Annotated in this window: 53 protein-coding genes (2 of these 53 cut by a window edge); 24 read left to right on the forward strand and 29 right to left on the reverse strand. The window is 71.0% G+C overall.

All coding sequences use genetic code 11. From position 1 onward, the window contains the following. Window positions 1–773: the 3' portion of an AEC family transporter gene (locus ACILSK_RS15150; RefSeq protein ID WP_395728002.1), read on the forward strand. It extends 151 nt beyond the left edge of the window; the window shows 773 of its 924 coding nt (coding positions 152–924); its start codon lies beyond the left edge, outside the window; its stop codon occupies window positions 771–773. A 625-nt stretch (window positions 774–1,398) separates the two neighbouring features. Here the strand turns inward: ACILSK_RS15150 and ACILSK_RS15155 are convergent. Beyond that, window positions 1,399–2,481: an alpha/beta hydrolase gene (locus tag ACILSK_RS15155; protein ID WP_395728003.1), complete on the reverse strand. Its 1,083-nt coding sequence runs from the start codon at window positions 2,479–2,481 to the stop codon at window positions 1,399–1,401. A 37-nt stretch (window positions 2,482–2,518) separates the two neighbouring features. Here ACILSK_RS15155 and ACILSK_RS15160 point away from each other — a divergent pair, with 37 nt between their 5' ends. Further along, on the forward strand, window positions 2,519–2,971 hold the full coding sequence (locus ACILSK_RS15160) for a universal stress protein (protein WP_395728004.1): 453 nt from the start codon (window positions 2,519–2,521) through the stop codon (window positions 2,969–2,971). A 109-nt stretch (window positions 2,972–3,080) separates the two neighbouring features. On the opposite strand, the gene ligD is transcribed toward ACILSK_RS15160, so the two are convergent. Both ligD and ACILSK_RS15170 read right to left on the reverse strand, forming a co-directional pair. Beyond that, entirely contained in the window at window positions 3,081–4,067 is a 987-nt protein-coding gene (ligD, locus tag ACILSK_RS15165) for a non-homologous end-joining DNA ligase (RefSeq protein WP_395728005.1), read from the reverse strand. A 327-nt stretch (window positions 4,068–4,394) separates the two neighbouring features. Beyond that, window positions 4,395–5,060 (reverse strand): SDR family oxidoreductase, encoded by a 666-nt coding sequence (locus tag ACILSK_RS15170; RefSeq protein ID WP_395728006.1) that lies wholly within the window; start codon window positions 5,058–5,060, stop codon window positions 4,395–4,397. 39 nt (window positions 5,061–5,099) lie between these two features. On the opposite strand from ACILSK_RS15170, the gene ACILSK_RS15175 reads away from it, so the two are divergent. Then, a complete protein-coding gene (locus tag ACILSK_RS15175; RefSeq protein WP_395728007.1) occupies window positions 5,100–5,576 on the forward strand; it encodes a DUF3592 domain-containing protein in 477 nt (158 codons plus the stop codon). Between the two features lie 116 nt (window positions 5,577–5,692). Here the strand turns inward: ACILSK_RS15175 and ACILSK_RS15180 are convergent, their stop codons facing one another. From ACILSK_RS15180 to kynA, 3 genes are read right to left on the reverse strand one after another with little or no spacing between them, the layout of a single operon-like run. After that, window positions 5,693–6,538 carry a PaaX family transcriptional regulator C-terminal domain-containing protein gene (locus ACILSK_RS15180; RefSeq protein WP_395728008.1) on the reverse strand — a complete coding sequence of 282 codons (846 nt, stop codon included), beginning with the start codon at window positions 6,536–6,538 and terminating at the stop codon, window positions 5,693–5,695. 11 nt (window positions 6,539–6,549) lie between these two features. After that, entirely contained in the window at window positions 6,550–7,779 is a 1,230-nt protein-coding gene (locus ACILSK_RS15185) for a kynureninase (protein WP_395728009.1), read from the reverse strand. Beyond that, on the reverse strand, window positions 7,776–8,645 hold the full coding sequence (gene kynA / locus ACILSK_RS15190; protein WP_395728010.1) for a tryptophan 2,3-dioxygenase: 870 nt from the start codon (window positions 8,643–8,645) through the stop codon (window positions 7,776–7,778). Before kynA ends, ACILSK_RS15185 begins: the two co-directional genes overlap by 4 nt. 363 nt (window positions 8,646–9,008) lie before the next feature. On the opposite strand from kynA, the gene ACILSK_RS15195 reads away from it, so the two are divergent. Beyond that, on the forward strand, window positions 9,009–9,452 hold the full coding sequence (locus tag ACILSK_RS15195; protein ID WP_395728011.1) for a DoxX family protein: 444 nt from the start codon (window positions 9,009–9,011) through the stop codon (window positions 9,450–9,452). 60 nt (window positions 9,453–9,512) lie between these two features. Here ACILSK_RS15195 and ACILSK_RS15200 read toward each other — a convergent pair whose 3' ends face one another. After that, window positions 9,513–10,043, reverse strand: a complete 531-nt coding sequence (locus ACILSK_RS15200) for a cupin domain-containing protein (RefSeq protein ID WP_395728012.1) — start codon at window positions 10,041–10,043, stop codon at window positions 9,513–9,515. Window positions 10,044–10,054: 11 nt separating this feature from the next. Beyond that, window positions 10,055–11,413 (reverse strand): TrpB-like pyridoxal phosphate-dependent enzyme, encoded by a 1,359-nt coding sequence (locus tag ACILSK_RS15205; RefSeq protein WP_395728013.1) that lies wholly within the window; start codon window positions 11,411–11,413, stop codon window positions 10,055–10,057. A gap of 193 nt (window positions 11,414–11,606) precedes the next feature. Here ACILSK_RS15205 and ACILSK_RS15210 point away from each other — a divergent pair, with 193 nt between their 5' ends. Next, window positions 11,607–12,044, forward strand: a complete 438-nt coding sequence (locus tag ACILSK_RS15210) for a MaoC/PaaZ C-terminal domain-containing protein (protein ID WP_395728014.1) — start codon at window positions 11,607–11,609, stop codon at window positions 12,042–12,044. A 105-nt stretch (window positions 12,045–12,149) separates the two neighbouring features. Here the strand turns inward: ACILSK_RS15210 and ACILSK_RS15215 are convergent, their stop codons facing one another. The 4 genes from ACILSK_RS15215 to ACILSK_RS15230 form a co-directional block, all read right to left on the reverse strand. Beyond that, the gene (locus ACILSK_RS15215) at window positions 12,150–14,192 is read right to left on the reverse strand and encodes an ATP-dependent helicase (protein ID WP_395728015.1); all 2,043 of its coding nucleotides are present in this window, start codon (window positions 14,190–14,192) and stop codon (window positions 12,150–12,152) included. A 56-nt stretch (window positions 14,193–14,248) separates the two neighbouring features. Next, a complete protein-coding gene (locus ACILSK_RS15220) occupies window positions 14,249–15,151 on the reverse strand; it encodes a DNA-3-methyladenine glycosylase family protein (protein WP_395728016.1) in 903 nt (300 codons plus the stop codon). Window positions 15,152–15,207: 56 nt separating this feature from the next. Further along, complete coding sequence (locus ACILSK_RS15225; RefSeq protein ID WP_395728017.1) at window positions 15,208–15,495, reverse strand: hypothetical protein; 288 nt, start codon at window positions 15,493–15,495, stop codon at window positions 15,208–15,210. 152 nt (window positions 15,496–15,647) lie between these two features. Further along, complete coding sequence (locus tag ACILSK_RS15230; RefSeq protein WP_395728018.1) at window positions 15,648–16,613, reverse strand: neutral zinc metallopeptidase; 966 nt, start codon at window positions 16,611–16,613, stop codon at window positions 15,648–15,650. Window positions 16,614–16,826: 213 nt separating this feature from the next. Here ACILSK_RS15230 and ACILSK_RS15235 point away from each other — a divergent pair, with 213 nt between their 5' ends. Beyond that, window positions 16,827–17,843 carry a nitronate monooxygenase gene (locus tag ACILSK_RS15235; protein ID WP_395728019.1) on the forward strand — a complete coding sequence of 339 codons (1,017 nt, stop codon included), beginning with the start codon at window positions 16,827–16,829 and terminating at the stop codon, window positions 17,841–17,843. A gap of 275 nt (window positions 17,844–18,118) precedes the next feature. After that, window positions 18,119–18,352: a hypothetical protein gene (locus ACILSK_RS15240; RefSeq protein ID WP_395728020.1), complete on the forward strand. Its 234-nt coding sequence runs from the start codon at window positions 18,119–18,121 to the stop codon at window positions 18,350–18,352. A gap of 92 nt (window positions 18,353–18,444) precedes the next feature. Here the strand turns inward: ACILSK_RS15240 and ACILSK_RS15245 are convergent, their stop codons facing one another. Both ACILSK_RS15245 and ACILSK_RS15250 read right to left on the reverse strand, forming a co-directional pair. Further along, a complete protein-coding gene (locus ACILSK_RS15245) occupies window positions 18,445–19,260 on the reverse strand; it encodes an ABC transporter permease (protein ID WP_395728021.1) in 816 nt (271 codons plus the stop codon). Next, window positions 19,257–20,207, reverse strand: coding sequence for an ABC transporter ATP-binding protein (locus tag ACILSK_RS15250; protein WP_395728022.1), 951 nt, complete (start codon window positions 20,205–20,207; stop codon window positions 19,257–19,259). The genes ACILSK_RS15245 and ACILSK_RS15250 overlap by 4 nt, the downstream gene beginning before the upstream one ends. Before the next feature lie 40 nt (window positions 20,208–20,247). Between ACILSK_RS15250 and ACILSK_RS15255 the strand changes: the two genes are divergently transcribed. Beyond that, the gene (locus ACILSK_RS15255; protein WP_395728023.1) at window positions 20,248–20,385 is read left to right on the forward strand and encodes a hypothetical protein; all 138 of its coding nucleotides are present in this window, start codon (window positions 20,248–20,250) and stop codon (window positions 20,383–20,385) included. On the opposite strand, the gene ACILSK_RS15260 is transcribed toward ACILSK_RS15255, so the two are convergent. The 6 genes from ACILSK_RS15260 to ACILSK_RS15285 form a co-directional block, all read right to left on the reverse strand. Next, window positions 20,386–21,090 (reverse strand): DUF4386 domain-containing protein, encoded by a 705-nt coding sequence (locus tag ACILSK_RS15260; RefSeq protein WP_395728024.1) that lies wholly within the window; start codon window positions 21,088–21,090, stop codon window positions 20,386–20,388. It abuts the gene before it with no gap. Between the two features lie 74 nt (window positions 21,091–21,164). Continuing rightward, window positions 21,165–21,425, reverse strand: coding sequence for a hypothetical protein (locus tag ACILSK_RS15265; protein WP_395728025.1), 261 nt, complete (start codon window positions 21,423–21,425; stop codon window positions 21,165–21,167). 186 nt (window positions 21,426–21,611) lie between these two features. Further along, the gene (locus ACILSK_RS15270) at window positions 21,612–24,374 is read right to left on the reverse strand and encodes a tetratricopeptide repeat protein (protein ID WP_395728026.1); all 2,763 of its coding nucleotides are present in this window, start codon (window positions 24,372–24,374) and stop codon (window positions 21,612–21,614) included. 80 nt (window positions 24,375–24,454) lie between these two features. Then, window positions 24,455–25,804 carry an MFS transporter gene (locus ACILSK_RS15275; RefSeq protein ID WP_395728027.1) on the reverse strand — a complete coding sequence of 450 codons (1,350 nt, stop codon included), beginning with the start codon at window positions 25,802–25,804 and terminating at the stop codon, window positions 24,455–24,457. A gap of 91 nt (window positions 25,805–25,895) precedes the next feature. Next, entirely contained in the window at window positions 25,896–26,027 is a 132-nt protein-coding gene (locus ACILSK_RS15280; protein WP_395728028.1) for a hypothetical protein, read from the reverse strand. A 275-nt stretch (window positions 26,028–26,302) separates the two neighbouring features. After that, entirely contained in the window at window positions 26,303–27,007 is a 705-nt protein-coding gene (locus ACILSK_RS15285) for a TetR/AcrR family transcriptional regulator C-terminal domain-containing protein (protein ID WP_395728029.1), read from the reverse strand. A 260-nt stretch (window positions 27,008–27,267) separates the two neighbouring features. On the opposite strand from ACILSK_RS15285, the gene ACILSK_RS15290 reads away from it, so the two are divergent. After that, window positions 27,268–28,236, forward strand: coding sequence for an NAD(P)-dependent alcohol dehydrogenase (locus ACILSK_RS15290; RefSeq protein WP_395728075.1), 969 nt, complete (start codon window positions 27,268–27,270; stop codon window positions 28,234–28,236). A 96-nt stretch (window positions 28,237–28,332) separates the two neighbouring features. Here the strand turns inward: ACILSK_RS15290 and lon are convergent, their stop codons facing one another. Further along, the gene (gene lon, locus ACILSK_RS15295; RefSeq protein WP_395728030.1) at window positions 28,333–30,726 is read right to left on the reverse strand and encodes an endopeptidase La; all 2,394 of its coding nucleotides are present in this window, start codon (window positions 30,724–30,726) and stop codon (window positions 28,333–28,335) included. 33 nt (window positions 30,727–30,759) lie between these two features. After that, window positions 30,760–31,284: an SRPBCC domain-containing protein gene (locus ACILSK_RS15300; protein ID WP_395728031.1), complete on the reverse strand. Its 525-nt coding sequence runs from the start codon at window positions 31,282–31,284 to the stop codon at window positions 30,760–30,762. 177 nt (window positions 31,285–31,461) lie between these two features. On the opposite strand from ACILSK_RS15300, the gene ACILSK_RS15305 reads away from it, so the two are divergent. The 6 genes from ACILSK_RS15305 (at window position 31,462) to ACILSK_RS15330 (ending at window position 37,005) form a co-directional block, all read left to right on the forward strand. After that, window positions 31,462–32,979: an MFS transporter gene (locus ACILSK_RS15305; protein ID WP_395728032.1), complete on the forward strand. Its 1,518-nt coding sequence runs from the start codon at window positions 31,462–31,464 to the stop codon at window positions 32,977–32,979. A gap of 59 nt (window positions 32,980–33,038) precedes the next feature. Next, a complete protein-coding gene (locus ACILSK_RS15310; RefSeq protein ID WP_395728033.1) occupies window positions 33,039–33,644 on the forward strand; it encodes a sulfite oxidase-like oxidoreductase in 606 nt (201 codons plus the stop codon). A gap of 37 nt (window positions 33,645–33,681) precedes the next feature. Further along, a complete protein-coding gene (locus ACILSK_RS15315; protein WP_395728076.1) occupies window positions 33,682–34,410 on the forward strand; it encodes an FAD-binding oxidoreductase in 729 nt (242 codons plus the stop codon). Window positions 34,411–34,790: 380 nt separating this feature from the next. Beyond that, window positions 34,791–35,033 (forward strand): hypothetical protein, encoded by a 243-nt coding sequence (locus tag ACILSK_RS15320; RefSeq protein ID WP_395728034.1) that lies wholly within the window; start codon window positions 34,791–34,793, stop codon window positions 35,031–35,033. Then, window positions 35,021–36,319 carry a sensor histidine kinase gene (locus ACILSK_RS15325; protein WP_395728035.1) on the forward strand — a complete coding sequence of 433 codons (1,299 nt, stop codon included), beginning with the start codon at window positions 35,021–35,023 and terminating at the stop codon, window positions 36,317–36,319. The genes ACILSK_RS15320 and ACILSK_RS15325 overlap by 13 nt, the downstream gene beginning before the upstream one ends. Beyond that, window positions 36,316–37,005, forward strand: coding sequence for a response regulator (locus ACILSK_RS15330; RefSeq protein WP_395728036.1), 690 nt, complete (start codon window positions 36,316–36,318; stop codon window positions 37,003–37,005). The genes ACILSK_RS15325 and ACILSK_RS15330 overlap by 4 nt, the downstream gene beginning before the upstream one ends. Window positions 37,006–37,008: 3 nt before the next feature. Here ACILSK_RS15330 and ACILSK_RS15335 read toward each other — a convergent pair whose 3' ends face one another. Further along, window positions 37,009–37,872, reverse strand: a complete 864-nt coding sequence (locus ACILSK_RS15335; RefSeq protein ID WP_395728037.1) for a hypothetical protein — start codon at window positions 37,870–37,872, stop codon at window positions 37,009–37,011. A 214-nt stretch (window positions 37,873–38,086) separates the two neighbouring features. Here ACILSK_RS15335 and ACILSK_RS15340 point away from each other — a divergent pair, with 214 nt between their 5' ends. After that, on the forward strand, window positions 38,087–39,784 hold the full coding sequence (locus tag ACILSK_RS15340; protein ID WP_395728038.1) for a purine-cytosine permease family protein: 1,698 nt from the start codon (window positions 38,087–38,089) through the stop codon (window positions 39,782–39,784). Between the two features lie 957 nt (window positions 39,785–40,741). After that, the gene (locus ACILSK_RS15345; protein WP_395728039.1) at window positions 40,742–41,956 is read left to right on the forward strand and encodes a saccharopine dehydrogenase family protein; all 1,215 of its coding nucleotides are present in this window, start codon (window positions 40,742–40,744) and stop codon (window positions 41,954–41,956) included. 24 nt (window positions 41,957–41,980) lie between these two features. Here ACILSK_RS15345 and ACILSK_RS15350 read toward each other — a convergent pair whose 3' ends face one another. Next, a complete protein-coding gene (locus ACILSK_RS15350) occupies window positions 41,981–43,528 on the reverse strand; it encodes an MFS transporter (protein WP_395728040.1) in 1,548 nt (515 codons plus the stop codon). A gap of 133 nt (window positions 43,529–43,661) precedes the next feature. On the opposite strand from ACILSK_RS15350, the gene ACILSK_RS15355 reads away from it, so the two are divergent. After that, window positions 43,662–44,420 (forward strand): TetR/AcrR family transcriptional regulator, encoded by a 759-nt coding sequence (locus ACILSK_RS15355; protein WP_395728077.1) that lies wholly within the window; start codon window positions 43,662–43,664, stop codon window positions 44,418–44,420. Here the strand turns inward: ACILSK_RS15355 and ACILSK_RS15360 are convergent. Continuing rightward, entirely contained in the window at window positions 44,387–45,094 is a 708-nt protein-coding gene (locus tag ACILSK_RS15360) for a TetR/AcrR family transcriptional regulator (protein WP_395728041.1), read from the reverse strand. The two genes, ACILSK_RS15355 and ACILSK_RS15360, sit on opposite strands and share 34 nt — an antisense overlap. Window positions 45,095–45,195: 101 nt before the next feature. Between ACILSK_RS15360 and ACILSK_RS15365 the strand changes: the two genes are divergently transcribed. Then, entirely contained in the window at window positions 45,196–45,828 is a 633-nt protein-coding gene (locus ACILSK_RS15365) for an FMN-dependent NADH-azoreductase (RefSeq protein ID WP_395728042.1), read from the forward strand. Between the two features lie 41 nt (window positions 45,829–45,869). Here the strand turns inward: ACILSK_RS15365 and ACILSK_RS15370 are convergent, their stop codons facing one another. Further along, window positions 45,870–46,154 (reverse strand): DUF1905 domain-containing protein, encoded by a 285-nt coding sequence (locus tag ACILSK_RS15370; RefSeq protein WP_395728043.1) that lies wholly within the window; start codon window positions 46,152–46,154, stop codon window positions 45,870–45,872. Beyond that, complete coding sequence (locus ACILSK_RS15375) at window positions 46,151–46,939, reverse strand: ArsR/SmtB family transcription factor (RefSeq protein WP_395728044.1); 789 nt, start codon at window positions 46,937–46,939, stop codon at window positions 46,151–46,153. The genes ACILSK_RS15370 and ACILSK_RS15375 overlap by 4 nt, the downstream gene beginning before the upstream one ends. Before the next feature lie 292 nt (window positions 46,940–47,231). Here ACILSK_RS15375 and ACILSK_RS15380 point away from each other — a divergent pair, with 292 nt between their 5' ends. From ACILSK_RS15380 to galK, 4 genes are all read left to right on the forward strand, one after another. Next, complete coding sequence (locus ACILSK_RS15380; protein ID WP_395728045.1) at window positions 47,232–49,010, forward strand: glycoside hydrolase family 31 protein; 1,779 nt, start codon at window positions 47,232–47,234, stop codon at window positions 49,008–49,010. A gap of 120 nt (window positions 49,011–49,130) precedes the next feature. Then, window positions 49,131–50,261, forward strand: coding sequence for a galactose-1-phosphate uridylyltransferase (gene galT, locus ACILSK_RS15385; protein ID WP_395728078.1), 1,131 nt, complete (start codon window positions 49,131–49,133; stop codon window positions 50,259–50,261). Continuing rightward, the gene (locus tag ACILSK_RS15390; RefSeq protein WP_395728046.1) at window positions 50,258–50,425 is read left to right on the forward strand and encodes an NAD-dependent epimerase/dehydratase family protein; all 168 of its coding nucleotides are present in this window, start codon (window positions 50,258–50,260) and stop codon (window positions 50,423–50,425) included. The genes galT and ACILSK_RS15390 overlap by 4 nt, the downstream gene beginning before the upstream one ends. Next, window positions 50,422–51,588: a galactokinase gene (gene galK / locus ACILSK_RS15395; RefSeq protein ID WP_395728047.1), complete on the forward strand. Its 1,167-nt coding sequence runs from the start codon at window positions 50,422–50,424 to the stop codon at window positions 51,586–51,588. Before ACILSK_RS15390 ends, galK begins: the two co-directional genes overlap by 4 nt. A gap of 111 nt (window positions 51,589–51,699) precedes the next feature. Here galK and ACILSK_RS15400 read toward each other — a convergent pair whose 3' ends face one another. Further along, window positions 51,700–52,860, reverse strand: coding sequence for an aromatic acid exporter family protein (locus ACILSK_RS15400; protein WP_395728048.1), 1,161 nt, complete (start codon window positions 52,858–52,860; stop codon window positions 51,700–51,702). A gap of 235 nt (window positions 52,861–53,095) precedes the next feature. On the opposite strand from ACILSK_RS15400, the gene ACILSK_RS15405 reads away from it, so the two are divergent. Further along, window positions 53,096–55,087, forward strand: a complete 1,992-nt coding sequence (locus ACILSK_RS15405) for a glycoside hydrolase family 3 protein (protein ID WP_395728049.1) — start codon at window positions 53,096–53,098, stop codon at window positions 55,085–55,087. A 39-nt stretch (window positions 55,088–55,126) separates the two neighbouring features. Here the strand turns inward: ACILSK_RS15405 and ACILSK_RS15410 are convergent, their stop codons facing one another. Next, on the reverse strand, window positions 55,127–55,638 hold the 3' end of the coding sequence (locus ACILSK_RS15410; protein ID WP_395728050.1) for an FAD-dependent oxidoreductase. 928 nt of this gene lie beyond the right edge of the window; only the last 512 of its 1,440 coding nucleotides appear in the window; its start codon lies beyond the right edge, outside the window; the stop codon is at window positions 55,127–55,129.

The raw sequence follows: 55,638 nt of genomic DNA on the forward strand, positions 1-55,638 counted from the left end.
CCCTGGCCGGGGCCTCGATCTCGGCGGTGCTGTCGGCCGGGCTGGCCGTCACCGCGCTGACCACCACGGTGGCCTGGGCGATCTTCCTGCTGATCGCCCGGCTCTGGTGGCGGCGCGACGTCGGATCGGCGGTGATCGGGTCGCTGGCCTCGGCCTACGTCAACGCCGGCAATCTCGGCATTCCCCTGGCCGTCTACGTTTTCGGTGATGCCGCGCTGGTCGCGCCGGTGATGCTCTACCAGCTGGTGGTGCTCGCGCCGATCGCCTTCGTCGCGCTGGACATGGTCGAGTCCGGCCGGCGGCCCTCGTGGCGGCGGGTGCTCATCCAGCCGGTGCGCAACCCGGTGATCATCGCCTCCGTCATCGGGATCTCGCTGGCCGCCACCGGAGCGAGCATCCCGCAGCTGATCGACGCGCCACTCAAGCTGATCGCTGGGATGGCCGTGCCCGGCGCGCTGATCGCATTCGGCATCTCGCTGCGCGGCGCACCGATTCCCGGCCGCGGCGGCCGGGCCGCCGACCTGTCGGTCGTCGCAGTGTTGAAGCTGTTGGTGATGCCGGTGGTCGCATACGCGCTGGGGCGCTGGGTGTTCGGGATGAGCGGCGTGCCGCTGCTGGCTTCCACCATGTGTGCCGCGCTGCCCACCGCGCAGAACGTCTTCGTCTACGCCGTCCGCTATCAGGCCGGGGTGCCACTCGCCCGGGACGCGGTCGCCACCACGACGCTGTTGTGCATCCCGGTGCTCGTGGCGATCGCCGGGCTGCTGTCCTGACGCGCGGGGCGTTGGCCGGCTACGCCGACGCCATCGACACCGCCCCGACCGACGCCCGCACGGTCGGCCGGGTAGCCCGGGGGTCGGCCGGGTAGCCCGGGGGTCGGCCGGGTAGCCCGGCGGGCCGGCCGGGCAGCCCGAGGCTGATCAACTCGGCAAGAAACCCGGCCATTCGGGCGGGGGCTGCCAAGTCGAACGGCGGTCGGCCCCCAGGGGCCCTCCCCTCGGGTTGAAACCGTCTGCGGGTCGGCGAATCTGCGTCAGGCTGATCAACTCGGCAGCAAGTCCGACATTTCAGGCGCATTGTGCCGAGATGAACGGCGGTCGGCCCCATAGGGGGGGGTCCCCTCGGGCTGAAACGATGTGCGGCTGGGGCCTCGCGCCCCCGGGCCGGCTGCGCTGATCCAAGTCCCATCAATACGGATAAGTTGGGCGTCAATTCGGGACTTCGATCAGCGCACCGGTCGGCCCAGCCCAAAGCAACGGTGCATTACGGGCATATCGGTCGCCTTTGGTTTCGACTGATCAGCCCGGTATGACGGCGAGCTCGCAGCCACGGCGCATTTCGGGCATACGGGTCGCCCATGGTGTCGACTGATCAGCCAGCAGGTGCGCGGGACCTGCGTCAGCGCCCGTAGGCGTCCAGCCACCGGGTCATCTCGTCGTACACCGTGGCCCGCACCGGCGGCGTGGACAGCAGCAGGTCGTGCATCCCGTCGGCGATCCGCACGCAGGTGACGTGCCGGCCCAGCACGGTCGACCAGCGGGCGATCGCGTCGGCGTTGAGGACCGCGTCGCCGCGGAGCAGATCATCGGACCACTGCTTGGCCCGCACGCTACGGCTGCTGCACATCACCAGCACCGGCATCGGCAGGTCCAGCCCGGCGTGCGCCCGGGCGATGGCCCGCTGGGCGGCCGAGAGCCATTGTGCACGAACCACTCCGCCGGTCACCGGCTTCCATGCCGGGTTGAACTCCCACTCGCCCCGCTCGGTCGCGTGGATGCTGATCTGGTACTGGCTGCGGGTCGGGGTCTGCAGCACCAGCTGCGGCCGGTTGCGGGCCAGCACGGCGAACGGTCGCGGGGCCAGCGCCCGCAGGGCCCAGTTCGCGGGCACATCCAGGAACGGGCTGTTCAGCACGACGGCGCCGATCGCGGTCAGGTCGGCGCCCCGCTTCGGCGCGTCGTGCAGCCACAGCACGCCGATCAGGCCGCCGGTGGAGTGCGCGTTGAGCACGACGCGGTCGTGCCCGTCCTCGAGGATCGTGGCCAGGGCCGCGTCGAGTTCGGCGTAGTAGTCGGACACGTCGGCCATGTCCGCCGGTGTCTGATGCGGCAGCAGCGACCGGCCGTTCTTGCGCAGGTCGATCGCGTAGAAGTCGTCGCCGCGGTCGACGTGAAAGTCGGCGAGCTCCTTCTGGTGGAAATAGTCGGAGAAGCCATGGATGTACAGCACGGCGGTGCGGGCCGAGCTGGTGCGGCCCGGCTCGGCGCGTCGGCGGACCAGGGTGGAGACCACCGGGCCTTCCCGGTCGTCGGGCAGCCGTCGGACGAGCGACTCGTAGGGGTCGCCGAACACGTCGCGCTGCGGGTCGCCGAACCCGTCCGGTTGCGGGTCGCCGAACCCGTCCGGCTGCGGGTCGCCGAACCCGTCGGGCTGCGGGTCGCCGACCCCGACCGCGGACGAGGGTGACGACGGGTCGGGCACGGGCTTGAGGATAGGTGGTCTAGGGCAGACTCGGGGGATGTCAGCAGCCCACGAGTTCGAGCGGGGCACCGACGGCCCGCGGGTGATCGTCGCCGCGGTCGACGGGTCGACGACGTCGTTGCGGGCCGCCGCCTACGCCGCGGGCCTGGCTCGACGCCAGGGGGCGGAGCTGGTCGCCGTCTTCGTGGTCGCCGGCTCGGCCATGGTCGGGCTGGTGCCGGCGGCGGGACCGGTGTTCGACGAGGCCGAGCACCAGGTGGCCGATGAGCTGCGGGGCCAGTTCGAGGAGGCGACCGCCCGGGCCGGCGTGCGGGCCCGGTTCATCCAGGCCACCGGCGACCCCTACTCGGAGATCACCCGCGTCTGCGACAAGGTGCTGGCCGACGCGGTCGTCGTCGGCGCGTCCACCTCCGCCGGCCACCGCATCGTCGGCTCCGTCGGGGTTCGCCTCGTCCGGGCCGGCAAGTGGCCCGTCACCGTCGTCCCCTGACCGCGCGGATCATCTACGCCGGCGCGGCTCAACTCGTTGACGTACGTCCCACCCGTCCCAAAAGGCGTGAGTTGATCCGCGCGGTTGTGCACACCCGGGACGGACCGGGTCAGCCGTCGAGGTCGACGGCGTCCGGCTCGCCCGGATCGGCGGCGCCCTGCCGCTCGTCCCGATCCGCCCAGTCCAGCAACGGGGAGATGTCGAACGGGGCGTCGTCGATGCCGGCGTGCAGGTCGCCGAGCTCGGCGTACCGGGCCGGCACGGTGGCGATGGTGAAGTCGTCGGGCCGCACGTCGTCGATCTCGTCCCAGTGCACCGGCGTGGAGACCGTGCCGCGCGGCGTTCCCCGCACCGAATAGGCGCTGGCGATGGTGTGGTCGCGGGCGTTCTGGTTGTAGTCGACGAAGAGCATGGCCGGGTCCCGGTCCTTGCGCCACCAGGCGGTGGTCACGTCCGCCGGGGCCCGACGTTCCACCTCCCGGGCGAAAGCCAGCGCCGCGCGGCGCACGTCGGCAAACCCCCAGAGCGGCGGAATGCGGACATAGATGTGCAGCCCGCGGCCGCCGGACGTCTTGGGCCAGCCGACCGCACCGAGCTCGTCGAGGACCTCGTGCGCGACGTGGGCGACGCGCCGCACTCGGCCGAAGTCGCAGTCCGGCATCGGATCCAGATCGATCCGCCACTCGTCCGGCTTCTCGGTGTCGGCCCGCCGGGAATTCCACGGATGGAACTCGACGGTGGACATCTGCACGGCCCAGATGACGCTGCCCAGCTCGGTGACGCACAGCTCGTCGGCGGTGCGTTTGTACCGCGGGAAGAAGACCCGGACGGTCTGCACCCAGTCCGGCGCGCCCCGCGGGAGCCGCTTCTGGTGCACCTTGTCGCCGGCCAGGCCTTCGGGAAAGCGGTGCATCATGCACGGTCGTTCCCGCAGCGCGTTGACGATCCCGTCGCCCACCGACAGGTAATAGTTGGCCAGGTCGAGCTTGGTCGCCCCGGTCTGCGGGAAGTACACCCGCTGCGGATTGGTCACGCGGATCTTGCGCTCGCCGACCGTCAGCTCGATCGGGTCGCCGGTGTCGCTGGAGCGGGCCACCCGGTCACGGTACCCATCGGCCCGACCGTGTGCCGCCGGCGTGCTGTCGGCCGGGCCCGTGCCGCCGGACCCGTGCCGCCAGGGTGTCGCGCGGGTGAAGTGACGCCGAATGTGACCCGTGGGACGGAAGTCGACGGGTTCATCCGCGCCGGGGTAGTTGATCCGCGCGGGTCGCGAGCGGAGCCGGTCGGTCGGCCGGTGGTGGGTCGCGAGCGGAGCCCGGTCGGTCGGCCGGTGGTGGGTCGCGACTCGAGCCGCGTTGGTCGGCCGGGTGGTGGGTCGCTAGTCGAGCCGGGTCGGTCGGCGGGGTCGCGAGTCGGGTCGCGGTCAGGGCAGCGCGGCGGCGACGGCGTCAGCGATCGGGGTGTCGCCGCCGATCAGTTCGAGGGTGAGCCCGGCGGTGCGTGGTTCGTCGAGCAGCGCCAACAGCACGGCGGCGACGTCCTCCCGGGGGATCTCGCCCCGGCCGGTCGTCGCGGCCAGCTTCACGTGCCCGGTGCCGGAGGCCATTGTCAGCGCGCCCGGCCGCAGGATCGTCCAGTCCAGGTCGCGGGTGCGCAGATCGTCGTCGGCGGCCTTCTTGGCGTCCAGGTAGGCGGCGAAGACCTCGTCCGCACCATCCGGAAGGCCGGCGGCGCCGGAGTCGGCCCCCATCGACGAGACCATGACATACCGCCGGACGCCGGCAAGCTCGCACGCCTGGGCCAGCAGCACGGCCGCGCCGCGGTCCACTGTGTCCTTGCGGGCGGCGCTGCTGCCCGGGCCGGCACCGGCGGCGAACACCACCGCATCCGCATCCTGGAGAATCGTGGACAGATCCTGGGCCGAACTCGCCTCCAGGTCGAACACCACCGGATGTGCGCCCAGTGCGACGACGTCGGCCTCCTGCTCCGCGGAGCGGACCAGCGCGATCGCATGTTCCTCCCGCTCGCCGAGCAGCCTGGCCAGCCGCAACCCGATCTTGCCGTGTCCACCCGCGATGACGACCCGCATGCCGCCCACCGTACGCACATTTCTTGACATCATCAGCGGGTGCCCGACTGGCTGAGCCTGCTGTTGGCGGCGGTCCCCATCGTCCTCGCCGCGTTCTTCGGCACCCGCCAGGTGCGGTATTCGAAGCGATCCCGGTCGATCCCGCAGGTGCCGTCGGGGTGGTTGCCGGCGCGCGGGGTGGTCGTCGACGAGCAGTCGCTCGGCCGTCGCGGAAAGGCAAGGGATGGCTCGGTGCAGCGGGTTCGGCGGCCGGTGATCACCTACCGGACCGTCGACGGGCGGGAGATCACCTTCACCTCCCGGATCCGAGCCGCCGGCACGCCGCGGGTCGGCAGCCTGGTCGACGTCTACCACGATCCCGATGACCCGACCCTGGCCTGCATCGCCCCGCAGTCGTTGGCGAACATCACCCCGACCCTCGGCGGTGCGGATCGCTGGGTCATCGCGGCCATCTGGGTGGTCGCCGCCCTGGTGGTGGTGATCATCGCGGTGGTCGTTCTGCAGGCGAGGGCATAGCCACTCCACCCCCACCGTGGAGTTGATCATGGCGAACTCTGCGCGACACGCCGCCGACACGCCGGCGCGACAGCAGAGATTGCCATGATCAACTTTGACGGGGGAGGGCGTTCCGGTCAGCTCGAGCCCGGTCCAGCGGCGCCGGCGACGACGCCCCGGACATAGGCCAGGCCGCGGTCGGCCCAGCGGTCGTGCAGGCCGGAGAAGGTCGTCCAGGCGTCGGCCGCCGGCCAGTCGGCGGGGAGCAGCGCCGGGGGCAGCCCCGGGTCGATCCGCGGGAACACCCGCCAGGCGTCGATTGCCCGCAGGTAGGTCGCGAACGCTGCCTCGTCGGTCAGATCGGTGGTGGCGAGGTCGGCCCGGTGTGCGGTCAGGAACCGGTCGTAGGAGTGCCGCAGCGCCGCCAGGTCCCACCACTGCCCGACGTCGACCGGGCTCAGGTGGCGGGCCTCGAACCAGGTGACGTACCGGTCGAGGTCGGCGGCGGTCAGGACGGCCCGGGTCGGCTCGGCCAGCGGCCGGGGCGCCGCCCAGACGCCGGCGGCGACCGTGCCGAAGCCGAGCCAGCTCAACTCGCTGCGCAGCCGGTGCCGTTGCGCCCGTTCCGATTCCGGCACCGAGAAGACGGCGAGCACCCATCCGTCGTGCTCCCGGGCCGCCGGCCGGTGGAAGATCCGGCGGTCGCCGCTGCGCAGATCGGTCAGTCCCGCGTCCGTCAGGCGGTAGCCGGCCCGCCCACCGACCCGCGCCGGCGCGAGGAAGCCGCGAGACTTCAACCGGCTCAGGGCCTGCCGGGCGGCCGGCTCGCTGATTCCGGCGACGCCCAGGCACTCGATCAGGTCGGCGACGGCGATCTCCCCGCCCAACTGGCGAAGATACGACCCGGCGAAGGACACGATGAGCGATCCGGGACTGCCCTGCCGGTCCGGGGGCAGCACGGCCGAACCGGTCGGTCCCGTCATCCCGCGCTCCGTCAGGACAGCCGACGGATGACGTCCAACGCGTCCCAGACCTCGGTGAACGAGGTGGGCAGCGGGGACAGACCGATCCGGATCCCGTGCGGGGCCCGAAAGTCGATCAGCACCCCGGCGTCGATCAGCCGCGCCGAGAGTTCGCGGGCGTCGGCCCGGGCGATGGTGACGTGCCCGCCGCGGCGAGCCGGGTCCAGCGGGCTCGCGATCGAAAAGCCGAGCGGAACAAGGTTTTCCCGGGCGTACGCGGTGGTCAGCTCGGTCAGCGCGATCGCCTTGGCCCGGATGGCACCGATGCCGGCCTCGGCGATGACGGCCGCGCCTTCGCGGACTCCGAGCAGCCCGAGCAGTGGGGGAGTGCCCGACATCATCGCGCGGATGCCGGCGGCCGGTAGGAAACCCTGTTCCATCTCGAACGAGTCGCGCCGGCCCAGCCAGCCCCAGATCGGCTGGTCCAGGCGGTCGTGGTGCCGCCGGTTCGCGTACAGCAGCGCTGGCGCCCCCGGACCGGCGCCGACGAACTTGTAGGTGCAGCCGACCGCGAAGTCGACATCCCAGGCGTCGAGCTCGATCTCGGTAGAACCGACAGAGTGGCACAGGTCCCAGACGACCAGCGCGCCGGCCTCGTGCGCGATCCGGGTGATGGCCGGGGCATCGGCCAGATACGCCGACTGGTAGGCGATCTGGCTCAGCGTGACGACGGCGGTCTGCTCGTCGATGGCCGCGGCGACGTCGTCGGGGGTGACGCCGCCCTCGATGGGCGGGTCCAGCCAGACCAGCTCGAGGTCCAGATCGCGAGCGAGGGATTCGACGACGTACCGGTTGGTGGGGAAGTTGTGCCGGTCCAGGACGACCTTCCGGCGGCCGGGCCGTAGATTCAGTGCGGCCCGCATCGCCTTGTAGAAGTTGACCGTGGTGGAGTCGGCGATGATTGTCGTGCCCGGGGCGGCGCCCAGCGCGGCGGCGGCCAGCTCGTCACCGACCCGCTCGGGCAGGTCCATCCAGCCCTCGGACCAGCCGCGGATCAGCCGCCCGGCCCACTGCTGCGCGGTGAACGACTGCCAGCTCTCCGCGATCGACGTGAGCGGGCGGCCCAGCGAGTTGCCGTCGAGGTAGGCCACGACGTCGGCGTCCATCGGCAGGTACCGCTCGCGGAACGTGGCCAGCGGGTCGGCGGCATCCAGGGCCTGCGCGTCGGCCCGGGTCGGTGCGGTCGTGTCGGTGGTGGTCATGGCAGGTCCTTGACGTCGGCGGCGCCGATCCCGGTCCGGACGGCGAACAGTTCGGGGAAGAAGGTGAGGGACAGCGCACGGGACAGGAAGGAGACGCCGGACGAGCCGCCGGTGCCGCGTTTGTAACCGATGATGCGTTCGACGGTCTTCAGGTGGCGGAACCGCCAGGTCTGGAAGGTGTCCTCGATGTCGACGAGCTCCTCGCAGGTCTCGTACACGTCCCACTGCGGTTCGGGGTCGGCGTAGACGCCGATGAAGATCCGGACGAGCTCCTCGTCGAGGGTGTGCGGCTGCGCGAAATCCCGCTCCAGCAGCCGGGGCGGGATCGGGTAGCCGCGGCGGCTCAGGTAGGCCAGGAACTCGTCGTACAGGCTGGGCGCATGCAGGTCCCGCTCCAGCTGCGCGGCCGTCTCCGGATCGTGCCGGAACACCGCGATCATCGCCGGGTTCTTGTTGCCCAGCAGGAATTCCAGGGTCCGGTACTGCGCGGACTGGAAGCCCGACGACTTGCCCAGCAGCCCGCGGAACTGGGCGTACTCGGACGGGGTCAGGGTGGCCAGCACCGCCCACTGCTCGATCATCTGCCGCTGCACGTGCTTGACCCGGGCCAGCCGCTTGAGGGCCGGACCGAGTTCGTCCTGCTGCAGAAGTGAGATGGCGGAACGGATCTCGTGGACGACGAGCTTGATCCACAGCTCGGTGACGTGGTGCACGACGATGAACAGCATCTCGTCGTGATGATCCGACACGGGCTGCTGGGCGTGTAGCAACTCGTCCAGGTGCAGGTAGCTGCCGTAGTTCAGGCCGGTCAGGTCCCGTTCGATGCCGTCCTCGAGCGGTCGGATGTTGTGTTGCGCCGTCGTCATGGTGTCGCCTCCTGTTGCCGAACATATCGCGCCAGAGTGACGAGCGTCAAGGGAGCGATATGAACTGGGGCGGCGGGCGGTGTGGATGACCGCGCGGATGAAGTCGTTGACTTCCGTCCCGCCAGTCCCGCACGGAGTCAGTTGATCCGCGCGGGCGTAGTTGATCCGCGCGGGAAGGGTGGGCGTGGTTGCGGGGAGATGCGCGGTCGGGCGGGACGTGGGGCCGATCACTGTCGGTGCGAGAAGGGTCACTGATTGCGCTCGGCGGTTGCACCGCGGGCGCACAGGCAGGAGACTCATGAACGTTCAAGTATGCATAGCGACGACCAACGGCGGTCGCGTCCCACCCTTCAAGGAGCAAACATGGTTACCTCGACCACGTCCGCACCCGTCGCCACCTCGACCCGCGGCGCCGCGACCACGGCCGCCGGACTGCTGGTGCTGCGCATCGTCACCGGCATCATCATGATCGTGCACGGCTGGCAGAAGTTCTTCGTCGACGGCATCGCCGGTGTCAGCGCGTTCTTCGGCTCGATGGGGATCCCGCTGGCCGGCGTCAGCGCGACCGCGGTGGCCACCATCGAGCTCGTCGGTGGCCTGCTGCTGATCGCCGGCCTCGGCACTCGGATCGTCGGCGCGCTGTTCGCCGCCGCCATGGCCGGCGCCATCGTGTTCGTGCACGCCGCCAACGGGTTCCTGGCCACCGCCGGCGGCTACGAGTTCGTGCTGCTGCTGGCCGCCGTCGGGGTGGCGCTGGCGTTGACCGGCGGTGGGCGCTATGCGGTGGACGCCCTGATCAAGCGCTGACCACTCGTGCTGGCCGGGTTCGCGGACACCGCGGACCCGGCCATCGGCGTCCGCGGAGGATCAACCCGACGGGTCGGTCCGGGTGAGCTCGACGATTCGCCCGGCGGCGGCCGGGGCGAGCGCGGTCAGCTTGGTCCGGTCGCCGAGAGTAAAGCCGTGCCAGTCGAAGCCGGGCGAGACCACCGTCGAGACCAGGCTCCACGACCCGGCGGCGGACGAGCCCTGCCACCAGAGCGCGGGGACGTGCAGCTGGGGCTGTTCGCCCGCGGCCACGTCCGAGCCGACCAGCACCTCGTGGTGGGTGCCATCCGGCTCGACCAGCAGCATCCGCAGCGGGGCGCCGCCGTGGTGGAAGTACACCTCGTCGCCGGTGAGCCGGTGCAGCGCCGAGAAGTCGTCGCCGATCAGCATGAACAGGATCGCGGTGGCCCCGCCGCCGGTGAAGGTCCGGCGAAACAGCCCGCCCTCCAACGGCAGCGGCTCCAGCTGCAAGGCCCGGGCGATCGCCCGGGCCTGTGCGGTCGCATCCGCCTCGATCGAGCCGGCGCCGGGCTCGCTCACGCCGCTCTCGCGCACCCCGGGCTCGCTCATGCCGGGCCCGCTCACGTCAGCACGGGCACCGTGGCCAGGGCCGCCGCCAGGTCGGCGTCGGACAGACCCGAGTCGATCATCCGGTCGTTGAGGAAGGCGTCGTAGGCGGCCAGATCGAGCAGGCCGTGCCCGCACAGGGCGGTGACGATGACCTTCTCCTCGCCGGACTCCTTGCAGGCCAGCGCCTCTCGGATAGTGGCGGCCAGCGCGTGGGTCGGCTCCGGGGCCGGCACGATACCCTCGGTCCGGGCGAACCGGATCGCCGCGGTGAAGCACTCGGTCTGCTCCACGGCCATGGCCTCCATCAGCCCGAGCTCGTAGATGTGCGAGATCAGTGGGGCCATCCCGTGATACCGCAGACCGCCGGCGTGGATCGGGTCGGGCACGAAGTCGTGACCCAGGGTGTGCATCTTCATCAGCGGGGTGAAGCCGGCGGTGTCGCCGAAGTCGTAGCGGTATTCGCCGCGGGTCAGCGACGGGCACGACGCCGGTTCAACGGCCCGGATCACCGGGTTCTGCCGCCCGGCCAGCTTCTCCCGGATGAACGGGAAGGCCAGCCCGCCGAAGTTGGAACCACCACCGGTGCAACCGATCACCAGGTCGGCACCGGTCTCGCCCGCCTTGGCCAGTTGCAGCAGCGCTTCCTCCCCGATCACCGTCTGGTGCAGCAGCACGTGGTTGAGCACGGACCCGAGCGCGTACTTGGTATCGGAGGCTCCCGCAGCCTTTTCTACCGCCTCGGAGATCGCGATGCCCAACGAACCCGGGTGGCCCTCCGGGAACGCGCGCCCGGCCCCGGTCAGCCGGGACGGCGACCGGTGGACGGTGCCGCCGAACGTCTCGATCACGGTGCGCCGGTACGGCTTGGCGTCGTAGGACGCGCCGACCTGCCAGACCTCGCACTCGACGTCGAACAGTGAGCAGGCGAACGCCAGCGCGGTGCCCCATTGCCCGGCACCGGTCTCCGTGGTCAGCTTCCGCACCCCGGCCTTGGCGTTGTAGTAGACCTGCGGCACGGCGGTGTTGGGCTTGTGCGAGCCGGCCGGGGAGACGCCCTCGTACTTGTAGTAGATCCGCGCCGGGGTCCCCAGCGCCTGCTCCAGCCGGTGCGCCCGGTACAGGGGTGACGGCCGCCAGAGCCGGTAGACGTCCTGCACCTCGTCCGGGATGGGGATGTACCGGTCGGTCGAGACCTCCTGCAGGATCAGGTCCATCGGAAACAGCGGGGCCAGATCGTCCGGGCCGACCGGTTCGTGGGTGCCCGGGTGCAGCGGCGGCGGGGGCGGCGCCGGCAGATCAGGAATGATGTTGTACCAGCTGGTGGGCATTTCCGATTCGTCGAGCAGGTACTTGTGCTGCCGGATGGCCATGCGCGCCGCCTTCACCGTTGAAGATTCCTCGTCCGGACTGTGAGGCTACCCGCGCCCCGCTGCGCCATTCGGGGACGCCCGGGGGCCGGCCCATCCCCGCATCCGGGGTCGGAGTTGCCGCCGGCGAGGGATGACCGGGCGGTATCGTCGGCTCGGGCCGGCCGCCCCTGGCCGGGCCGGGACGGGTGGGACGATGCTGTACGCCGAGGATCTGACCGAGGGCGATGAGTTCGACCTCGGGACCTACCGGGTCGGCCTGGACGAGATCCTCGGGTTCGCCCGGCAGTGGGATCCGCAGGTGTTCCACATCGACGAGGCCGCGGCCGCGGAGGGCTTCTTCGGCGAGGTCATCGCCAGCGGCGTGCACACGATCGCGATCTACCAGCGATTGGCGGTGCTCGGTGCCTACCGGCACTGGGCCGTGATCGCCGGCCGGCGGGTGACCGCCGAGCTGCCCGCGCCGGTGACCCCGGGTCTGACGGTGGCCGGGACGCTGTGGATCGACCGGGTCACCACGACCCGCCCGGACCGGTCGATGATCCTGACCCGGGGACGGCTCGCCGGTCCGGATGGCGTCCCCGTCCTGCAGACCACCGTTGAGGCGTACGTGCGGCGCCGCGGCGCCGGCTGAGCCGTGTCATCCGCGCATCCGCTCATCCGCGCATCCGGCCGCGTCCTCCCTCGCCAGAACCGTCCACATTGCCTCACCGGCCGGACCTGAACCGGCCGGTGCCGGTCAGGCCCAGAGGTCGGCCAGGTCAGGCAGTTTCACCCGCGCGGCGGTCCGCGCGTGGAGGCCGGCCGGGTCCGCGCCCGGGGCGGGCCGGGGCGGGGTGAGGTCGACCACCTCAACGACGTCCAGGGCGGCGTCGTCGAGGAACCGGCTGATCGGGGCCATCGAATGCCGGTCGTCGCGGGCGTGCCGGTGGTGCGGCATGCGCAGCGGTGCGTACAGGTGCAGCTCGTCGGCGGCCCGGGTCACCGCGACGTAGAACAACCGGGCCTCTTCTTCCAGACCGTCGTCCTTGGCCAGCGCCATGTCGGACGGGAACGACCCGTCGACCAGGTGCAGCGCGTGCACCACCGGCCACTCCAGCCCCTTGGCGGAGTGCACGGTGGACAGCACGAGATAGTCATCGTCCTGGCTCGGCGGTCCGGCCAGATCGCTGGTGGAGGCCGGCGGGTCGAGGGTCAGCTCGGCGACGAACGCGGCCAGATCCGGGGACTGGTCGGCCGCGCCGACCAGCCGCTCCAGGTCGCCGAGCCGGGCGGACCAGTCCCGGTAGCGGGCGGTGACCAGGGGGCGCAGCAGCTCCAGGCAGCCCCGGGCCCGCTCGCCGATCCGCCGCGCGGCCCGGGCGTCCGAGAGCCGGTTGAGCGATGAGGCCAGCGCCACCCGGCTGATCGCGGGCGCGGCGGCGACTGCCTCGGCCTGCCGGTCGTCGTCGACCGGGTGTTCCGGGTCGGCCAGAACGGTGAGCAACGACCGTGCCCGGGCCGGCCCGATGCCGTCGTGCAGCCGGAGCAGCCGGTACCAGGCGACCTCGTCCAGCGGGTTCTCCAGCAGCCGGACGGCGGCCACGAAGTCCTTGACGTGCGCGGCTTCCAGGAACTTCAGGCCGCCGTACTTCACGAAAGGGACGCCACGCGCGGTCAGCTCGACCTCGAGCAGGTCGCTGTGCGCGGCCGCCCGCATCAGCACCGCCTGATCACGCAGGCGGCGGCCGGCCTGATGGTCGGCCAGCACGGTGTCGACGATGATCCGGGCCTCGGCGGGGGCGTCGTGGCAGCGGACCAGCCGGGCCGCCCGTCCCTCCGCGCGGTCGGAGTGCAGCCGGATCCGATGGGCCGTCCCGTCGGGCTCGGGCCGGACGGTGTTGGCCAGGTCGAGCAGCCGCTGATGGGAGCGGAAGTTGCGTTCCAGCCGGACCACGGTCACGCCCGGCAGATCCCGGATGAGCGCGCGCAGGTGGGCGTGGTCGGAGCCGCGGAAGCCGTAGATGGCCTGGGCGTCGTCGCCGACCACGGTCAGCCCGGCCCCGTCCGGTCGCAGCGCGCGCACGATGTCGACCTGGGTGGCGTTGACGTCCTGGTACTCGTCGACCAGCACGTGGTCCCAGCGTCCGGCGATCTGCGGCCCGACGACCGGGTCGGCCAGCAGGCTCCGCCAGGCCAGCAGCAGGTCGTCGAAGTCGAGCAGGCCGCGGTCCCGCTTGCGCGTCACGTACGCCCGGAACAGATTGATCACCGCGTCCACATGCGGCTGCACCCAGCCGAACTCGGTCTTGATCAGGGCGCGAGCGGGCGTGCCGGTGTTGACCGCCCGGGAGTAGATGTCGACCAGGGTGGCCGCGCGCGGAAATCGGCGATCGGTGCCGTCCAGGCCGTGATCATGCCGCAGCAGGTCCATCACGTCGGTGGCGTCGGCGCGGTCGAGCACGCTGACCGCCGCCGGCAGGCCGAGCGCGTCGGTGTGCCGGCCGATGATGCCGTGGGCAACGGCGTGGAAGGTGCCGCCCTGTAGCCGCTGCCCGGCGTCCGGCTGCGTGCACATCGCCGCTGCCCGGGCCACCATCTCGTCCGCGGCCCGGCGGGTGAACGTCAACAGCAGCACCCGCTCCGCCGGTACGCCCCGGTCGAGCAAGCTGGCCACCCGCGCGGTCAGCGTGCGGGTCTTGCCGGTGCCGGCCCCGGCCAGCACGACCAGGGGCCCGTCACCGTGCGCGACCGCGGACAGCTGCGCGTCGTCCAGCCCGGCGTCCCACCCTGACTCGAACATTCGTGCGATTCTAGTCGGCTCCAGGTCCACCCCGGCTCTCGACGCGCCGCCGGCCGTCACCCGCCGCGCCGCCCGGCGCCGACCACTCCGATCCGCGACGACGCCGCCCGGATCAGCACCGACGCCCACGTGCGGTAAGGCCGCCAGGGTTCGGCGATTTCCTCGAACTGCGCTCGGGTGACCGGGCCGTCGACCCGGTAGTGCAGGCCGACCAGCTCCAGCAGCATCGGCTCGTCGGCGGGCAGCACATCGGTGAAGCCGACCGCTCGGATGGTGATCAAGGAGGCGTAGAACGGCCCGATCCCTTTGAGCCGCCGCATGTCCTCGTCGCACGCCTCCGGTCCGATGTGCCGCAGCCGGTCGACGTCCAACGTGCCGGTCAGCGCCTTGCGGGCGATGCCGTGCATCCGGTGGATCTTCTCGTCGGTCAGCCCGGGGAACTCGGTGACCCGCAGCAGCTGCTCGGGGGTCGGCAACGCGGCCACCCGCCGACCGGCCAGTTCGAACACCCGGCCGTGCCGCTCGGACAGCTGCGTCCGCACCTGGGCCATCTGCTTCGCCGGCCGGCGGGCCGACAGCACCGACCAGATCGCCGCCTCGTAGGGGGAGTAGAACAGCGGCGGCAGCAGCCCGGGCACGGCCTGCTGCAGACGGCCGATGAGCGGGTCGCGGATGCCGACGTCGCCGAAGCCGGTGCCGTCCTGGTCGAGCGACAGCACCCGGGCCACCTGGGCTCTCACGGCGTCCACCCGGTCGGCGGAACCACCGTGCACCCTTCCGTGCACGACCCCGGTATCGTCCTGGCGCAGCTCGACCCCGACCTGGTCGGTGTCGCCGTCCAGGCAGAACGCCATCCGCATCACGCCGTCAAAGGCGTCCGGCGCGCGCCCGCCGAAGCCGAACTCGGCCGACTCCCGCAGGGAGTACGTGGTGGTCGGGGTGATCGTGAAGCTCGTCATGCCGGCATCATGCTCGGGGGGTCCGACAGAGTGGTCCAAGCGTGCGACGCGGCGGCTCACGCGGTGAACAGTGCGGTCAGGAAGATCAGGTAGCCGATGCCGGCCGCCCCGCACAGCGCTGATGACGCCCGGCCCCACCGCTGCCGGACCGCCGCCACGGCCAACCCGGCGGCCAACAGGAGCCAGGTCAGCGCGTGTCCGTATTCCAGAACCGGACCCCGCCAGCCGTCCGCGGACGCATCCGAGCCGTCGCCGAGGACCAGGAACACGATCGCGATCATCAGTGCCGCGGCCGCGGCCAACCCGAAGCCGACTCGGGTCCGGCTGGGCGCGCCGCCACTCATACCCGAAGTATGCCGTCGACGGTCGCCCTCGACGTCGGGCGGGCGGTTCGAGAGTCGGCTGAACCCGCATTGCGCAGGACACCGTTCGGGCGCGCAACCACCGTTCAGCCGCCCACCACGGTCGATGGCACCCCGCACATGTGTCGCCAGGCTCAGGAAGATGGATCAACGAGGCAGGTGCCCATGTCGCCGCTGGCGAACCCGCGCTGGAAGGAGTCGTTGCGCTGGTCGGGGCTGCCGTGGCCGGCCGGGTCGCCGCCGAAAGCGGACGCGACCTGGACCATCTCGTCCTGGGCATCGGCCGGCAGGGTCAGGTAGCCGTCCCGGACGGCCCTGCCCAGGCTCGCCCCGCCGAAGCAGTCCGCCTGCAGTTCGTAGCGCTTGCTGCCGTCGAACAGCGCACCGTCGACACCGTCGTGGACGAGCCGGGCCTGTACCGCGTGGCCGGTCTCGTGGGCGATGACCATGTAGACCATGGTCCGGCCGAGATCCAGGTGTTGGTGGAAGAACTGCAGGTCCCAGGCCAGGAACCCGGATCCCTTGGTCGCGTTGCCGCAGAAGAAGGCGTTGCCGGTGTAGTTCTTGCCGTCCCCGCAGTCGGCGACCGAGCCGGCGTCCGAATCGTAGAAGCCGTCGCCGTTCCACAGCTCGGGCGCCGACCACTCCTCCGGGGTTCCGTCACCGTTGACCCGCCCGGCGAACGACTCGGCCCAGAATCGCTGCGTCACCGCGACCGCCGCGGCCGCCTCGGCGTGAATGTCGTCATCGGAAGCGTCGGTCCACGGGGCGGGCTCGGGAAGGGGTTCCGGGGCCGGCGGCGGGGCCGATTCGGTCGCCGGCTCCGGGGCCGGGGGTGGTTCCGGGGTGGCCGGTGGGGCAAGGACGACCGCCGACGTCGATGCGGCCGTGGTGGTCGGCGACGCCGTCGCTGACGGGGCGACGACGGCCGGCACATACGCCGCCGGTGGGGGAGGCGACGAACTCGTGGTCGCCCGGGTCGCGGCCCCGGTGAGGGCGGCGGCCGCCGGTGTGGCGGTCCCGGCGGTCGGGGTCGCACATGCGGACAACCCGATGACGGGGATGACCGCCAGCATGGTGACCACCAGGCCACGCGTCATCCTCATGCTTCCCCCCGGAAGGCCGGCCGATCACACAGAGTGTGATCTTGCGACACGAAAGTGCCATCGACGTCGAGCGTAGAGGCATTGGGGTGCCCCAAAGGGGGGAACTGTGAGCACAGAGTGATGAACGACTGAGAGTTGATTGGTCTTTACGGGGCGTAGGGGAGTCGATCGAGTCATCGCTCGGGCGCATCGTGATTGGATCGGTCGATGCCTCGGATCGCGGACCTGTCGATATCACTCCCGGTCCTGGCCGCCCCGATGGCCGGCGGTCCGACCACGCCCGCATTGGTCACTGCCGCGGCCGCGGCCGGCAGCTTGGGGTTGCTGGCCGGCGGGTACCGCGATGCGGCTCAGCTGGCCGAGCAGATCCGCGAGGTGCGTTCCGGTACAGAAACTTTCGGAGTCAATCTGTTCGCCCCGAATCCGATCCCGGTCGACCCGGCGGCCTACGCCGGGTACGCGCTCGCCCTGGCGCCGGTCGCCGGCCGGTTCGCGGCGACGCTGCCGGCGCGGCCGGTCGAGGACGACGACGGCTGGCCCGACAAGCTCGACCTGCTGCTTTCCGACCCGGTTCCGCTGGTCAGCTTCACCTTCGGGTTGCCGCCGACGAAGGCGATCCGCGCCCTGCGCCGGGCCGGCACTGCGGTGGCCCAGTCGGTCACGACGGTGCCGGAGGCCCGCTGGGCGCAGGACGTCGGCGTCGACCTGCTGATCGTGCAGGGTTCCGGCGCGGGTGGGCACTCGGCGGTGTTCGACCCGGCCGCGGCCGCGGTCCCGGCCCCGCTGACCGATGTGGTCCGCGAGGTGTTCGCAGCCACCCGACTCCCGGTGATCGCCGCCGGCGGAGTGGCCGACGCGACCGATGTCGCCGAGCTCGTGCACGCCGGCGCGACCGCGGCGGCGGTGGGCACCGCACTGCTGCTCGCGGACGAGGCCGGGACGTCGGCGGTGCACCGGCGGGCGATCGCTGAGCGCACCGGTCCCACCCGGATGACCCGTGCCTTCACCGGCCGCCCGGCGCGCGGGCTGGTCAACGACTTCATGGCCCGGTTCGACGAACTGGCCCCGCCCGGCTACCCGGCCCTGCACCACCTGACCGGCCCCCTGCGCCGGGCGGCGGCCGCCGTGGGTGATCCGGAATGGATGCACCTCTGGGCCGGGACCGGCCACCGCTCCGTCGCGCCCGGGTCGGTCGCGGACATCCTGGCGCGCCTGGCCGTCTGAGGTCGCGGGCGTCGGGTACTCACGCAGCGACCGGCAATGGGCGGACCGGCGCGGGTCGCCCGACCGGACGTGAACGGGAGAGGACGGCGTCATGAGCGAGGCTTGCCGAGCGAATCATTGTGACCGCGGCGGTGTTCGCGGGAGGGGCGTTGAGCCTGCGATGGCCCCGACGAGGACGGCGTCATGAGCGAGGCTTGCCGAGCGAATCATTGTGACCGCGGCGGTGTCCGCGGGAGGGGCGTTGAGCCTGCGATGGCCCCGACGAGGACGGCGCCATGACGGATTCGAACCGAGTCCCCGACGCTTCTGCGGACGCCCGGGACCGGGCGGGCGCGACCGAGGACTATGGCGGGGTGCCGATCAGCGAGTCCGAGCTGGCCCGGGTATGGACGACCGCGGAGGGCGACGAGTCGGGCGAGCAGACGGCCGAGTCCGCGGGCCCGTCGGAGGCCGGCGTCACCAGGCCGGAGGTGCCGGCGGACGACCCGGCGCCGACCGAACCGTCCTGACGAAGTCCTGACCGGGTCACGGCAACGGCGGCCCGACCCGGGGAACTCCCGGACCGGGCCGCCGTCGGGCGCTGCCAGTGGCGAGCCGTCGGTCAGGCGTCGGCGCGACGCAACCGCCACGCGGCGCACCCGATCAGGATGGCCGCGTACCCGCACAGCACGCCGAAGCCGGTCCATGGCGCCAGGGAATCGGCCCCCGGGGTGCTACCGGTCAGGACGCTGCCGATGCTGGTCGGCAGGTACCGCACGACGGGCTCCGTGATCGATGCGGGCAGCAGCAAGGTGAGCGGCGGGATCACGAAGAACACGGCGACGAAGGTGGTGATCGCGGCCGCGGTGTTGCGCAGCAACGCCCCGAACGCGAGCGCGGTGACGCCGGCGGCGGTCACGTACAGCGCCGCGCCGACCACCGCCCGCTGCGCGCCGGGGTCGGTCAGGGCCACGTCCAGCTGTTGTCCCCGTAGCAGGGCCTGCCCGACGATGAAGGCCACGACGCCGGCGATCAGCATGGTCACGAACACCACGCCGGCGAACACCGCGATCTTGGCCCACAGCATCGGTAGCCGGCGGGGCACCACCGTCAACGACGAGCGGATCATCCCGGTGCTGTACTCGCCACTGATCAGCAGCACGCCCAGCACACCGATCGCCAGCTGCGCGAAGAACGTTCCGGTCAGGGAGGTCGAGACCGCGGTCTGGCCGGGGTCCAGGCCGCTGGGCTGGCCGGCGGCGATGGCCGCGAATAGGGCGCCCAGCCCGATCATCAGCGCGACGGCGGCCAGCAGCGTGAAGGCGGTGGATCGGAGCGAGCGAAACTTGGTCCACTCGGAGAGCACCACGCGGAACTGGGTCACCCTCGTCCGGGGGCGTGCGGTCCCGGTGGCCGCCGGGTCGAGGGTGGCGGTCATCGGGTCACCGCTGCGGCTGCGGGGGTGCTGGCTGTGCGGTCCGTGGCGCGGTACTCGACGGCGTCGTTGGTCTGGGTCATGAACGCTTCCTCCAAGGATGCCCGCTGGACGGTGAGCTCGAAGACGGGGATGTGGTGCTGCCAGGCGATCGTGCCGACGTGGTCCGCGGTCAGCCCATCGACCACGAGCCCGTCGGGCCGATGGACATCGACGGTGAGGGTGACGTCGGGGCCGGCCAGCAGCTCCCGCAGGCGGGCGGCCTGTGGGGTGCGGACGGTCACCGAGTGGTGCGAGGCGCGGGCGACGAAGTCGTCCACGGTGGTGTCGGCGATCAGCCGACCCCGGCCGATGACCACCAGGCGTGTTGCGGTCTGGGCCATCTCGCTCATCAGATGGGACGACACGAAGACGGTGTGCCCGTCCGCGGCCAGGCCCTTGAGCATGGTCCGCATCCAGCGGACCCCTTCGGGATCCAGCCCGTTCACCGGTTCGTCCAGGACCACGGTCTGCGGGTTGCCCAGCAGCGCCGAGGCCACCCCCAACCGTTGGCCCATGCCGAGGGAGAAACCGCCGACCCGCTTCGCGGCCACCTCACGCAGGCCGACCATGTCGATCACCTCGTCGACCCGCCGCCGGCTGATTCCGTTGGTCTGCGCCAGGGCGAGCAGGTGGTTGCGGGCCGATCGGCCGGTGTGCACGGCCTTGGCCTCGAGCAGGACACCGAGTTCGGCCATCGGGGCGGCGCTGGTGCGATAGTCATTGCCGTTCACGGTGACCCGGCCGGCGGTGGGCCGGTCCAGGCCTGCGATCATCCGCATGGTGGTGGACTTGCCGGAACCGTTCGGGCCGAGGAATCCGGTGACGATTCCGGGCTGCACCACGAAACTCACGCCGTCGACCGCCGTGGTGGTGCCGTAGCGTTTGCTGAGGTTCTCTACTTCGATCACGGTGGTCGTCCTTCGACATGGTGGTCGCAACGGTGGGTGGATGTTCGCTTCCACCATCGGCGCCCGGGCATCGGACGCCGTGGTGATGGTGGGCGGGGCGGAGGTGTCGTTCTCGCCGTGGCGGCCGGGCATCGGCCGCCGTCGTACTCGGTGGGAGCGGGTGGTCGGGCGGTGCTGATCAGGCGGTGGTCTCTCGGCTGGAAAGCGCTGCCTCGGCGGTCATCTCGGCGGTGATGCGGCAGGGCCGGAAGCCCTTGACGGTCAGGTAGACACCGAGCGAGAACTCCCACACGGCGATGGGCAGGGCCGCGAGCCCCGACCAGGCGGACAGCTCGTCGTAGACGCCGAAGTACTTGGCGATCACCGAGGCGAAGATGATGGGCGCTCCGACGAGACCCAGCGTGGGGAGCCACCGGGGGACCAGGCGGGACTTGTACAGCACGCTGCCGAGCAGTACGGCGTTCAGTCCGGGCAGCAGGGCCTGGCCGAGCAGGAACGTCCAGTGGTACTGGGCGGCCAGGGACTGCCCGGTCGGCACGGCATCCGCGCCGGTGCCGGTCTGCCGCAGGGTGACGATCGAGAGCAGGCTGACGACCCCGGCGAAGATGGTGGCGGCCTCGAGGATCCGTGTCCCGACGAAGCCCAGCGCCACCCCTTCGTTCTGCCGCCGGATGACGGGGAACAGCGCGACGGCGGTCCCGATCCCGGCGAGGGCCACGATCACCTCGAGGAGGCCGCCGATCAGGACGGCGGTGTCCGGCCCGGCACCCAGGACGTAGTCCGACTGCTTGACCGGCCCGTAGAGGAACAGGGTCGGGATCGAGACGAAGGTGATGAGGTAGAGGATGCCGGCGGCGAGTGAGCTCTTCCTCAGCGACGTCATCGGAACTCGTTGGGTTGCGGTGCCCGGCACAGTGTTCGCGGTGGTCGACATGTCGTTCTCCTTGGTCGGAATGATCAACGGGATGGGGTGGTCGGATCGGGTTGGTCGGCGTCCACCGGGGTGACGGAGATGAGCGGCAGGCCGACGTCCCGCACCCGTTGGAGCAGGCCGTGCAGCGCCGATTGGTCGACGACGAGGCCGTGGATCGTGGTGGTGCCGTCGCTGTTGGTGGTGAGGGCCAGCCCGTCGAACGAGGCGGCCCAGCGGCCGTCCAGGTGCCCCTTGAGGCGAATCTCGTACCATCCGGCCCCGTCGGCGGTCGAAAGGTGACTCATCGGGCCCCCTCTCATTGCGGATCCGCTCCGGAAGATCCCCGGCGGTCTGCCGGTGTGATTGAAAAGGTAGGAGCCGATGTGGTGAGTGGGCATCACCACGAGTGGTGATTGAGGTGGTGACCCCAGGCGGTCGGAACTGGTGAGGTCGACCGGGCGACCTTCAGGCGCCAGGCGCCGGTGGACGGATCACTGCTGAGGGGTGTGCGCGAGGAGGTCGAGCTCCTCGGCCCGCCGGACCGCGGCCCGGCGGCTGTTCACGCCGAGCTTGGCGTAGATGCTCTTGGTGTGCGTCCGCATGGTGTTGACGGACACGAAGAGCCGACGCGCGATGGCCGGACCGTCCAGATCGGTGGCCAGCAGCCGCAACACGTCCAGCTCGCGGTCGCTCAGCGACTCGACCAGCCCCGGTCCGCGGCGGTCCATCCGCTCGACCGGGGACGGCGCGGGGGCGGTCGCGCCGTCCCGGGTGAAGGCATCCAGGAGTCGCCGGACATGGTCCGACGCGGTCCGCCGGGCCGCGACCACGGTCAGCAGGGATGCCATCGGTGCACCCTCACCCACGAACACCTGAACGTAGCCCTCCGGTTCGGCCAGCGTCAGCGCCCGGTCCAGCGCGGTGAGCGCGCCGGCAGTGTCACCATCGGCGTGCCGGGTGAGCGCCTGCAGCACCAGGATCTCGATCGCGCTGCCCGTCCGGCCGCCGGCGTCGGCGGCCGACAGCAGGTTGTCCAGCAGGCGGGTGACCGGCCCGAGCGAACCCCTGTCGCCGCTCGTCGCGCCCTGGGCCAGCAGGATACGGGCGAGCGTGATGTGCTCGAATTCCCGCACGTAAGAAAGCTTGTCGTCCACCTGCAGGCCTTGCTCCCGGGCCCATTCCATGGCCTTCGGCACGTTGCCCTGCGCGGCCAGCACCCGGGCCCGGAGCGCCTCGACAGGCCGCACGTTCGGGGAGAAGTCGCCCACGTAGACGCGTTGCGCCTCGTCGAGCAGGGTGAGGGCGCCGGCCAGATCGCCCTGGGATTGCCGGATTCGCGCCATCGCGACCCTCCGCCGGTACGGATTCTGCGGCAACCCGATGTGCTCGCCGAGCTCCTGGCTGCGCCGCAGGTGCTCGGTGGCGGCGGCCAGATCGCCACGCTCACAGGCGATCTGACTCAAGCCGACGTACATGTCGGCCGTCCCGCGGAGCACCGGACCGGGCTCGTCGGATGCGAGCTGCAATGCGTGCTCGTACGTGCGGAGCGCATCGGTCAGGCGGCCCTGGGTGATGCGGATATCGGCGATGGCGATCGAACAGCCCAGCACGTCGGCGATGTGCCCGGCCCGCTGCAACCCATCGACCGCGTCCGCATAGGCCCGGGCCGCGGCCTCGAGGTCGCCGCCCGCCCAGAATGCCAACCCTGAGAGAGCGGCGGCCCCGGCCCGTGTCACATGGTCATCGGCCGGCGCGCGGCCCATCGCCAGCCGCGCGTGCCGGATGGTGCCGGGGAGATCTCCGCGCACCATCGCCAGCCCGGCTCGGGACATCGCGATCACCCCGGGCAGCCGGGAGAGCTCCTTCTCGTCGACGACGATCATGTCTCCGGCAGACCCTCCCGGGTCGTCGTGGTCGCTGGCCGCCAACCGGCGTTCCACATCGGAAAGGCGTTCCTCGACGCCGTCGAACTCGTTGCCGGCCATCAGGGCCCCGATGAGACCGATCGCCAGGACCGGCCTTGCTCGCACGACCTCGTCGGGGATGACGTCGAGCCACGCCCGGATGGTGGCCTCCTGCCGGGTCCGGCGCAGCTCCGGCCCGGCCAGCTCGACCAGGTCCGCGGCCCGCTCGACATCGCCGGCGGCCAGCGCGTGGCGAACCGCCGGTGCCGGTTGCCCGTCCCGGTCGTACCACCGGCTGGCCCGCCGGTGCAGCTCATCGACCTCGTCGGGTCTTTCGTCCAGGAGATGGGCGCGCAGCATGTCCGCGAAGAGGTGGTGGTAGCGGTACCAGTGGCGGTTGTCGTCGAGCGGGATCAGGAACAGGTTGGCCCGGTCAAGTGCCTCAAGGGTGGCCTTGCCGCCGGGCTCGCCGGTCACCGCATCGCACAGGGGCCCGCTCAACCGGTCCAGCAGGCTGGTCCGCAGCAGGAACGTGCGTACCTGTGCGGTCTGCCGTTGCAGCACCTCCTCGACCAGGTAGTCGACGATGTACCGGTCGTCACCGGCGAAGCCGGCGATGAAGTCGCCGACGTCCTTTCGTCCCTGCATCGACAGTGCGGCCAACTGGAGGGCGGCGATCCATCCTTCGGTGCGTCCCTCCAGCGCGGCGATGTCCGCCGGCGCCAGATCGAGACCGGTCACGTCGTTGAGGTAGGTCGCCGCTTCGTCGGGGGTGAAGCGCAGGTCGGCGGCGCGAACCTCGACCAGCTCACCCCGGGCCCGCAATCGAGCCAGCGGAAGGGCCGGATCGGCCCGGCTGCTGATCACCAGGTGGATCTGTGGGGGGAGGTGGTCCAGCAGGAACGTCATGCCGGCTCCGATATCGGGCCCGTCGACGAGGTGGTAGTCGTCGAGCACCAGGTCGACGTCCACCGGAACGGCCGAGAGCTCATTGAGGACCGCGGCGAGGACGGTCTGGATCGGCGGTGGGGTCGACTGCAGGAGCGGCAGCACTCCGGCTCCGACGCCGGGCACCGCCGTCTGCAGGGCGGTGATCAGGTAGGTCCAGAACGGGCCGGGTCGGCTGTCGTTCTGATCCAGCGAGAGCCACGCCACGGAACGGTTTTCCCGGTCCACGCCGGCGAGCCACGCGGTGAGCAGCGTGGTCTTGCCGAATCCGGCCGGGGCGGAGATCAGCGTCAGCCGGGTCTCGGACCCGCGGTCCAACCGTGCGCTGAGCCGGGGTCGGGCCACCGAATTCCGCCGGAGCCGGGGAACGTAGAGCTTGGTCGCGACCAGCTGGCTCGTCACGGCTCGGCTCCTCGGGATGTCCGCAATGCGATGGTGCTGAGGCTAGTGGACGCTGCTGACTCGCCCTGCGGTCATCGCGGTCAGCGGACCCGCCGCACCGGCAGGATGGCGGCACCCCCGACGATGGCGCATGCTCCGGCGACCGCGTACAGCGCGCCGTAGCTGCCACTGCTGACCGCCAGGATCACCGGCGCGATGGCCGGTGCGACGGACGAGGGGAGCGCGGCGGCGAGGTTGAACACGCCGAGGTCTTTGGCGACGTTGCCCTGGTCCGGCAGCACATCGACGACCAGCGCCAGATCGACGGCCATATACACCCCGAACCCGAGCCCGCCGATGGCCATACCGGCCAGGAAGCCGTTGAAGGTGCTGGCGACGGCGATCACGAACATCGCCACGCCATAGACGATCGACGCGGTGAGGACAAAGACTTTCCGGCGGCCGGTCCGGTCGGACAGGCGCCCGCCGATCACGGATGCGGCGACGATGAGCGCGGACTGGATGAGGGTGCCGATGAAGACCTGTTGCGGCACATCGGCTTCGGCGCTGCCGATCCGGTCCAGCAAGTAGTACGCCTGGTAGGTGGTCAGGAATGCGTACGCCATCACCAGCAGGAAGCGGCTGACGAAGGCCCAGGCGAAATCCGGGCTCCGTCGCGGGTTCACGTAGAACGTGCCGGCGAACTCGCGCAGCGACCAGGCCGGCCGGTCCGCCCGGTCGAGCCGGCGATCGGTCAGGGTGGCCGCGAAGAGCAGGACGAAGCACCCGCCGATCGCGCACGGGGCGAGGAACATGACCAGCTCGCGGCCGGCGAAGAGCTGGACCAGAAAGGTCCCGCTGACCGCCGCGATGGGCAGGCAGACACCCAGCACACCGGCGACCGTTCCGCGTTGGGCCGCCGGCACCTGATCCGGCAGCACCGCGACCAGGGCAGCGAGCAGGGCGTTGAGAAACAGTTGCGCGACGCACCAGCCGACGAGGACGACCGCCACGGTGGGGGCCACCGCGACCACCAGGATGCCCACGGAGCCACCGGCCAGGCCGATGATCATCCACGGGCGCCGCATCCCGAGCCGTGACGAGGTGCGATCGCTCATCCGTCCGAAGAACGGGTTGGCGAACAGGGCCAGCAGGGCGCCGGTCCCGGTGACCAGCGCGAGGCTCTTCGGTGCCTGCTCGATCCCGACCAGCGAGTTGATCTTCAGTGCCAGGCTGACCAGCAGGGGCGCGAGGAACAGCAGGATCGTGCCGATGTACGCGAGGGCGTACAGCGAGATGAAAGCCCAGCCGACCAAATGCGGAGCGGGCGACCCGGTCTCCGGTGTCGCCGCGCCGGCGGGTCGGTGCCGCGATCCGCCGGGCCCGGCGGGCGGGGGAGGGTCCGGCTGGGGGGTCGGGGTGCTCCCCGCCGGCCGGGAGATGTCGGCCATGGCCCTCCTTCGTGCCGTTGTCCATGGCCGAGCACGTGCCGGCCGGCTGGCTGATTTCGGGCGTTCCCCGGTGGGCGGCAAACCGCCCGCGTCAACCCGGCCGTGGTGCGGTGAGGCCGACGAGATCGGCACTGGCCTGCCAGAGCCGGTTCGCCGCGATGGTGTCGTCGGAGGACCTGCTCGAGGACGTGGCCTTGCAGTCCGCGAAGTATCGGCCGGTCATGCCCCGCGTCGCCTCTGAGTGCTTGCCTCGCCCCGATCCAGTCGCGCGGCCGGCGCTACCCGGTGCCGGGCGGCGCAGATGTCGTCCCTCCGCATCGGCCGTCCTTCTCACATTCAGGGGTGGATGACCCGCGTGAATATCGAGGATGTTCGCGGCACCGGCCGCGTTGCGGTGGGTGGAGGCGGGCCAGCGGCTGGAGCGATCCCTCCGAGAAGCGATTCGTACATTTGTACGTCCAAGGTCTTTTCTACGCGCTTGACATCCGTCAGTCAACCTCAATCGGGCACATGGCGCGTGGGGTCGTCGCTGCTCTCCGCGAGTGCCCGGGCCAGGGCGTCCAGGATGACGGTGAGCCCGTACTCGAATTCGTCGCCGAAATCGTAGTCGGGACGCATGACGTGCTCCATGGTGAACTCGAGCAGCGACGGGTAGGCCGCGGCGTCGAAAAGATGCATCATCGATGCCGCGGTGTCGGCGACGCTCTCCGGGCCGTGAATGGGCAGGGCGTTCTCCGACAGGGCGAACCCGAAGACGTAGCTGTCGATGAGGGCGAAGGCGTGCGCGGTCAGCCGCACCGAGAAGCCCGCCGTCCGCAGGGTCGCGATGAAGGCATTGTGATGGCGCAGCGTCGCCGGCCCGGGGTTGCGGCGTGACTGCAGCAGCGGGGTGGCCCAGGGATGATTCCCCAGCACCCGGCGAGCCGAATGAGCGCGCCGCCTCATCTCGCCGCGCCAGTCACCGCCGGGCGCCGGCAGATCGATCTCCCCGTACACGAGATCGACGATTCCGTCGATGATCTCGTCCTTGTTGGCGACGTAGTAGTACACCGACATCGGTTTGACGCCGAGTTCCTGGGCAAGCGTGCGGATGGTGAGCCCACCGATCCCGCCGGCATCGGCGACCGTGATTGCGCCGGCCAGCACCCGGTCCCGGCTGAGCGGAACGCGTTCCCGGGCGGTGCCGCGGGTCGGTCTGGACATCGTGCCTCCGAAACACTAGCCAATTTGTACTTAGTACTATAGTCTCTTACTTAGTACGAAAAGGGCAGGACACCGAGGGTCGACCATCGGCCGGAAGCACCTCCATCGCGGTTCCGCCGACCAGCTGACCCGGCCCCTCGCTTCGGTCACCCGGCCGACCAGGCCATTCACCTCTCGAAAGGAAAGCGATCATGAGAACCGAAACCACCCGGCCGACCACCACCGACACCATCCCGGGGGCAGCGACGGCGCCGCGAACGATGCGGGCGATCGTGCAGGACAGCTACGGCACGCCCGACGTGCTCCGATCGGCGACCATCGAGCAGCCCGAGATCGCCGAGCACGAGGTGCTGCTGCGGGTGCAGGCGGCCGGCCTCGATCGGGGCACCTGGCACCTGCTGACCGGCACTCCGTACCTCATGCGGATCATCGGGTTCGGGCTCCGCCGCCCGAAGAACCGGGTGCCCGGCATCGACGTCGCCGGCACCGTTGTCGCGGTCGGTTCGGCGGTCACCACGTTCAAGGAGGGTGACGAGGTGTTCGGGATGAGCCGGGGCTCGTTCGCCGAATACGCCGCGGCGCGCGCCGACAAGCTCGCCCACAAGCCCGCCAATGTCACCTTCGAGCAGGCGGCGGTCATCGGGGTCTCCGGCGGCACGGCGTTGCAGGCGCTGGCCGCTGGCGGGCTCCAGGCCGGGCAGCGGGTGTTGATCACCGGCGCGTCCGGGGGCGTCGGCAGTTACGCCGTGCAGCTGGCCACGGCCGCCGGGGCGCACGTCACCGGGGTGTGCGGCGCAGGCAAGCGGGACCTGGTCCGGGGTTTGGGTGCGGACGAAGTCCTCGACTACGCCCGTGACGACTTCGCCGACGGCGCGCAGCACTACGACCTGATCATCGACATCGCCGGCAACTCGCCGTTGTCCCGGCTTCGGCGGGCCCTCACCCCGACCGGGACGGCCGTCATCGTCGGCGGCGAGAGCAAGGGCAACCTGACCGGCGGGATCGGCCGGCAGGTGCGGGCAATGATGATGACCCCGTTCGTCGGGCAGCGGCTGACCGGGCTGGCTGCCAAGGAGCGGGGTAGTGACAGTGAGATCCTGGCCGGCCACGTCGCGGCCGGCCGGGTGATCCCGAGCATCGACCGGACCTACTCGCTGGACGAGGTGCCCGCTGCCGTGCGCCATCTGGCGGCGGGCCGGGTCAACGGAAAGGTCGCGATCAGCATCTGAGCCCCGGGCGATTCCCGATCGGCGAGATGCCTCCTTCGCCGAAAGGGCGCGCCGCCGATCGTTGAATGACCGGCGGCGCGCCCTCGGGAGACGAGCTCAGGCCGCTGCGGCCACCTCGGCCGCACCTGATGCCGGCTCCAGTGCCTGGGCCAGGATCTGCCGCACGTCACCGACCGGGATGACGGTGAGCGCGTCCAGGATTTCCGACGGCACGTCATCCAGGTCCGGCTCGTTGCGCAGCGGGATGAACACCGTGGTCACGCCGGCCCGCTGGGCCGCGAGCAGCTTCTGCTTCACCCCGCCGATCGGCAGCACCTTGCCGTTGAGCGTGACCTCGCCGGTCATCGCGACGTCCGAGCGGACGGGCCGGCCGGTGGCCAGCGACATCAGCGCGGTCACCATGGTGACACCCGCCGACGGTCCGTCCTTCGGCACCGCACCGGCCGGCACGTGCAGGTGGATGGTCCGGTTCAGCGCGCCGGGCTCGATGCCGACCTCCTCCGGATGCGACCGGATGAAGGACAGCGCGATCTGCGCCGACTCCTTCATCACGTCCCCCAGCTGACCGGTCAGGGTCAGGCTCGACCCCTTGCCCGGCTCGGTTCCGTCGGCGACCGGTTCGGCGGACGCCTCGATGAACAGCACGTCGCCGCCCATCCCGGTGACCGCCAGTCCGGTGGCCACCCCCGGCACCGAGGTGCGCTCGGCGGTCTCCGAGGTGAACCGCGGCCGGCCGATCAGCCCGCGCAGGTCGGCCTCGTCGACCGTCACCGGCGCCTGGACCGTCCCCGCCGAGAGCTGGGTGGCGACCTTACGGAACACCTTGGCGAGCAACCGTTCCAGCTGCCGCACCCCGGCTTCCCGGGTGTAGTCGGCGGCCAGCTTGCGCAGCGCCGCATCGGTGACGACCACCTCCGACGAATCCAACGCGGCCCGCTCCAGCTGCCGGGGCAACAGGTGCGTGCGGGCGATGGCGACCTTGTCGTCCTCGGTGTAGCCGTCCATCGTGATCAGCTCCATCCGATCCAGCAGCGCGGACGGGATGGTCTCCAGCACGTTGGCGGTGGCCAGGAACAGCACGTCGGACAGGTCCAGATCCAGGTCCAGGTAGTGGTCGCGGAAGGTGTGGTTCTGCGCCGGATCCAACACCTCGAGCAGCGCGGCCGCCGGGTCGCCCCGGTAGTCGCTGCCGACCTTGTCGATCTCGTCGAGCAGCATCACCGGGTTCATCGAACCGGCTTCGGCGATGGCCCGGACGATCCGACCGGGCAACGCGCCGACGTAGGTGCGCCGGTGGCCGCGGATCTCCGCCTCGTCCCGCACGCCGCCCAGGGCGACCCGGACGAACGTCCGCCCGAGGGCGCGGGCCACCGACTCGCCGAGCGAGGTCTTGCCGACGCCGGGCGGGCCGACCAGCACCAGCACGGCGCCGGAACCGCGACCGCCCACCACCTGCAGACCACGCTCGGCCCGCCGGCTGCGGACCGCCAGGTACTCGGTGATCCGGTCCTTCACGTCGTCCAGGCCGTGGTGATCGGCGTCCAGCACGGCGCGGGCGGCGGTCACGTCGGTCTTGTCCTCGGTCCGGCTCTGCCAGGGCAGCTCCAGCACGGTGTCCAGCCACGTGCGGATCCAGCCGGACTCGGGGCTCTGGTCGCTGGCTCGCTCGAGCCGGCCGACCTCGCGCAGCGCCGACTCCCGGACCTTCTCCGGCAGGTCGGCTTGCTCGACCCGGGACCGGTAATCCTCGGCTCCTTCGGGTTCACCCTCGCCGAGCTCCTTACGGATGGCGGCGAGCTGCTGCCGCAACAGGAACTCGCGCTGGGACTTCTCCATGCCATCGCGGACGTCGTCGCGGATCTTCTCGGCCACGTCCATCTCGTTCAGGTGGGCCCTGGTCCACTCGATGAGCAGCTCGAGACGGGCGACCACGTCCGGGGTCTCGAGGACCTGCCGCTTCTGTTCGGCGGTCAGGTACGGGGCCCAGCCGGCCGCGTCGGCCAACACCGACGGGTCGGTCATCTTCTCGACCGTGTCGATCACCTGCCAGGCGTCGCGCTTCTGCAGGTTGGCGATCACCAGCGACTTGTACTCGGCGGCCAGCTCCTTGGCCCGGGCGGTCTGCTCGGCGGTGGCCTCGTCGGGGACGAGCTCGGCCTCCACCCACAGCGCGGCACCCGGCCCGGACACGCCGGTACCGATACGGGCCCGCTGCCCGGCGCGCAGCACCGCCGCCGGAGCCCCGCCGGCCAGCCGGCCGACCTGCTCGATGGTGGCGACGACGCCGAAGGTGGCGTAACGGTCGGGCAGCCGCGGCGCCAGCAGCAATTCGCCCTTCCGCGGCTCGGTCTCACCGGATGCCTCGGCGGCGGCCTGGGCCGCGTCCAGGGCGGCCTGGGCGGGTTCGTCCAGCTCGATCGGCACCACCATGCCGGGCAGGACGACGACGTCGGACAAGGACAGCACCGGCAGGCGGCGGATATCGGTCATGTGAACACCCTTCAAGAGTTGAGTCTGCAGCACTCAAGGCTCTTGAGCGTGGGATTGTTCCCCGGCCCGGACGGAGTTCGCCCCCGGCGAAATCAGCGGTCCGGCCGCTCGACAAAACGGGCCCAACCCGACCAGCGAATCCGTCAATCCCCGGGCGTGATCGAGCGCCCTGATGCCCGCCGGGACGTCATCGGCGCGGAACGTCACCAGGGTCGACGACCCCCGCGCCGTCAGGGACCAGGTCATGGTCATGGTGCCGGCGAAATCCGGGTCGTCGGAGACGAAATCGACCGCCTGGACGATCCGGTCGCCGTCGGCCACCTCGACGAACCGGCCCCGCACGACGTCGGAGTCTGCGCTCGACTTCCCGGCGCCCGAATCCCGGTAGGTCAGCACCATCCGGTAGGTGCCGCCGGTCCGCAGATCGAAATGCTCCACCCGACCGGTCATCCCGGTCGGCGGCAGCCAGGCCTGCAGGGACTGCGGGTCGGCGACGGCCGCCCAGACCCGCGCGGCGGGGGCGTGGATCAACAGCGATGCCTCGTCCGTTCGGCCCATGGTCGCCTACCGTACGCAGGCATGAATCATCCGCGCGGATGAAGCCGTTGACAGACGTCCCACCCGTCCCATCGCGTGGCAGTTGATCCGCGCAGGCCTTCTTGATCCGCGCGGGAGGGGTGCGGCGCACACTGGGTCGATCAGTCCGGGAACGGACGGAACGGAGGCGAGCCGGTGGTGGGCCAGCAGACGAACGCGCAGCCGGGCCCACCCGACGGGCTGGCGTACGCCTCGGCCCGCGGCAAGTGGGTGCTCACCGCGACCGTGCTCGGCAGCGGCCTGGCCATGCTCGACGGCACCGTGGTCAACGTCGCGCTGCCCCGGATCGGCGAGGATCTGGGCGGTGGGCTGACCGCCCTGCAGTGGACGCTCAACGCCTACACGTTGACCCTGTCCGGTCTGCTGCTGCTCGGCGGGTCGCTGGGGGACCGGATGGGCCGGCGCCGGGTCTACATCATCGGCGTCATCTGGTTCACCCTCGCCTCGATCGGCTGCGCGGGCGCCCCGAGCACCGGCGTGCTCATTGCCATGCGCGCGCTGCAGGGCGCGGGCGCGGCGCTGCTCACCCCGGGGTCGCTGGCCATCCTGCAGGCCTCGTTCCGCCGGGAGGACCGATCCACCGCGGTCGGTGCCTGGTCCGGGCTGGGTGGTGTGGCCACCGCGCTGGGGCCGATCATCGGCGGCCTGCTGGTGGGCGTCGCCCCGTGGGGCTGGCGGCTGGTCTTCCTGATCAACCTGCCGATCGCGGTCGTCGTGGTCGTGCTGTCCCGGCGGTACGTTCCGGAATCGCGCGACGAGCAGGCGACGGGCCGGCTGGACGTGCCGGGGGCGGTGCTCGCCTCGGTCGGCCTGGGCGGCGTGATCTACGGGCTGACCGAGGGGCCGGCCAACGGGTGGACCCCGGTGACCATCGCGGTCACCGCGACCGGGGCCGTGCTGCTGGCCCTGTTCCTGCTGGTGGAGACCCGCACGGCGGAGCCGTTGCTGCCCCTCGGCTTGTTCCGCGAGCGGCAGTTCACCGCGGCCAACCTGGTGACCTTCGCCGTGTACGCGGCGCTGGCCGGCGCGCTGTTCCTGTTGCCGGTCCAGCTGCAGCTGGTCGCCGGGTTCAGCCCGGTCGAGGCCGGCGCCGCGACGTTGCCGATCACCGTGATGATGTTGCTGCTGTCCGCGCGGATGGGGAGGCTGGCGGCCCGGATCGGCCCGCGCCTGCCGATGACGGTCGGCCCGATCGTGGCCGGTCTGGCGATGGTCTGGCTGTCCCGGGTCGATGCCGGCGCCACCTATCTCGGCGCCGTTCTGGGCCCCATGCTGCTGTTCGGGCTGGGCCTGTCGACCACTGTCGCCCCGCTGACCTCCACCGTGCTCGCGGCCGCCCCGGACCATCAGGCCGGGGTGGCCTCGGCCATCAACAACGACGTCGCCCGGGTGGCCGGCCTGATCGCGGTCGCGGTGCTGCCGGCGCTGGCCGGGCTCAGTCCCGCGGCCTACGCCGATCCCGCCATGATGTCCGCCGGCTTCCACCGGGCCGTGCTGATCGCCGGCGCCGTGTGTGCCGCCGGCGGCCTGCTGGCCCTGGTCACCATCCGCAATCCGACCCACCCGGCGACGCCGGCGGAGTCCCACGATCACAGCGACCCCGCCCTGAGCTGCGCTGCCTGTCCGGTGTTGGCCCCGCACATCAAGCCGCGATGACCCGGAGCGGGTCGGTCGGGGATGATGTTTCGGTCGAACGAACAAATGCAGGAGGTGTGATGGCCGGAATCACCCGCGGCTTCACCGGCCGGCGGCAGCGCGACCCGCGGCTGCCGCCGGGACAGTACGACGTCGGCGCCGACTGGCCGGTGCTGACCGCCGAGGTCACCCCACGCATCGAGCCGGACCGCTGGACCATCACCGTCGACGGTCTGGTGGACACCCCGACGACCTGGACGTGGGCGCAGGCCCATGCGTTGCCGCCGTCCCGGTATGAGGGCGACATCCACTGCGTGACGACCTGGTCCAAGCTGGCCACCAACTTCGACGGGGTCAGCGTCGACACCCTGCTGGCCGCGGCCGTGCCCCAGCCGGCGGCGAGCTTCGTGCTGGCGACGTCCACCACCGGGTACACCACCAATCTGCCGTTGGCCGACGTCACGGGGGGCAAGGCCTGGGTGGTCTGGGCGCACGAGGGCCGGCCGTTGCCGCGCGATCACGGCGGGCCGGTCCGGCTGCTGGTGCCGCACCTGTACTTCTGGAAGTCGGCCAAGTGGATCTCCCGGATCACCCTGCTCGATCACGATCAGCAGGGCTTCTGGGAGCGCAACGGCTACCACGACCGGGGCGACCCGTGGCTGGAACAGCGGTACCAGGGTGACTGACGTGCTCGACGACGCGAACCCGGCGCCGGCCGGTTCGCTGATGACACCCGGCGGGACGGTGCCTGCCTTCGCGCCGGCGCCGACCGGCCGGTGGACCACCGCCACCGTGCGCGAGGTGATGCACCCCACCGACCGCGCGGTGATCCTGCGGCTCGACGTCCGCGACCGGATCGACCACCTGCCCGGCCAGCACTACGTGGTCCGGCTCCGGGCGCCCGACGGGTACACCGCGCAGCGCTCGTACTCGGTGGCCTCGCCGCCGTCGGACCCGCTGGTCGAGCTGTGGGTGGAACGCATCCCGGACGGCGAGGTCTCGCCGTTCCTGGCCGACGAGGTCGCGCCCGGCGACGAGTTGGAGGTGCGCGGCCCGATCGGCGGCTGGTTCGTCTGGGACGCGACGATGCCGGCGATCGGCGTGGCCGGCGGCAGCGGCGCGGTGCCGCTGGTGGCGATGCTCCGGCACGCGCGGGCCCTGGGCCGGCCCGACCTGCTGCAACTGGCCGTGTCGGCGCGCGCCCTGCCGGATCTGCCGTTCCCGGACGAGCTGGCGGCGGCGGGTGCCCTGATCGCGCTGAGCCGGACCCCGTACGGCGACCGGCCGGCGGGCCGGTTGACCGCCGACGAGTTGCGGGCGCTGGCGACCTGTCACGAGACGACGTTCGTCTGCGGCTCCGCGGGGTTCGCCGAATTCGCCAGCCAGTTGCTGGTCGAACTCGGCTGTGCCTCGCCGGACGTCCGGGTCGAACGATTCGGGCCCACCGGATAGGTGGCGCCGCACCGGTGCGGCGCCGGCAACGCCGACCCCGGAGCGGCCGGCGTCTGCTGCCCGATGACGGCCGCCCAGCTCCGGAAATGAGCCGCTGCCACCCACGCGGCGTATCACCCAGGTCATACGACGGCCAGGTGGGTATGACTGTGGTACCTCGGCGGAGTTCCCTACGCAGGCTGATGCATCCCGGCCGTTCAACCGACAGCATGGGCGGGCGGAACGAGCTGGGCCGGTGCTATGCCCCGGGCCGTGGTCGCCATCGGCAGTCGCGGACGAGGGGTACGCGAGTGGGGTGGTCGCGCCAGGACGGGGAGGGGTGGACGCCGCATGCATGGAGGCCCGAGTTGTCGCACGGTGGTGGCCCGACTCTCGGCCGGATGTCCTCGCCGGCAGCGGGCGGCCCGGGGCCCGCTCTCCCGCACCACCCGGACCCATTTGTCACCAACGCCGATCCGGCGGTTCTTCGGCGGCCGACCGGTGATCTGGTCGTGCACGTCGGCGAGGCCACCCGGGCGATCGACGAGATCCTGCTGATCGCCGGACCCGTCGGCCGGCAACGCCCGGCCGGGATGCGCCGGCCCGCGGCCGCTTGGTGCACTATCTTCGGGTGGCTGTGCTGATCAGGTCCGGGGAGAGCGGATTCAGGTCGGCGCACCGCGTCGACCTCATCGTTCTGCCGCTGGTCTTCCTGGTCGACGTGTTGGTCTTCTCCCGCCTGCTGCGGCCCGAGGGCGTGACGGCCGCCGAACGGGTGGCGATCGTGGTCTACTCGGCTGCCGGCGTTGCGCTGCTGCTGTTCCGGTGGCGCGCCCCGGTTCTGGTGTTTGCCGCGTCCGTGGTGATGTCGGTGCCGCCCCTGCTCGTCACCGACTACTACTTCCCCTTTGTGGTTCCGCTGATCGCGCTGGCCGGGGTCGCGCAACTCCGCGCGCCGCGGGTGTCCCTGTGGTGCCTGGCGGGCGCCGTCGTGCCGATCGCGCTGCTGGTCGGCCGGGCCGTCATGCAGGCATCACCGGATGGTCGGCTGACGTCCGCCGTCGGCTCGGCGGTGTTCTACACGGCCGGCTTCGTCCTGGCCTGGACGATCGGTTGGTGGTCGGGACGGCACCAGCGGCGGCTGGCCGAACTTGAGGCGGCCCACCAGCACGAGGTCGCGCAGCAACGGGCGATCGCCGATCAGGCTGTGTCCGTGGAACGCCTGCGCATCGCCCGCGAGTTGCACGACATCGTCGCCCACTCGGTGACCATCATGGTGCTGCATGCGGCCGGCGCCCAGCGGGTGGTGCGCACCGACCCCGACCGGGCCGCCGACTCACTGGCCCTGATCGAGGACTCCGGGCAGCGCGCCATGGGTGAGCTCCGCCGGCTGCTGGCCCTGCTGCGGGAGACCGAGGGCGACTCCCGTGGCGAGGCGGCAACGCCTGGGCTGGCGCAGGTCGACCAGGTGCTGGCGGCCGTTCGCTCGTCCGGGGTCGCCGCGACGCTGGAGGTCACCGGCGACCCGCGCCGCCTCGACGCCAGCGTCGACCTGGCCGCCTACCGAGTCATCCAGGAGGCGCTGACCAACGTCACCAAGCATCTCGGGGCCGGCGCGCGGGTCGACGTCACGATCGAATGGGAACCGGAGAAGGTCACGGTCGCCGTCGAGGACGACGGCGTCGGCGTCCGCTCGCCCGCCGGACCGGAAGCGGAGACAGCGGCTGTTTCCGACGGCGGCCACGGGCTGGCCGGCCTCCGCGAGCGGGTTGCGGTCGCCGGTGGCGACTTCTCGGCCGGGCCCACCGATCCCGGCGGCTTCCGGGTGGCCGCGCGGCTGCCGGTCTCTACCGGACCCACGGTCCCGTCGCAGGGCCGCAACGCGCGTGCCGCCGAGGTCGTCGGGCCCCCGGACGGGGCGGAGCGATGATCAAGGTCGTCGTCGTCGACGACGAGTACATCGTCCGCTCCGGAATCGCCCTGCTGCTGGCCGGCGAGACCGACATCGAAGTGGTCGCCGACCTGGACGGCGGGCCCGAGGTCGTCGACCTGGTGCGGTTGCGGCGGCCGGACGTGGTGATCGCCGACGTCCGGATGCCACGCATGGACGGGGTCGAACTGACCAGGCGCATCATCGGCGATGTGCACCGCACCGGCAACGTACCGAAGGTGCTGGTGCTCACCACTTTCCACGTCGACGACGCGGTCTACGCCGCCCTGCGGGCCGGCGCGACGGGCTTCGTGCTCAAGGATGCCGCACCGAACGAGCTGGTGGCGGCGGTCCGGGCGGTCGCCTCCGGCGAGGGCTGGCTCGACCCCGCGGTCGCCCGGCAGCTCATCGACGAGTTCGCCTCGCACCCGCCGTCCGAGCTACCCGGACCGGACGAGGTGCAGGGGCTGACGCCGCGCGAGCGCGAAGTGCTGGTGTTGATGGCCCATGGCCTCTCAAACGCCGAGATCGCCGACCACCTGGTGGTGGGTGAAGGGACCACGAAGACCCACGTCGGCCGGATCTTCGCCAAGCTCGGCCTGCGGGACCGGGCGCAGGCCGTCGCCGTCGCGTACAAGAGCGGCCTGCTCAGGCCGGACGACCCCATTCCCGCCCGGCGCCGCTGACCTTCACCGGGAGGCGGCCGGCCCGGTGGTCGTTTGGCCCGGCGTCATCGGCAACGGCTGGGTGAAGCGGGCCAACGCGATCGCGCCGCTCACCGCGATCAGGAAACCGGCCGTGGCGACCAGGGCGAACCCGCTGCGAACCTCGTCGCCGAGGAACAGCAGCCCGATCACCGACGGCACCACGGTGCTGGTGGTGTAGGAAACGGCGGCGACCACGGTCACCCGGCCCCGTTGCAGGGCCAGCGCGAACAGGGCGGTGCCGACGACGCCGTTGACCACGATTGCCCAGATCGCCGGGTCGACGATGACGTGCCACAGCGGCTGCGGCACGTCCAGGCTGCGGGCCGCGACCGCGACGCAGCTGAAGCACAGCCCCGCGCCCAGGGCCAGGAGAACCGACGAGACGGGGCCGCCCAGCCGTACCGCCACCCGGCCGAGCGCGGCGATGGGCAGGGCCATGGCCAGCAGCAGCCAATACCAGACCGGGTCCAGCGGCGGGACGTCGTGCGGCTGCGACGACAGGCCGAGCAGTACCAGGCCGCACAGCGTGCCGCCGAGCGCCACCCAACCGGCCCGGTCCAGCGGCCGGCCGATCACCGCGAAGATCACCGCGGTGACTGCGACACTCGACGCGACGACGGCCTGGACCAGGTACAGCGGCAGGACCTGCAGAGCCAGCACGGTGAAGGCGAACCCCAGCAGATCGATGGTCAGCCCGACGAAGTAGACCGGCTCGCGCAGCAGGGCCCCGACGTCCCCCGGTCGCCGGGTGCGGTGGGCCGCTCGTCGTACCCCCAACGCCTCGATCGCCGACCCGGCGCCCGAGCCGAGAGCGGCCAGGGCAGCGAGCGTCAGGCCGATCAGCATGGGGCGCAGTTTCGCACGGTCGACCGCGACGCCGGTGACTCCGATGCCGCGCGATGTTTACGCAGCGAAACCTGCCGGTCACGCTCTGCGCCTAGCGTTCCGTGCGACGAGCGGCCGGCCCACCTGCCCGGCGCTGCTCCCGGCCATCGGTGCCCACGCCAACGTCGGCGTTGCCGCCCGATCGGCCGCCCGCCCATCGTCTCGGGAGGTCACTATGACCGACATCGAACGCAAGCCGGCGCCGGCCCCAGCCGCGGGTCCGGACGCTCCGCCGGCCGTGCCGCCCACCCATGAGGACTTCCACGGGATGGACGCGGCCAAGGAGACGTTGGAGGATTACACCCTCCGGTTCGCTCCGCGGTCGTACCGCCGGTGGGGGACCGGGGTGGTCGCAACGTCGGCGCTGGGTGGCATCGCCTACCTGGCCGACTTCGCGATCGGTGCCAATATCGGGATCGCGCACGGCACCGTCAACGCGCTGTGGGGCATCCTGATCGCCGCGGTGATCATCTTCGTGACCGGTTTCCCGCTGGCCTACTACGCGGCCCGGTACAACATCGACCTGGACCTGATCACCCGCGGGTCGGGCTTCGGCTACTACGGCTCGGTGCTGACCAACGTCATCTTCGCGACGTTCACCTTCATCTTCTTCGCGCTCGAGGGCTCGATCATGGCCCAGGGCCTCCAGCTGGGTCTGGGCATCCCGCTGTGGCTGGGGTACCTGATCTCGACGTTGATGGTGATCCCGCTGGTCATCTACGGCATGAAGGCGCTGGCCAAACTGCAGGTCTGGACGACCCCGCTGTGGCTGGTGCTGATGGTCATCCCGATGGCCTACCTGGTCCTCAGCCACCCCGACTCGGTCGAGACGTTCTTCCAGTACCAGGGAGCCGACGGTGACGGCGCGCCCAGCTTTGCCGCGATGATGTTGGCCGCCGGCGTCTGCCTGTCATTGATGGCGCAGATCGCCGAGCAGATCGACTACTTGCGGTTCATGCCGCCGCGCACCGAGTCCAACCGGCGCTCCTGGTGGCGGGCGGTGATCCTGGCCGGACCGGGCTGGGTCATCTTCGGGGCGATCAAGCAGATCGTCGGGTTGTTCGTCGCCGTCTACATCATTGCCAAACTGACCCCGGATGCGGCGGCTACCGCCAACGAGCCGGTGCATCAGTTCCTGACCGTCTACGAGCAGTTCCTGCCCGGTTGGGCGGCCATGACGCTGGCCGTCGTGCTGGTGGTGATCAGCCAGATCAAGATCAACGTCACCAACGCCTACTCCGGCTCGCTGGCCTGGACGAACTCGTTCACCCGGGTGACCAAGCGCTACCCGGGCCGGATGGTGTTCGTGATCTTCAACCTGGCCGTCGCGCTGCTGCTGATGGAACTGAACATGTTCAGCGTCCTGAACACCATCCTGGGCTTCTACGCGAACTGCGCCATGGCCTGGGTGGTCACCGTGGCCGCCGACATCGTGATCAACAAGGGCCTGCTGAAGATCTCGCCGACCGTGCCGGAGTTCCGTCGCGGCATGCTCTACGCGTTCAACCCGGTCGGCTTCGTCTCGGTGATCCTGTCCGCGGGCCTGTCGATCGCGGTGTTCTTCGGCGTGTTCGGCTCGGCGATCCAACCGTTCTCGCCGATCGTCGCGATCGTGCTGGCCCTGGTCCTGACCCCGCTGATGGCCGTGGTGACCAAGGGCAAGTACTACCTGCGGCGCACCGACGACGGCATCGAGCTCCCGATGTTCGACGCCGACGGCAACCCGTCCGACGAGCGCCTGACCTGCCACGTCTGCCGGCTCGACTACGAACGTCCGGACATGGTCAAGTGCGAGACGCACGACGCCTACATCTGCTCGCTCGACCTGTCCACCGACAAGGTCGGCGACCACGTCCTGCCGGCCCAAGCCTGACCGGGCCCGGCACCGCTGGCCGGCCGCGACCGGCCGACCACGACCGGCCGACCCGGCCGGGCCCCGCAACGGCTGACCCGCGCCGATAGCCACAACGGCCGGAGGCGCCCGGCCCGGCGCCCGGAGGTGCTCCACCGCGCGGGCCGCGGCCAGCAGGTCATCGCCGGGGAGCTTCCAGTATTCGGCGTGCAGCAGCTGGTCCAGACCGGCGGCGACCGTCGCGGCGACGTCCTGCACGTCGTCGAGGGTGGTCACCGCCGTGTCCATGATTCAGTATGGCATAAGTGTACGAAATAAGCAATCTGAACTCGATAAACAGCAATAGAGAGAGACAGCCGACGCGGGTCCGCAGGCGAACATACTGACGCCCCCCGCGCGGCCGGGGGTGGCTCCGTACGAAATAAGCAATCTGAACTCGATAAACAGCAATAGAGAGAGACAGCCGACGCGGGTCCGCAGGCGAACATACTGACGCCCCCCGCGCGGCCGGGGGTGGCTCCGCCCTGTCGTCCTCGGACCGTCTCATGAGAGTCCGACAGCGCCCGCTGAGCAGGTGTGCACCCGCGCTCCGCACCGACGGCAGTCACGTCCAGCGGTTGGCCTGGGATGAGGCACCCACGAGTTCGGTGACCCATGAAGCCCACTCGGACCGCGCTGAACAGTCAACTCCAGCGTCGCCAGATTGAGTGCGCCCGTCCTACTGCCCACATGGCGGCCTCACAAGCGCGGCCGATTCCAGGGCCGGGACGTGCCGGACCGGAGTGAGGCGTCACCACGTTCAACGGAGCCGGCTGACCAGCCGAAGCCTTGACAACAGTCCGGCTCGATCTCAAGCCGATCTCCCGATGACAGCCCGGCGCGACAGCGGGTACCGAGCCGGAGCCGCAACTCGGCCGGCACGACTGGACAGCACGATGGAACCGGCACGACTGGACCGCACGATGGAAGGTGAAGGGCATGGCAGATCGCGAGTTCGACATCGTCCTGTTCGGCGCGAGCGGGTTCGTCGGGCGGCTGGTCGCGCAGCAGTTGGCCCGGCATGCCCCGGACGGCATGCGGATCGCGCTGGCCGGACGCACGCGCTCCCGCGTCGAAGACGTGCGGGACGGGATCGGCATGCCGTGGCCCGCGCTGACCGCAGACAGCGGGGACGAGGCGGCGTTGCACGGGCTGGCGACCTCGACCGGCGTCATGGTGAGCACCGTCGGCCCGTACGCCCGGCACGGATTGCCGCTGGTCACGGCGTGTGCGGAGGCCGGGACCGACTATGCCGATCTGACCGGTGAAGTGTTGTTCGTGCGGGAGAGCATGGCGGCCGCGCACGACCGGGCGTCCGCGACCGGTGCGCGGGTCGTGCATTCCTGCGGGTTCGACTCGGTGCCCAGCGACCTGGCCGTGCTGTTGCTGGCCGATCGGGCGTCGGCCGACGGTGCCGGTGAGCTCACCGACGTCGATCTGCTGGTCCGCCAGGTCCGCGGCGGGTTCAGCGGCGGCACCGTCGACTCGCTGCGCCACCAGCTCCGCCAGATCCGGGCGCACCCGGAGCTGCGCCGGGACGTCGCCGACCCGTATGCGCTGAGCCCGGATCGGTCCGCCGAACCGGATCTGGGCCGGCAGCCGGACGTCGGGCCGCCGTCGCGCCTGCCGGACGGCACCTGGGTGGCCCCGTTCGTCATGGCCCCGTACAACACCCGGGTGGTCCGGCGCAGCAATGCGCTGTTCGAGCATCGTTATGGCCGCGCGCTGCGCTACCGGGAGTTCGTGGCCACCGGCGACTCCTGGTGGTCCCCGGTCGCCGCGACTGTCGCCACCGCGGGGCAGGCGCTGGCCGGCGTCGCGGTCGGTCAGCCCTGGCTGTCGCCGGTGGTGGACCGGGTGCTGCCGTCCCCGGGCCAGGGTCCGAGCGAGAAGGCTCAACGCGAAGGGTTTTTCCGGCTGGAGGTGCGGGCCGCCACCACGTCCGGCGCTCGCTACCGGGCGGTCGTGGCCGCGTCCGGGGACCCGGGGTACGCGGCCACCTCGGTGATGCTGGCGCAGAGCGCCCTGGAGCTGGCCGCCTCCCGGCGCGACGGCCGGCGGGGCGGCGTGCTCACCCCGGCGGTCGCGCTGGGCGTCGGGCTGGTCGACCGGTTGCGAGCGCGCGGGTTCACCTTCGACGTCCACCCCGGCTGACCGGGGCGAGCCGAGACCGGCTCTTCAGGCAGGGATGTCGTGCTTCTCCTCGGCCGAACGAGAGTCGTCGAGGGTGGCCGCCCCGAACAGCGCGACCGCGCCGACCAGGACGGTCAGCACCAGGAACGCGACGCGTTCCCCGTGGTAGTACGAGTTCACCAACTCCGGGCTCCAGGCCCCGAGCGGGAGGACCGTGACGACCAGCGCGGCGATCAAGGTGCCGAGCAGCGCGGTCCCGATGCTGCTGCCGACCTCCTGGGCCGTGTCGTTGAGCGCGGCGCCCAGCGATGTCCGGTTCTCCGGCACCGCATCGATCAGGCCGACGGCGCAGATCGTCATGACGGTGCGCAGCCCGAAGGTCATCACCACCATGCCGGCGGCGATCGCCAGGAAGCCGTGGTCGACCGCCCAGGCCAGCCAGGCCAGGCCGACGGTCAACGCGCCCGCGCCGGCCAGGCAGGCCACCCGCCGTCCGGACCGGGCGACCAGCCGCTCGGTCAGCGGAGTGGCGGCCAGCATGGTGACGATGAACGGCAGGTTGGCCAACCCGGCCACCACCGGGCTCCAGCCGTAGGCGAACTGGAAGTGCAGGACGAGGCCGAACATCACGGCGGCCATCGCCGTCGCGGCCGCGAGCTGGGCCACCGTGGCCCCGCGCACGGTGCGGTTCCGCAGCAGGTTCAGGTCGAGCATCGGGGCGGCGGCGTGCCGCTCCCGCACGACGAAGCCGATCCCGGCGGCGACCGCACCGGCCGCCGACAGCAGGGTGGGGATCGCGCGCCAACCGTGTTCGACGCCGCTGGTCAGGGTGTAGCAGGCCAGGCCGATCGCCAGGATCGTCAGGGCGGCGCCGGGGATGTCGAGCGGGTCCGAGGTGAGGTCCGCCGGTCGATCCTTGGCCACGCCGAGCCGCACGCCGACGACGGCGATCAGGGCGATCGGCGCGTTCACGAGAAGCAGCCATTGCCAGCCGACGTGCGCCAGGGCCGTCCCGCCGATGAGCGGGCCGAGGATGAAGCCGCTCATGCCGACGACGATCATCACCGTCATCGCCCGCATGCGCAGCATCTGGTCGTCGAACAGGCGGAACACGAGCGAGTTGGTGATGGGTGCCATGGCCGCCGCGGCGATGCCCAGCCCGGCGCGGAGCGCGATCAGCTCGCCGGTCGTCGTCACCGCGAGCACCGCCAGGCTCATCAGCCCGAAAGCGGTGAGCCCGATGAGCAGGACGCGACGGCGACCGAACCGGTCGGCGACCGACCCGGCGGTCAGCAGCAACCCACCGAAGGTCAGCGAGTAGGCCCCGGTGATCCATTGCAGGGACGTGGTGCTGCCCTGCAGGTCGCGGCCGATGGTCGGCAGCGCGATCGTCAGCAGCGTGTTGTCGACCATCTCGACGAAGAAGGCCAGGCAGAGCGCGGCGAGGGGGATCCAGGCGGCCCGCAGGGACGGGTAGGTGCGGCGGCCGTCCAGCGCCGGTGAGGGGGCCGGCGCAGCGGGTGGGCTGCCCAGGGGGATCGACGCGTCGGTGGTCGCGGTCCGCGCGGCGTCCTCCGGTGGGGGTGTGGTCATGCGGAACCTCTCAGATCGAACGGCGTTCGATAACCGAACGCAGTTCGAACTATAGAACCACGTTCGATAGACTGCAAGAGTGATTCAGGACCCACGCCGGACCCGACCCGAGCGCCGCCGTGCCTCGCACTCGATGGAGGCGGTGCTGACCGAGACGGTCCGGCTGCTGGACGAGGCCGGCGAGCCGGCCCTCACCTTCCGCTCCCTGGCCGCCCGCCTGGGCGGCGGCGTCGGCAGCATCTACTGGTACGTGCAGAGCAAGGACGAGTTGCTGGACCGCGCCGCCGATCATGTACTGGAATCCGTCCTGGCGGACACCGAGCGGTTCGTGGACAAGGACGACCCGATCGACGCCATTCGGGGGATCGCGTTGGCGCTCTTTGCGGCCGCGGATGCCCGCCCCTGGCTCAGCGGCTACTTCCTGCGCAACACCGGGTTCCAGCCGAACTCGTTGCAGCTGTTCGAGCGGATGGGCGGTCAGGTCCTGCGCCTGCGGCTGACTCCCCGCCAGTCGTTCGACGCCACGTCGGCGGTCATCGGCTTCGTGATCGGGCTGGCCGCCGACATCGGCCAGCAGCCGCCGGCGGAGGTGGCGGCCGGCGACCTGACCCGCGATCAGTACATGGCAGGGGTCGTCGAACAGTGGCGCGCTCTCGACGAGACCGAGTTCCCCTTTCTGCACTCCATTCTCGACGTCTTCCGAACTCATGACGACGTCGAGCAGTTCCGCGCTGGGCTCGATCTACTGCTCGACGGGCTGCGCAGGCAGGCCGAACGGGCACGCGCGGAACGTGCCGACGAGGTCGTTCCGACGGTTCTCGACCCCGACCCCGGTCCGCATCGATCGCGGACCCGACCTCATTCCCCGGACGGGAGGGGTCCTCGTTCGTGATCACCACGGGGTGACCGGCAGGCCAACGTTTCGGCCACGCCCGCCAGCCGGTCGGCGAGTTCGCCCACGGTCCGCCCGTCCCGGCGGATCCAGTACCCGATCTGCTCGGCGGTGACCGCGGCCAGCACGACGTCGGCGACGAGCCGGGGATCGGGGTGGCCGGCCTCGCCGGCCAGGTAGACCAGATGCGTGCGCCAGAACTGGTGCGCCCCGGTGTCGAACCGGGCGTCCGGACGCGCGGTCTGGCTCATCCGTACCAGGTCGATGTGATCGGCGACATAGCCGACGTACTCGCGGACGAACTCGACGATCCGCTTGACCGGCCCGGCCCCCGGCCCCAGCGGCGGTGGCCCGAACAGGATGCGCTGCTGGAGTTCTCGCTCGCGCTCGTCCAGCAGCGCGGCGGCCAGGCCGCTCTTGTCCCCGAAGGTCCGGAAGAGCGTGCCTTTGCCGACGCCGGCGGTGCGGACGATCTCGTCCAGGCTGACCGTGTCGACCCCCTTCTGGCGGAAGAGCGCGGCCGCCGCCGTCAGGAGCTTGGCCCGGTTGCGGGCGGCATCGGCCCGCAGCGCAGGCGGGCGGTCACCGGCCAACGGCAGCAGTGGACGGCGATCGCCGGCCGGCGGCAGGGCCATACCACCCGACGGCGCCCGCCCCGGGCTTGTCTTCGTCATCACACCTCCCTTGCAATCCGGACTGTAGTCCGGTTATCGTTCTGCCAGCAACCGGACCGCAGTCCGGTTAGGCCAGAAGTTCGGACCTCAGGAGGACCGTCATGACCAGCACGCTGCTGCACATCTCGTCGAGCCCACGCGGAACCGCGTCCGAGTCACTTCGGATCGCCGACGCGTTCCTCGACGCCTACCGCGACGTGCACCCCGATGCCCAGATGCACACCTGGGATCTGTGGGACGGTTCGTTGCCCGAGTTCGGGCCGGATGCCGCCGCGGCGAAGATGGCCGTGTTTGGTGGAGCCGATCCCGAAGGTGCGGCCGCCGAGGCCTGGCGCGCCGCCTTGGGCGCCTTCGATCGGTTCGACGCGTTCGATCGCGTGCTGTTCAGCGTGCCGATGTGGAACGGCGGCGTGCCCTACATCCTCAAGCAGTTCATCGACGTGATCTCCCAGCCGGGCGCGGTATTCGGTGTCGATCCGCAGGCCGGGTACCGCCACCTGCTGGCCGGCCGGGGCAAGAAGGCGGCCGTCGTCTACACCAGCGCGGTCTGGGGGCCCGGACTCGGACCGGAGTTCGGCCGCGACTTCCAATCAACCTACTTCACCGACTGGCTGCACTGGACGGGGATCGAGGACGTCGCGGAGATTCACTTCCATCCCACCCTGACCGGTGACTGGGACGAGACACGGAACGAGGCCGTCAATGCGGCAAAAGATCTCGGCAAGCGGTTCTAGGGATTCGCGCGCCCAGGTCGGCCGACGTTCCGATGTCTGCGTCAACCGATCCGCTCGGTCAGCCGAACATCGACCGGGTCGCCGGCCTGCTTGCCGATCGCGTCCCGCAGGTCGGCCCGGATCGCCAGCTTGTGCGTGCCGTCGCCGAGCGGCATGAACGAGCTGCGGAACGGGTGCCCGTCCACCGTGCCGGCCACCTTGACCAGGCCGCGGGTGCCGAAGAACTCCGCGCTCCAGTCGGTGACCACGAACGTCCAGCCTCCCTTGGCCGGGCTGCGCTCCAGTACAGCAGTGAACGACTTGTCCAGCGGAGCTTCGACTGTCATCGGATTCTCTCCTCTTCCGGGGTTCGGGCGGGTGAGTCGTACATCAGGGACCCCGGGGTGGTCAGGGGTTGACCGGTCTCGAGCCAGGTCTTGAGCCCGGACAGGATCATCGGCCACCCGCCGTACAGCTCCGGGGGAGCGTCGGCGGCCAGCTGATCATGGGTGACGATCAGCCGGCACGAGTCGTCGATCGGCTCGATCTGCCAGGTCACCCGGGTGGTGCCGGCCTGCTCGGCCTCCGGGCTCCACCGCGTCCGCATGCTCTGCACCAGGCGCAGAGGTGGCTCCACCACCAGGTTCTCACCCTCGGCCAGCGGGCCGTCAGCCCCCGGGTGGGTGAGCGTGTACGACGAACCGGGAAGCCACTCGGAGGTGATCGAATTGCCGAAGTGGTACCGGGCCCGGGTCGCCGGGTCGGTGATGGCTGCCCACAGCTGCTCCGGTGTGGTGCGGATGTAGATCTCGAAGACCTTCTCCATCTGCTGCTCCAGTTCCCGCTTGAGGCCGGTCAGGCCGCCGGCCCATGGCTCGGTGTACTTGCTCACCCATCGGTCGTGGACGAGCCGGATCGGGATGACATTGAGGTAGTGCAGCTTCTCGCGCCCGCGGCGGCGGGTGACCACCAGGCCCGACTCCTCCAGCAGACGAAGATGTTTGGCCACGCCGACCCGGGTCATCCCATGCCGGGCGGACAGTGCGGCCAGGGTCTGCCCGTCGCGCGCGAACAGCTCGTCGAGCAGGGCGCGCCGGGTCGGATCGGCGAGTGCCCGGAAGACCGTCTCCACCTGGCCAGTATAGGAAACTATATGGTTTCATTTCAAGGCGGAATCGAGAATCGCTCGGGTCTGTCCACCCGATCGTGTCCGAGCCGTCGTTCCCGGCGGGCGCGAGCCGGTCGACCGCATCCTTCGGCGACCGGGTCCGTGACATGGCCGTGGGCGCCATCGGGGACCATTGGTGCTGGGTACCCGACCACCCGCCCCGACCGGCACCGGAGCACCGTGTGCCGGAGCATGAACGCCGACCGCCGACACTGCCCAGGGAAGTGATCCACCCGATGACCCTCGTCCGCCGCCGGTGTCGACCCGGCCCCGGCCGCCGGCCCCGGACGGCCCCGGTTCGCCGATCCGTCACCGGGCCGCCGTCATCGGCGCGGAGCTCCGCGTGCTCGACGACGGCTGGTCCGTCGGCCGCTGTGGTGACCACGCCGGCCTCGACGGCGGGCAGGTCGACCCCGTGCGCCCCCGGCTGCGCTCCGGCCGCATCGTTCACATCGACGATGTCGGCCCGTCGATGAGGGAGCTGATTCTGCCCCTGCACCCTGGCGAACGGTGGTGGGGCGGTGCGGTGGCCGACGGCACGGCGATGCCCTTCGGCGCGCGGGACCACCACCGCGACCTGGGCCTCAACGCCGGCTATCTGGACGATCCGACGGCCGGTGCGAATCAGTCCGCCCCGCTGCTGGTGTCGGACCGCGGCCGCTACGTCTGGTCGGCGAATCCATTCGCTTTCACGTTCGCATCGGGACGGCTGACCCTGCGGGGCCGGGGCATCGAGGTCGGCGCCGGCGAGACCGCCGCCCTGGCCGGCGCTTTCCGCGCCGCCGCGGACCGGCACTTCCCGCCGTCCGGACGGTCTCCCGACCCGGCCATGTTCGCCGGCCCGCAATACAACACCTGGATGGAGTTGCCGTACACGCCGACCCAGCAGGGCGTGCTCGGCTACGTTCGCGGGCTGCTCGACGCGGGTTTCCCACCCGGTGTGGTGATGATCGACGACCGGTGGAGCAAGGACTACGGCGTCTGGCAGTTCGACCCCGGGGCATTTCCAGATCCGGCCGGCATGATCAGCACGCTCCATGACTGGGGATGCCCGGTGATGCTGTGGCTGGTGCCGTTCATCAGCCCGGACAGCGCCACCCGCCGGGACCTTCAGGCGCGTGGCCTGCTCGTCCGCCGGCCCGACGGCCGGGTCGCGATCCGGACCTGGTGGAACGGCGACAGCGCGATCCTGGACGTGACCAACCCGGACGCGGTCGCCTGGCTCACCGGAGAGCTGGATGCCCTCCAGCAGTTCGGTGTGGACGGCTTCAAGTTCGACGGCGGCGATCTGCGCGACTACCGCGCCGACGACGTCTCTTTCACCATGGCCGACCCCGCCGGGCAGTGCGAGGCCTGGGCGCAACTGGGGCTGGGCTACCCGCTCAACGAGTACCGCGCCTGCTGGAAGATGGGCGGCGCCCCGCTCGCCCAGCGCCTGCACGACAAGCCGGCGACCTGGGGCGGTCACGGGCTGGCCTCGCTGATCCCGGAATCGATCGCGCAGGGCCTGATCGGCCACCCGTTCGGCTGCCCGGACATGATCGGCGGCGGGGACCTCGCCCAGGCCTCGGCCGGGGTCGACCAGGAACTGTTCGTCCGGTACGCCCAGCTGGCCGCCCTGCACCCGATGATGCAGTTCTCCCTGGCGCCACACCGGGTCCTGGACCGCGACCACCTGGCCGCCGTGCGCGCGGCCGTGGACCTGCGGCAATCCCTGCTGCCCGACCTGCTGGACATGGTCGACAATGCCGCGCGCACCGGGGAGCCCATCCTGCGATCACCGGCCTATGCCGACCCGGCCGACCCGGGCATGGCCGACCAGTTCACCCTCGGTGGAAGGATTCTCGTCGCGCCCGTTCTGGAACCTGGGGTCAGCACCAGGCGGGTCCGCTTCCCTGCCGGCACGTGGGTGGACGGCGACGGCTCCCGGTATGTCGGGCCCGACCGGCGGGACATCCCGGTTGACCTCAGCACCATCCCCTGGTTTCGGCGCGAGGAGGGCAATCCGCCAGCCCGCGCCGGTCAAGGCGATTAACATAGGATAAATCAATCACAATGGAACATGTCTGCCCAATAGATGTGTGCGTCACTGTTGAAGCATGGTGGCTCGTCGGGAGAGAATGACGCCGTGACCACCACCCCCCGCACCGCTGCGGTGACCAGGTCCGTGGCCCGGATGGCCGATGGCCGCGAATTGATCTACTTCGACGAAACCGTTCACGAGGATCGGGTTCTGGTCGATCCCCGAGACCTTGCGGAGGTGGTTCCGGGGTCCCAGATGCGGTACGACGCGCTGCTCGGCGAGTGGGTCGGGATCGCCGGGCATCGGCAGACCCGCACCTACCACCCGCCGGCGAACGCCTGCCCGCTGTGCCCGTCGTCGGCCACGAACCAGAGCGAGATCCCCTCGCCTTCCTACGATGTGGTGGTTTTCGAGAATCGCTTCCCGTCGTTCGCCGGCAGCGGGGACGTCGCCACGGTGACCGATGCGACCGGCAGCCTGTTCCAGACCCGACCGGGCACCGGGCGATGCGAAGTGGTGTGTTTCACCTCCGACCACAACGCGCTGCTGTCGGTCATGCCGCCGCGGCGGCTGCGCACCGTCATCGAGGCCTGGGCGGATCGCACCGCTGCGCTGTCCGCGCAGGACGGCGTCGAGCAGGTCTTCTGCTTCGAGAACCGTGGGGTGGAGATCGGGGTGACCCTGGGCCATCCGCACGGGCAGATCTACGGGTACCCGTTCGCAACCCCGAAGACGGCCGCCACGGTCCGGTCCGCCCAGGAGCACCGGGCGCGGACCGGCGGCAACCTGTTCGGCGAGCTGCTGGCCGGCGAGATCGCCGACGGATCCAGGATTGTGGCGCAGAACGAGCACTGGGTGGCCTTCGTGCCGTTTGCCGCCCGGTGGCCGGTCGAGGTTCATCTGTACCCGCGGGTGCAGGTCCGTGACCTGACCGAACTGGGGGACGCCGAGCGGGATGCGTTGGCCGCGCTGTACCTGGAGGTCATCCGGCGGATGGAGGGGCTGTTCGAGGACTCCCTGCCGGCGATCACCGGCGTGCACCAGGCCCCGGTCCACGCCGACGCCCAGGACTACTGGCTGCATCTGGAGGTGCTCACTATCCGGCGGGCCGAAGGCAAGATCAAGTTCTTGGCCGGGTCGGAATCGGCGATGGGTGCGTTCGTCAACGACATCACCCCCGAGATCGCCGCCCAGCGGCTGCGCGACGTGTGGGTGCCGTCCGCGGACAACGCTTCAACCACGGCCGGATCGGTCACCCGATGAAGGCGCTCGTCGTCGGCGGCGCCGGCGACACCGGTTCGGTGGTCACCCGGCTACTGATGGCCCAGGACCACGAGGTGGTCGTGCCGGACGACTGCGCCACCGGTCACGCCGACGCGCTGCCGGCCGGCGCGAGTTTCAGGCCGCCCGACATCACCGCCCGGTGAGCGCGAGTACCGCGGCGGATCTGTTCCGCCGCACCTTCGGGCGGGATCCGGACGGGGTCTTTTCCGCCCCGGGCCGGGTGAACCTGATCGGTGAGCACACCGATTACAGCGGCGGCCTGGTGCTGCCGTTCGCCATTGACGCCCGGGCTCAGCTCGCGGCCGGTCGGGCCGACTCATCCAGGGTCCGGGTGGTCTCCGCGCAGAAGCCCGATGAGGTCGTGTCCGTGGCCGTGGACGACATCTGGCCGGGCTCGCCGGCGGTCACCGGTTGGCCCGGTTACCTGCTGGGGGCCTTCTGGTCGGTGCGGGAGACCGGGCGACCCGTCGAGCCGGTCGATCTCGTCCTGGACTCCCAGGTGCCGTCCGGAGCGGGGCTCTCGTCCTCGGCCGCGGTCGAGTGCGCGACCGTGCTGGCGGTCTCGGCGCTCTCCGGCTACCGGCCCGATCCGCTGACGGTCGCCCGGCTCGCGCAACGGGCCGAGAACGACTTCGTCGGGGTGCCGTGCGGACCGATGGACCAGACCGCGTCCGCCGCCTGCACAGAGGGCGCCGTGCTGCTCTTCGACACCCGGTCCGGCACGGTCGAGAACATCCCCTTCGATCCCGCGGCGCACGGATTGGCCGTGCTGGTGGTGGACACCCGGGTCGCCCACTCCCTGGCCGACGGCGAGTACGGCAAGCGCCGCGCCTCGTGCGAGCGCGCCGCCCACCGGCTGGGCGTGCCCCAGCTGCGGGACATCGCGATCGGCGACCTGCCCGCCGCGCTCGACCGGCTGCCCGACGACGAGTTGCGCCGCCGGGTGCGCCATGTCGTCACCGAGAACGACCGGGTGGCCGGCACCGTCGAGCTGCTACGGGCCGGCCGGGCGGCCGGCATCGGGGACCTGCTCACCGCCTCGCACGCGTCGCTGCGCGACGACTACGACGTGTCCTGCCCCGAACTCGACCTGGCCGTCGACACCGCGCTGGCGGCCGGCGCCCTCGGTGCCCGGATGACCGGCGGCGGGTTCGGCGGATCCGTCATCGCGCTCGTCCGGGCCGAGACCAACGGCTCGGTCGGCGCTATCGGCGACGCCGTCCCGGCGGCCTTCGCCGAGAACGGCTACACCTCGCCCGTCCTGCGTTCGGTGACACCGGCGCAGGGTGCCCGGCAAGAGGTCTGACAGTCTCCCGGTCGCCGCCGCGAACTCGGAACGCCGGCGGCGACCGGGTTTGGTCGACCTTCGTGAATCCGACGAACGCTGCGGTGCCCGCGATGCGGGGGACGAGGTGAGTCAGTCACCGCTCGCGGCGATGAGATCGAAATCGTTGTCGAGCTCGGGCTCGCTGGCCGCCGTCGCGATCTCCACACTCAGCCGGTCGATGGAGGACAGCAGCGCCCCGTGCTGCTTCCACGCCGCCTGGTCCTGCTCGGGCCGGATTGCCAGCAAGGAGTTCAGCGACTGCTGTTGTTCGTCGAGGTCGGCGAGCAGAGCATGCACCCGGCTGCGGGCCTCCTGCGGATCGTCCGCGCCGGCGATGGGCGCGACCGCGTCGATGGCCGCCGCGGCGGTGGTGAGCAGGTCGGCGAGGGCCGTCCGCTGGCGGGCCGTGTAGGCATTGCCCTGCTCGTCCTCGGGCAGGTAGTAGGTCCGGTCCAACACCGCCCGGGCGGTGGTGCGCAGGGTGATGTGGGCCCGCTCCAGCCCGGTCAGGGTGCTGCGCAACCGCGGCCAGCCGCGGCGGGCGCTGCGGGCTCGAGGATGCAGCCGCGCGCTCTCCTCGGCCTGCGCCACCGCCTGGTCGACCCGCACCACGTCGGCGCGCAGCGCCCGGGCCGCCCGCAGCCAATGGTCGGCATCCGCCCGGGACCACGTCGGCCGGCGCAGGCCGTCGGCGAAGCCGCGGGTGAAGTCGGCCATCCGGTGGGCCAGTTCGCCGATCGCGTCCCCGGCGGGCTGCACGTACAGGGGCGGGGCGACGAGCACGCTCACCGCGATGCCGACCACCGCGCCGACGATCGCCTCGCCGACCCGCGACACCCCGAGCCCGCCGGTCGCGCCGACCTCGAGGAGCAACATGGCGGTGATCGGCACCTCGAACAGGTGTGGGCCGAGCCGCAGCAGCTTGCCGATCAGCAGCGAACCGGCCACCACGGCGCCCAGGCTCCACCAGGTCACCCCGACGATGTTGGCGACGAACACCGCGACCAGCACCCCGGCCAGCACCGCGACCACCTTGCCGATGCCGTGCACGACCGTCTTGTACAGGGTCAACTGCACGACCAGCAGGGCCACCAGCGGGGCAACCATCGGGTGGTCCGACACCCCCAGAACGGCCGTCAGGAGGTACGCGGCGACCACGGCGAGCGTGGCCTTGGCGGTGCGCAAACCGGGCGCGGGTCTGCTGCGCAACACGGTCCAACGAACACGCAGGTGCTCCCACAGGGAGGACATCACGAGAAACCTTCCGGGTCGATCGGCGAGGCGATCACCGCCTCTGCCGGCATCGGCACGGGGACGACCGCCGTGGGCGGCCCCTTTGGCAGACGGACGCATCGCCGGCCGCTCACGACCCACCGGCGGGCAAAGTGTGCGGGGCGTCACCGCTTCCGCTGGGCCGGTGATAACGCTCTGCGATCACCCTGTTACGGTCCGAAAGGTTCTGTGAGTGCCCTGTGACAGGAGAACGATGCCGAACGCCCGAACCGCAGGTTCCCGCTTTGTCGTGATGCTGACCGCCGCCGTCCTGGCCCTGACTCTCGCTCCGCCGGTCGCGGCGACCCCGGTCGCCGACCGCGGGCACGGCGGCCCGGCATACAAGGATCCGAATCGGCCGGTCACGCAGCGGGTCGCCGACTTGCTCGGCCGGATGACCCTGGCCGAGAAGGTCGGCCAGATGACCCAGGCCGAACGCGGCTGGGCCACCGAACACCGCGGTCAGGTCACCGAGTTGGCCCTGGGCTCGGTGCTCTCCGGCGGAGGGTCGGTCCCGACCCCGAACACGGCGGCGGCCTGGGCGGACATGGTGGACGGGTTCCAGGAGGAGGCGCTGAAGACCCGGTTGGCCATCCCGATCATCTACGGCGTCGACGCGGTGCACGGCCACGGCAACCTGGCCGGCGCGACGATCTTCCCGCACAACATCGGGCTGGGGGCAACCCGGAACCCGGCGCTGGTCAGCAAGGCGGCCGCGATCACCGCCGAGGAAGTGCGAGCGACCGGCATCCCGTGGAACTTCTCGCCGTGCCTGTGCGTCACCCGCGACGCCCGGTGGGGTCGTAGCTATGAGAGCTTCGGGGAGGATCCGGCGCTGGTGGCGTTGCTGGGTACGGCGGCCGTGGTCGGATTGCAGGGCCGGGGGCAGCGCGGGCTCGCCGACAACGATCATGTGCTCGCCACCGTCAAGCACTTCGCCGGGGACGGGAACACCACCTACGGCACGCCGGTCGGTGACTACACCGTGGACCAGGGCATCACGATCACCAACCGGCAGGACTTCGCCCGGATCGACCTGGCACCGTTCTGGTCGGTGATCCGCGCCGCCGACCCGGGCAGCGCAATGCCGTCGTTCTCCAGCGTCGACTGGACCGATGACGGAATCGGTAACCCGATCAAGATGCACCAGAACCAGGAACTGATCAGCGGGGTTCTCAAGGCCAAGATGCGTCTGGACGGGTTCGTGATCAGCGACTGGGAGGGCATCCACCAACTCCCCGGGACCTATGCCGAGCAGGTTCGGGCGGGCGTCAATGCCGGCATCGACATGTTCATGGAACCGAACACGGCGGGCGAATTCGTGACGACGCTCAAGGCGGAGGTGAAGGCCGGCCGGGTGCCGATGTCGCGCATCGACGACGCCGTGAGCCGGATCCTCACCAAGAAGTTCGAGTTGGGCCTGTTCGAGCATCCGTTCGCCTACCGGACTCACCAGCGCGACATCGGGTCCCCGCAGCACCGCGCGGTCGCGCGCCAGGCCGTCGCGGAGTCCCAGGTGCTGCTCAAGAACGACGGCAACGCGCTGCCGCTGCGGCGGGACGCGGCCATCTATGTCGCCGGCCGCAATGCCGACGACATCGGCAACCAGTCCGGCGGTTGGACGCTGACCTGGCAGGGCTTCTCCAGTCACAACGCCGGCGGGGTCGTCCAGCAGAAGGGCACCAGCATCCTGGACGGCATCCGGCAGGTCGCGCCGAAGGCCAAGGTCACCTACAGCGCGGACGGGACGGCGCCCACGGCCGGGGCGCAGGTGGCGATCGTCGCCGTCGGCGAGACTCCTTACTCGGAGGGATTCGGTGACGTCGGCGGCCCGCAATGGGCCTACGACCCGGCGGACGCCGGAGTGCCGCGGGAGCCGAAATCGTTGGAACTGCAGCCGCAGGACAAGCAAACCGTGCAACGGGTCTGCGCCCAGGTGCCGACCTGCGTGGTGCTCGTCGTGTCGGGGCGGCCGCAGATCGTCACCGACCTGGTCGGCGACGCCGACGCGCTCGTCGCCTCCTGGCTGCCCGGCACCGAGGGCGCCGGGGTGGCCGACGTCCTGTTCGGCAAGCAGGCTTTCACCGGTAAGTTGCCGGTGAGCTGGCCGCGGACCGCCGACCAGGAACCGATCAACGTCGGCGACGCGAACTACGACCCGTTGTACCGCTACGGGTTCGGGCTGAGCACCCGGCGGACCCGGTAGGCGCCGGCGATCATCCTGACCGGCGCGCACCCGCGCCGGTCAGCCGGACCCCGGCGGACCACTGTCGAACGGGGTGCCGGCGAGTTCGTGGACATCGAACGATGCCAAGCGATCTCGCAGGACGGGAAGGTCCTCCCGGAACAGGGATGTGACGATCGCCTGGGCCACCCGCTCGCCGGCCACGTCGACACCGGGGATGTCCGTGGCGATCGGCCCGTGGCTGACCAGCGAGCCGATGTTCAGCAGGTGCACGTGCCCGAGTTCGGGCGGTGCATCCGGGTGGTTCGGCTGCAGCTCGAATCCGGGGCCGAGGTCCGGGTACGCCTCGAGCAGCGGCCGGCGATCCGCGACCGGGAGGTGGGACACGACGTCCCTCCACCGACGGGTGTGTGGAGCGAGATCGGCCAGTTCCGGTACGCGGCCCAGGTCCACCCGGAAGCCGGTTCCGACGACCAGGAAGTCGTGGTCGACCAGCCGTGGCCGCGGTCCGGCCAGGTCGAGCCGCACCCGGTCGCCGCGGCGGGCGGCTCGCCGGATCGGTGTGCCCAGAT

This window comes from Nakamurella sp., assembly GCF_044224575.1.
Lineage (GTDB): Bacteria > Actinomycetota > Actinomycetes > Mycobacteriales > Nakamurellaceae > Nakamurella.

Excerpts from the sequence above, each read along its gene's own strand:
- ACILSK_RS15160 (WP_395728004.1), top strand. The coding sequence starts at position 2,519 with ATGTCAGCAGCCCACGAGTTCGAGCGGGGCACCGACGGCCCGCGGGTG.
- ACILSK_RS15170 (WP_395728006.1), bottom strand. The coding sequence starts at position 5,060 with ATGCGGGTCGTCATCGCGGGTGGACACGGCAAGATCGGGTTGCGGCTG.
- ACILSK_RS15180 (WP_395728008.1), bottom strand. The coding sequence starts at position 6,538 with ATGACGGGACCGACCGGTTCGGCCGTGCTGCCCCCGGACCGGCAGGGC.
- ACILSK_RS15185 (WP_395728009.1), bottom strand. The coding sequence starts at position 7,779 with ATGACCACCACCGACACGACCGCACCGACCCGGGCCGACGCGCAGGCC.
- kynA (WP_395728010.1), bottom strand. The coding sequence starts at position 8,645 with ATGACGACGGCGCAACACAACATCCGACCGCTCGAGGACGGCATCGAA.
- ACILSK_RS15195 (WP_395728011.1), top strand. The coding sequence starts at position 9,009 with ATGGTTACCTCGACCACGTCCGCACCCGTCGCCACCTCGACCCGCGGC.
- ACILSK_RS15200 (WP_395728012.1), bottom strand. The coding sequence starts at position 10,043 with ATGAGCGAGCCCGGGGTGCGCGAGAGCGGCGTGAGCGAGCCCGGCGCC.
- ACILSK_RS15205 (WP_395728013.1), bottom strand. The coding sequence starts at position 11,413 with ATGGCCATCCGGCAGCACAAGTACCTGCTCGACGAATCGGAAATGCCC.
- ACILSK_RS15210 (WP_395728014.1), top strand. The coding sequence starts at position 11,607 with ATGCTGTACGCCGAGGATCTGACCGAGGGCGATGAGTTCGACCTCGGG.
- ACILSK_RS15215 (WP_395728015.1), bottom strand. The coding sequence starts at position 14,192 with ATGTTCGAGTCAGGGTGGGACGCCGGGCTGGACGACGCGCAGCTGTCC.
- ACILSK_RS15220 (WP_395728016.1), bottom strand. The coding sequence starts at position 15,151 with ATGACGAGCTTCACGATCACCCCGACCACCACGTACTCCCTGCGGGAG.
- ACILSK_RS15225 (WP_395728017.1), bottom strand. The coding sequence starts at position 15,495 with ATGAGTGGCGGCGCGCCCAGCCGGACCCGAGTCGGCTTCGGGTTGGCC.
- ACILSK_RS15230 (WP_395728018.1), bottom strand. The coding sequence starts at position 16,613 with ATGACGCGTGGCCTGGTGGTCACCATGCTGGCGGTCATCCCCGTCATC.
- ACILSK_RS15235 (WP_395728019.1), top strand. The coding sequence starts at position 16,827 with ATGCCTCGGATCGCGGACCTGTCGATATCACTCCCGGTCCTGGCCGCC.
- ACILSK_RS15240 (WP_395728020.1), top strand. The coding sequence starts at position 18,119 with ATGACGGATTCGAACCGAGTCCCCGACGCTTCTGCGGACGCCCGGGAC.
- ACILSK_RS15245 (WP_395728021.1), bottom strand. The coding sequence starts at position 19,260 with ATGACCGCCACCCTCGACCCGGCGGCCACCGGGACCGCACGCCCCCGG.
- ACILSK_RS15255 (WP_395728023.1), top strand. The coding sequence starts at position 20,248 with ATGTTCGCTTCCACCATCGGCGCCCGGGCATCGGACGCCGTGGTGATG.
- ACILSK_RS15260 (WP_395728024.1), bottom strand. The coding sequence starts at position 21,090 with ATGACGTCGCTGAGGAAGAGCTCACTCGCCGCCGGCATCCTCTACCTC.
- ACILSK_RS15265 (WP_395728025.1), bottom strand. The coding sequence starts at position 21,425 with ATGAGTCACCTTTCGACCGCCGACGGGGCCGGATGGTACGAGATTCGC.
- ACILSK_RS15275 (WP_395728027.1), bottom strand. The coding sequence starts at position 25,804 with ATGGCCGACATCTCCCGGCCGGCGGGGAGCACCCCGACCCCCCAGCCG.
- ACILSK_RS15280 (WP_395728028.1), bottom strand. The coding sequence starts at position 26,027 with ATGACCGGCCGATACTTCGCGGACTGCAAGGCCACGTCCTCGAGCAGG.
- ACILSK_RS15285 (WP_395728029.1), bottom strand. The coding sequence starts at position 27,007 with ATGTCCAGACCGACCCGCGGCACCGCCCGGGAACGCGTTCCGCTCAGC.
- ACILSK_RS15290 (WP_395728075.1), top strand. The coding sequence starts at position 27,268 with ATGCGGGCGATCGTGCAGGACAGCTACGGCACGCCCGACGTGCTCCGA.
- lon (WP_395728030.1), bottom strand. The coding sequence starts at position 30,726 with ATGACCGATATCCGCCGCCTGCCGGTGCTGTCCTTGTCCGACGTCGTC.
- ACILSK_RS15300 (WP_395728031.1), bottom strand. The coding sequence starts at position 31,284 with ATGGGCCGAACGGACGAGGCATCGCTGTTGATCCACGCCCCCGCCGCG.
- ACILSK_RS15310 (WP_395728033.1), top strand. The coding sequence starts at position 33,039 with ATGGCCGGAATCACCCGCGGCTTCACCGGCCGGCGGCAGCGCGACCCG.
- ACILSK_RS15320 (WP_395728034.1), top strand. The coding sequence starts at position 34,791 with ATGTCCTCGCCGGCAGCGGGCGGCCCGGGGCCCGCTCTCCCGCACCAC.
- ACILSK_RS15330 (WP_395728036.1), top strand. The coding sequence starts at position 36,316 with ATGATCAAGGTCGTCGTCGTCGACGACGAGTACATCGTCCGCTCCGGA.
- ACILSK_RS15335 (WP_395728037.1), bottom strand. The coding sequence starts at position 37,872 with ATGCTGATCGGCCTGACGCTCGCTGCCCTGGCCGCTCTCGGCTCGGGC.
- ACILSK_RS15340 (WP_395728038.1), top strand. The coding sequence starts at position 38,087 with ATGACCGACATCGAACGCAAGCCGGCGCCGGCCCCAGCCGCGGGTCCG.
- ACILSK_RS15345 (WP_395728039.1), top strand. The coding sequence starts at position 40,742 with ATGGCAGATCGCGAGTTCGACATCGTCCTGTTCGGCGCGAGCGGGTTC.
- ACILSK_RS15350 (WP_395728040.1), bottom strand. The coding sequence starts at position 43,528 with ATGACCACACCCCCACCGGAGGACGCCGCGCGGACCGCGACCACCGAC.
- ACILSK_RS15355 (WP_395728077.1), top strand. The coding sequence starts at position 43,662 with ATGGAGGCGGTGCTGACCGAGACGGTCCGGCTGCTGGACGAGGCCGGC.
- ACILSK_RS15360 (WP_395728041.1), bottom strand. The coding sequence starts at position 45,094 with ATGACGAAGACAAGCCCGGGGCGGGCGCCGTCGGGTGGTATGGCCCTG.
- ACILSK_RS15365 (WP_395728042.1), top strand. The coding sequence starts at position 45,196 with ATGACCAGCACGCTGCTGCACATCTCGTCGAGCCCACGCGGAACCGCG.
- ACILSK_RS15370 (WP_395728043.1), bottom strand. The coding sequence starts at position 46,154 with ATGACAGTCGAAGCTCCGCTGGACAAGTCGTTCACTGCTGTACTGGAG.
- ACILSK_RS15390 (WP_395728046.1), top strand. The coding sequence starts at position 50,258 with ATGAAGGCGCTCGTCGTCGGCGGCGCCGGCGACACCGGTTCGGTGGTC.
- ACILSK_RS15400 (WP_395728048.1), bottom strand. The coding sequence starts at position 52,860 with ATGTCCTCCCTGTGGGAGCACCTGCGTGTTCGTTGGACCGTGTTGCGC.
- ACILSK_RS15405 (WP_395728049.1), top strand. The coding sequence starts at position 53,096 with ATGCCGAACGCCCGAACCGCAGGTTCCCGCTTTGTCGTGATGCTGACC.